Origin of the sequence: Rhodospirillum sp. A1_3_36 (genome assembly GCF_047263945.1) — a bacterium.
In the GTDB taxonomy this organism is placed as follows: Bacteria; Pseudomonadota; Alphaproteobacteria; order Rhodospirillales; family Rhodospirillaceae; genus Rhodospirillum.
The window spans coordinates 402,122-458,048 of record NZ_JBLAVB010000002.1 but is presented as its reverse complement, the minus strand read 5'-3'; the positions used below and the strand labels follow the sequence as shown (position 1 = coordinate 458,048).

The window sequence follows — 55,927 nt, the reverse complement described above, 5'->3', positions numbered from 1 at the left end:
GCTCTATCTGTGGACCATGAACACCGCGGGCGGCATCGGCTGGGCGCTGGTCCTGCTCTACGTTGTCTGTTGTGGTTTACGACTCGCTCGCTTCAACACCCAATTGATGGGAGAGAAGGATCTGCCCTCCTGGGCTTACAACTATTTTACGGGCGTTCCCGCTCCGGCTGCAGCCGGGCTGGTGTTGTTGCCCATGATTCTCTCCTTCGAAATCGCTCCCGAATTCTTTGCCAAGCCCCCGGTGGTGGCCGTCTTCCTGGTGGGTGTCGCCGCCCTGATGGTCAGCCAACTGCCCACCTTCAGCTTCAAGAAGATGAAGGTTCCCAATCGGGCTGTCCTGCCACTGATGGTGGGAATAGGTGTGCTGGCCGCCTTCCTGGTCACCAATCCCTGGATGACCCTGGGGATTCTGGGCGTGATCTATATCGGAACCATTCCCTTTGGCCTGCGATCCTTCCGCAAGCTGGAGCGGGAAGCCCAACAGGTGGCCAAAGAACGGGAAGCCGGAGAGGCCGAGCTTTCGCCGCCAGACACAGGCGAGTCGGGACTGGGTGAAACGGATGACACCGCCAAAGGCCAATAGGATCCCGATAAGAGCAAGGTGCGGTGCGTTAAATTCCACGGTGCACGACAGTGTCTCGTGTTTTTGGGCGAGTGCCCAAACCCCTTTGGGGGCGATGCCCCCAAACCCCCATTTTTCTTTTAAAAATAACAGCTTGGGGTCTGGGGCCTTTCGGCCAAAAATAATGGGTTGGGGCCTTTCGGCCCCAGTGGGGGACGGGAAAGCACGACTGTCGTGTACCGTGGTTAAATTCACCGGACCTTGGAGCAGCCCCCTTGGAAGCGACCAAGAGGAGGCTCCTGTGACGCCGCCTATTTCGTCGCTTCGATATGGAACGTAATGGTCACATCACGGCCCACGGCATCGCCGCTTTCCCATTCTCCCAGACCCACATGGTAGTCCACCCGATCAATGGTCAGGGATCCATCGGCTACAGCCTTGGCACCGTCGATCGCCACCGTGAAGGGGATCTCCACTGGTTTTGTCACCTCCCGGATGGTCAGCTCCGCCTGGGCCAGATAGCCACCGTCGGCACCCGGGGCAATGGCCGTGGTGACGAAATGGGCGGTAGGATGGTCTTCGGCGGCAAACCAGGGCCCTTGGGGGATCTGGGCATCCCGATCTGCGCTGCCCGTCGTCGCTGACATCATGTCGATGGTCACATCCACCTTGCTGCCCGGCAGATCGTCCGGAGAAAAAAGGATATCAGACGAGAAAGATTGAAAATGGCCGGTAAAGTCGGCACCCATCTGACTGCCCTGGAAGGTCAAGGCGCTGTCGCTGGGAACCGTAGTCCAGCTATCCGCCGCCCAGACCGGGCTGGCCAGGAACAGGCCGCCCGCCAACAGGGGTGCGCCGATGCGAAAAGCAATCATCGGGAAGTCTCCGATTAGAGGAAAGGGGAGGCCGACTTGGCGCCGTGGGGCGCCATGCGGCGCAATGTTTCGTCCTTGTCCACCACATGGTGCTTTAGGGCACCCAGGATATGCAGCCCGATCAACCCCATCATGGCCCAAGCCATCCAGGAATGAATCGCCGCAGCCCCCTTCTGCAAAGACGGGTCCGGTCCCACCAGATTGGGCAAGGTGAACAAGCCAAAGACACTGACCGGAAATCCCGCAGCGGAACTGGCGATCCACCCCGTCAAGGGAAGGCCAATCAGGCAAGCGTAGAGAGCCAGATGGGTCGCCTTGGCCAAAAGGTGTTCCCATGCCACATGGGACGGCAAGGCACCCGGGCCGGGCTGGCGGGACCGCCACCCAAAGCGCGCGAGGGTCACCACCAAAACCACGACTCCAATGGACTTATGCAGCCCATAGAGCTCTAGCTTGGCCGCACCGAGGGGGAGATCGGCCATATATAAACCCAGGCCGATCATTCCAAAAACGGTCAGGGCCGTAAGCCAATGGGCTAATTTGGTCACTGCACCAAAGGCGGTCTGCGTGTCGGACAGTCTGGCCATAGCCAATCTCCTTCCTCTCGCTCTTTCTGCAGTTACTGACGGGTCCCTTCCAGATTGATCAGAATGTCCACTTGGTCTCCAACGGCCGGAGCGTAGGTCTTGATGCCGAATTCCGTGCGGGTCACGGTGGCGGAACCGGTGAAACCAGCCACATAGGCATCAAAGAACGGATGTTTGGCGGCCTTGTTCAGAGTCACAGTCAAGGTCACCGGCTTGGTCACGCCGTGCAGGGACAGATCACCGGTGATCTTGGCGGTGTTGTCGCCGGTCACCTCAATGGCCGTGCTCTTGAAGGTGGCGGTGGGGAATTTGGCCACATCGAAGAAGTCGGCGGACTGCAGATGCTCGTCCAGTTTGGGCACGTTGGTTTCGACGCTCTTCATGTCGATAGTGAACGTCACGGAGCTCTTGGACGGATCCTCACGGTCGAAGGAAATGGCGCCGTCGAAGTCCGTGAATTCGCCAACGAAGGTGGAGAAGCCCATGTGGTTGACGTTGAAAACGATGGAGGTGTGGTCCTTGTCGATGGCATAGGATTCCACATCGGCCAGGGCAGGGGTCGCAGTCAGGCCGACGGCAAAGGCCAAGGGCAGGACGAATTTTGTCAGGGAAGCACGAATCATGGCTTTGGATCTCCGGTGCGCGAATGGCAGCTTGTGATTTCAGGAAGGGACTGTCCCGGTAGGCTGTCTTTGGGGACCGTCCGTATGCCCGATATCTACGCCTCGTCTCGCACTTGCGGAACCAAGCCCGTGAGAACATGATTATCCATGAATCATGGACAACTTGAACATATTAAGCATTTTTGTTGCGAAAATTTCCCGTATTGGTCCTTGGGTTTCTTTTCTACTCATCCAGGCCTACGGGGGATTCATTGCTGAGGTGTTCGGTCTTAAAGGACTGGCGCAATCCGGCATCCCCAGCAGAAACCACATCCCCGGGCTGCGCGGGCTGGGCAGGCGACGGAGTCTCGTGATCCGGCCGAGTATCCACCATCTGTGCACGAAGGCGGGGCAGGGCTTCGGGATAGTCGCTTTGAAGCCAAGTGATCATCTTTTCCCGGATCTCGCAGCGCAAATCCCAGGCAACGGGGCTGTTCTTGGCGCTCATCAAAGCACGGAGCTGAACCGTATGCGCGCCGGAATCCGTGACCTGTAGGACATTCACATTGCCGTCCCAAAGGGGACTCTCCGCGAGTAGGTCGGACAACTTTGCCCGCATGGCCTCAAAGGGTGCGGTGGGATCCACTTCCCAAAAGACGGAGCCGATGATGCTTGCACTTTCCCGGGTCCAATTCTGATAGGGCTTTTCCACGAAGTGGGTCAAGGGAACCACCAATCGGCGCCAATCCCATATGCGGATAACCACATAGGTCAGGGTAATTTCTTCGATCCAGCCCCATTCCCCTTCGACCACCACGGCATCCTCAATTCGGATGGGCTGGCTCAGGGCGATCTGAACGCCGGCGATCAGGTTCGACAGCACGGGTCGAGCGGCGATACCCATGACGATGCCGGCAACACCAGCAGAAGCGAACAATCCGACCCCGAATTCCCGGACCTGAGGAATGGTCAACAACATGGATCCCACGGTGACCAAACCAATCAGCAAGGTGCCCGCGCGAACGAACAACCGCATTTGGGTCTGGAACTTGCGGGCCTGGAGATTGTCTTCCTCGTCGATGCGGAAGCGGAGGATGGATAGCTCTGCGCCAGCCTTGATCAGAGCAATCGTACTCCAGCCCACCATCATGATCGTCCCAAGGGCAAGCACCCGGTTGGCAATCAAGCGCATGTCGTTGTCAAAAGGCAGGACGGAGAAGGCCAGGATCAATCCACCCAACGCAGCCGCAAGGCGAGTCGGGCGGCGGAGGCGCGTTGTGAAGGCGCGGGCGGAGGGACGCGGCAAACGGGCGGCGACCGACCGCCAGACCGCCCGGTGCACCAAAAGAGCGGCACCAAGACAACTCCCGATGATCAGCAGGGCGAGGCCGACCCACAGCCAAGTGCCGTTGAATTGGGCAATCCAGGAACTGGTGGTTTCCTGGATGGTCACGATTTCCGCTTTGATGCTCTCGACTGGCATGGGGTCTCCCAGGTCTTGATACCTGGGGAACAAACGGGCGGGTCCGGGTTTGGTTGCCGCAGTGCAATATGAAGCCGTACAGCATTCACCGAAACAAACCCCTACAGGGCCTCGCCTCGCAACAGCTTATCGACCTGTTCCTGGTTCAGCCCCCCTTGGGCTTTTGCCTGGGCATCAGCCACCGCTGCCGTAGCCGCTCCATCCATCTCCAGATCTTGCTGGAGCATTTTCAAATGCTTCAGGAAGGAGGCAACCTTGCGGATCTGCTGCCCGGTGATGTCCTGGAAGGTACAGGCTTCCATTACCGCCTCGACCCGCATTTCGGTCACCGGATCTTGGGCCTTCTCGATCAACAGTTCCGATAGGCCTAAAATGCGGGACACGGCCCGCTCCTGTTCCTTGACGACGGATTCCAACACCTTGATGGATGTCTGAAGCGCTGCTTGAACTTTTTTTTGATCTGCCATCTAAATCCCCACCCTCATTGAGTCTACGTTACCGCCTTTTGGCGAGGAAAGGGAAGAGCCCAATGGTTGGTCGACCCGCCAGATTCCTCAAATTTATTGAAACCCTCACTGTCCAATCGAACAGAAATCTTCCCAAGGTTTTCCGTCCGTCTTATCCCAAACAGCTTGGGGTCAACCCCATGCCGTGTTTATTGCGTTCAAACGCCAAGCGGGCTTTTACCAGCCATGAGAGGTCGCTGCCAATCGGTCGCTGCCAAGGTGCGATAAGTCAAACTTATTGCACCTTAATATGAAAGCGTTCTGCTTGATTTGTGCAATTACGGTACACGACCGTGTCTCGTCTTTTTTGGGCGGTTGCCCAAACCCCCTTTTTTTATATATCCCGTTTCCTTGACAGACCGAAAAATGCGGGGCTTTGCCCCACTCCCCACCGGGGCCTGAGGCCCCGGACCCCCCTTCGTTTTTTTACCAATGGGATCAAAGGGTCCGTGACCCTTTGTGGGTCTGGGCAGAGCCCAGCAACATTTTCAAGGACACAGAGTATATATAGATTTTAGAGTGCCTTTCAGCCCCAGTGGGGGACAGGGCAAAGCTCCATGACAGGAAAACACTCCCTGTCGTACACCCTGTTTTAAATCAGACAAAATGCTCTAACCATTTGATCTAAAACAAAAAGGGCCGCCCAGATGGAAGCGGCCCTCGCCTAGAGTATTCCGAGATCAAGTTGGATCGCTTCGCGACCAAACTTGATCTCGAAGATACTTTAAAACTTGTAGAATGAGAGTGAAGCGGGCCCAGCTTGTTCCAAGCTGATCCCGTCTCACTCCAGACACCCAAAGAGACTTTGTCTCCCAAGACGGGGGCTCTTAGATCAAACCGCCCTAAATCGGTTCCGATTTACGGCAGATAGTTTGATCTAAAATCATATGGTTAGAGCATCGAGTGGATCGGAAAACCGGTTCCCACTTTTCCGCTCTATGCTCTAAAAACAGGAGTTCGATTGAACTCACAGTCCTCCCACACAAAGCGGGGACAGCCCTTACTTTGGCGCGATAACCATGATCATCTGCCGACCTTCGAGCTTCGGATGCTGCTCCACCTTGGCGATCTCACCCATTTCGGTACTCACGCGTCGTAGAACGTTCATGCCGATTTCCTGGTGGGCCATTTCCCGGCCACGGAACCGCATGGTTACCTTGACCTTGTCGCCGTCTTCCAGGAAACGCTTCGCATTGCGCATCTTCACTTCGTAATCATTCTCGTCGATATTCGGACGAAGTTTGATCTCTTTGATCTCGATGACCTTCTGCTTTTTCTTGGCCTCGTTTTTCTTCTTCTGGGCTTCGTACTTGAACTTACCCAGATCGAGGATCTTGCAGACGGGAGGATCAGCGTTGGGAGAAATCTCCACGAGATCAAGACCGACATTTTCTGCACGAGCAATAGCGTCGCGCGTCGACACGACCCCTACATTCTCGCCTTCTTCATCGATCAAACGCACTTCGGGAACGCGAATATCCCGGTTGGCGCGCGGTCCATCCTTGGACGGCGACGCCTGCATCGGTGGCCTGGCTATGTTTCCAATCTCCCTATGGTTTACGAAACAGCGCGCATGGGGGGAACCGTTCCGAGTTCACCCAATCCCCGGACCGAACCGGGGGGGGGACCCATTTCCTGGAACATGTGCCCCCTAAATCGGGGCTGAAAGCCAGCCCCAACCCCCGAAATCGGATATTACCCAAGAAGATCGGGAGGGACGGACTCCAATTGGAGTGTATCAAGGGTGTCCGCGAGCGCAAGAACTTCCTGGGCTTTTCCACCCAAACGGCGAATGGCGATGATCTTTTCCTCCGCCTCCTTCTTGCCGACAACCAGGATCACGGGGACCTTGGCCACGGAATGTTCCCGGACCTTGTCGTTGATTTTTTCGTTGCGAATATCCAACGTTGCCTGGAGACCCTTGGCTTTCAGCCCCGCGAGCACATCTTTGGCGTCGTCATCCGCGTCAGAGGTAATGGTCGCCACCACCGCTTGAACGGGCACCAGCCAGAGGGAGAATTTACCCGCGCAGTTCTCGATCAAAATGCCCATGAAGCGCTCGAAGGTGCCCAAAATGGCCCGGTGGAGCATCACGGGACGGTGTTTGTCACCATCCTCGCCCACGTAATCGGCGCCCAACCGATCGGGCAGAACAAAGTCCACCTGCCGGGTACCACACTGCCAATCCCGCCCGATGGCATCGGGTAGGACAAATTCCAATTTGGGACCATAGAAGGCGCCTTTTCCCGGATTCAATGTCCATTCCAGGCCCGCCGCATCGGTGGCTTCCTTCAGGGCCGCCTCGGCCTTGTTCCAGGTGGACCGATGTCCTTGGCGATCCGGAGGCCCGTTACCGGACCATCGAACTCACGGACGCTGCCGTCGGGAAGAGAAATGGCGACCATTGTTCCTTCAACCTTCGCAAGGGTAGAGGTTCTTAAGGGATCGGCACGTTAGACGATGGGACGGGTCTGGGGAATCGGAATCCCGCCCGTTTCCACGAAATCTCAAGCCTTTTTCCGGATCCCGACCAGCAGGGACCAGGAAGCCAGCGCCAAAACCGCGCAAATGCCAATGCTTGTCATCAAGGACCGGGTTGTCCCGTCATGGAAGACTCCCACTGCGTAGCCGGCGATCGACCCCACAGCCATTTGCGTGAATCCCAAAAGAGAGCTGGCTGCCCCTGCCATACGTGGGAAGGGTCCAATGGCCCCGGCCATGCCATTGGGCATGATAAAGGCGCAAGCGAGCGAATGCCCGCAAATGAATGGCATGACCGACCAGACCGACTCCACCCCCATCCAGGCCAGAGCCACCCCGGAGAGATCGGCAACGATACTCACCCCAAGCCCCAGGTTGATCAACCAAGCCAATCCCAAGCGGCGGGACACCCGTCCGCCACAAATGGCACCCAAAGTATAACTCATGGCGAAAAAGAAGAAAACGAAGCCAAAATTCCGGGCATCCACTCCCAGCACATCGATGATCACAAAGCTGGACCCGGAAATAAAGCTGAACAATCCCCCAAAGGTAAAGGCCACCACCAAGGCATGACCCAGATAAATGCGATTACGCAGAAGGGTCAGGTAGTTCCGTCCCATGGCGATGGGAGAAATTGCCGAGGGATCCCGATGGGCATTGGTTTCCCGCAGGAAGACCGCCACACAGAACAACATCACGGCCCCAAATCCAACCAGCACCAGGAAATTGGCCCACCAACCGAAGGCCGCATGCAACCACCCCCCCAAGATCGGCGCCAAGGCCGGAGCCAGAGCCATGGCGGAGGTCATGTAAGACAGCATGCGGGCCGAACCCTCCACCCCATACACATCCCGCACGATGGCTCGTCCCACGACAACTCCACCACAGGCTCCCAGCGCCTGCACGAAGCGGGCAGCGATCAGAAAATGGATATCCGGCGCCAGAACACAGGCGACCGAAGCAACGCTATAGAGAAAGAGTCCGCCCAGAACAACCGGGCGCCGTCCGAAACGGTCGGAGAGGGGACCATGGAGTACCATACCCAGGGCCATACCAATGGCGAAAACGGACAAGGTCAACTGGACCAGCGAGACATCAACGCCGAAGTAATCCACCATGGCCGGAAGGGAGGGTAGGTACAAATCCGTACTGACTGCACCCAAGGCGACCAGACCAGTCAGAAGGACGGAAATACCAAGAGACCTGGGATCCGCGCCACCGCGCATCAGGCGCGTGGGAAGGAGAGGCATGGGTAATCAAACTCCCTTATCAAGACAATAACGCTGTCCAAAATTCATAAAAAAATCGTCGACTTGAGGATATTTCGGATCATATAAGGGAAAATATAGAAGTTCTTTCCCGCTAATTACAAAATAAAATAGATCATTTTTCTACAATTTCATATATTCTTTCATTCCAATATTGTTTAGGTTGATACTACCTCTGATCGGAGAAACCGACCGTGAACGAGCAACAAAACCAGCCCCCCTTTGATGGCCTTCAACTGCAAGGCACAGAGTACAGGCGGGCCGATCTGTCCGGGGCCAATTTCGATGGCGTCAACCTCACTGGCGCGCGGTTTTATGCGGTCCTGAGCAAGGCGAAATTCACGGACACCAATCTCTGTGAAGCCGATTTTGACGATATCGCCCTTGCGGATGCTCGGTTCAACAACGTGACTTTGGCAGGCGCCATCTTCACAAATGCGAACCTCTCTCGGTTGACGATCAAGGATGCCACCCTGGCGCATTCAACCATCGAAAATGCGGATGTGACAGGATTGCGCATTAATGGTGTTCTCGTAACCGATCTGTTTGACGCCTACGAAAAGGCAAAACGGTAGGATCTGACTCCAAGGAGATCGAACACCAACCCTAACCATACCGGTGCAGGCCTGAGCCCTTTTGCTTGAGCCAGGACTGTGCCTGTTCGTGATCCTCCACCAAACGGGCGACCACCGCCCAAAATTTTGGGGAATGGTCAAAGACCGAGAGGTGGGCGACCTCATGGGCTGCTACATAGTTCACTATGTTAACGGGCGCCAGAACCAATCGCCAGGAAAAAGAGAGATCCCCCTTGTGGGAACAGCTGCCCCAGCGGGTTCGGGTATCCCGCAGGGTGATCCGACCCGGACGGACCCCCAGGGTTGCCGCATGGGTCTGGACCCGGGTCCCGATTTCCTCTCGAGCACGAGCCTTCAACCAATCGGTCAAGCGCCGGGGCAAGTGCTCCACTTGACCGGAGACATGAACCGCTCCGTCCTCGGCCCAAACGCCCCTTCGGGCATCGGGACGGTGAACAATCCGCTGCGGCTCGCCCAACAGGGGGAAAATCACCCCATCGGCAAAGGGAACGGGCTGCGGCTGGCTCGCCAACTGTCGGGCCACCCACTCTTCCTTGTCCTGGACAAAATCCAGAATGAGCCGTTCGGACACATGGGGGGGCGCAACGACAACCAACCGCTCGCCCGAGGGGTCGATCCGAAGGGACAATCGGCAAGAGCGGGCGTTGCGACGCAGGGTCACGGGAAGGGCACGGCCATCAACGGTCACGGATCGGGCAAGGGTCATGGATCGAGCCGAACAGACGCTCACAAGTCGTCCCATTCGACGATATGCTCCTCGATGGGACCCGACTCGACCTCGGACAGGGCGCGACCGCGTACGCTCATACCCGCCCGGTGCACACTATCGGGATCCCCGGTTTCCAAGGGATGCCATGGCGGCAGGGGTTGGCCGTCGGCCAACAGCCGATAGGCACATGTTTCTGGCATCCACGTCAAGCGATGCAGCAGCTTGGGAACCAGCTTGACGCAGTCCGGCACGGTATCCCAGCGGGTCGCGTAAGAGGAGCACCGGCAGCTTTCCAAATCCAACAGTTCGCAGGCCACGTTGGTGTAATGGATACGCCCCGTGTCCTCTTCCTGCAGCTTATGGAGACAGCACTTCCCACACCCGTCGCACAAACTCTCCCATTCCGTCTCCGTCATGTCCTGGAGCGGTTTGGAGTCCCAGAACCTTTCGGTTGGGTTTGATGTGTTTCCGCTTTGCAACGGACTCGTCCCGAGCGAGGCCTTTCGCCTCAGCCTCGAGAATAAACGACCGGACATGGGGAAGAATCTCCTCGCGCCAGCGGCGCCCGTTGAAGATACCGTAATGGCCCACCTTGTCTTGAAGATGGTGTTTGCGCAAGCTTTCCGGAAGATTGACACAGAGGGTATGGGCCGCTGCCGTCTGCCCCTTGCCGGTGATGTCATCCCGTTCCCCTTCGACGGTCAGCAGGCAGACATCCTTGATGGCCCCGCAATCCACCTGACGCCCCTTACACTTCAGGACCCCTTCGGCCAGTTCGTGGTCCTTGAAGATGCGCTGAATGGTCTCGAGGTAGAATTCGGCGGGCAGGTCCATCACCGACAGGTATTCGTCATAGAAGGTCTGATGGTCCTCGGCACTGTCGCCATCGCCCTCCACCAAATGCTCGAAGTACTTCAAATGGGCGCTGACATGGCGGTCCATATTCATGGCCATGAAGCCCGACAGTTGCACAAACCCGGGATAGACCTTGCGCCCCCCACCCAGATAGGTGCCGGGCACGGTGTGAATCAAGTTGTCCTCGAACCAGGACATCTCGTGTTCGTCGGCGAACTTGTTCACTTCCGTGGGATTGACCCGGGTGTCGATGGGTCCCCCCATCAGCACCATCGACGCCGGACGACAAGGATCATTGTCCTCAGCCATCAGAGAGACCGCCGCCAAAACCGGAACACTGGGCTGGCAAACGGCCATCATGTGGGTGTTCGGACCCAAAAAGCGCAGAAAATGGATCAGGTAGTGGACATAGTCGTCAAAGCCGAAGGGGCCTTCGGCGGCGGGCACTTCCCGGGCGTTCACCCAATCGGTGATATAGACGTCATGGTCGGGAAGAAGGGCTTCCACCGTGCCCCGCAAAAGCGTCGCATAGTGACCGGACATGGGAGCCACCACCAGCAGGCGGGGCTGGTCCGGTCGCTCGATGCCGCGCTTGAAATGGACCAGATCGCAGAAGGGCAGGTCCTCGACCGTCACTTCCTCGACCCAGGTGCGCTGGCCATCAACCACTGTGTGGTTCAAGTCGAACTGGGGCTTGCCATAGCGGCGGGTCACCCGTTCGATCAGGGACGCAGAGGCCGCCATGGACCGACCAAACCGGGTATAAGAGGCCGGAATCCAGGGATTGCTATAGACCCCTTGCATGGTATGGGCCGCGAACCGGAGAGGCGTCAGGGCCGCGTGCTGAAACTCATGCAGTTTGTAGAGCATACCAGATGTTTCCCTCGACGTTGAACCTAGAGCGGCGAACCCACTACGGTAGACAAACTGGCAAGGCCCGATGGTCTGGGCCAAGCTGGCGTCCAAGTCCCACTTCCCGATAACCAGTCACGGAAGAGTCACCGTCCGACGACAGAAAAATACCCAGGAATGGGAAAAATTGTAAAGATATTAGGTCAATATCCTACTAATAGCCTAGATTACCAGGGAAAATACTGGCTCTCCGGGTCAGACAGGTCCGTGATCCATGCCTGTTGAGGGAGTCTAGGACCTTTCACACAGATCGCCAATCATTTTATGTTGCAGTGCAAAAAAACTCGGACCGAAGCGGACCTGAACGCAGCCCATGGAGTCCGAAAATGGCGCGACGGGGAGACGGGAAGGGGGCAGAATGGGCGGATCATGACCGACTCGATCCCTCAAATTGGCTCTCATACAGCAGAGTCTCCACCCGTGGCAATCCTCGATCCAAAGACCTGCTATCGGGCCTTGAGCAGCCGGGATTCCCGATTCGACGGACGCTTTTTCACCTGTGTCTCGACCACGGGGATTTTCTGCCGTCCGATTTGCCCTGCGCGCACGCCTGCACCGGACCATTGCCATTTCGTCCGAAGTGCGGCAGAAGCCTTAACCGCCGGATACCGCCCCTGTCTCCGCTGCCGCCCGGAAACGGCACCCGGACTGGGGGGATGGCTGGGCACCGAGGCCACGGTCAATCGCGCCCTCCGCCTGATCACCGAAGGGGCCCTGGACGATGCCTCCATTACGGATCTTGCGGACCGCCTGGGCATCGGTGAGCGTCACCTGCGCCGCCTGTTCCTCCAGCACCTGGGCACCTCGCCGGGCGCTGTGGCACGGGCACGGCGCCTATTGCTGGCCAAGGCCCTGTTGACAGATACGGACCTCTCTTTGACCGAAGTCGCCCTGGCCGCCGGCTTTGGAGGCCCGCGCCGGTTCCAGACAGCGATCCGGGAGACCTATGGCAAAAGCCCGAGGGACCTTCGTCGCACAAAAAAGGGAGCCGGACAGAGCGGCACTCAGGCTGGTCTGCGCCTGCGTCTCGCCGCAACGGAGCCCTATCACTGGGAGGGCCTGCGCGGATTTCTCGCCGCTCGCGCCATCCCCGGGGTGGAACGACTCACCGAAACCGGCGCCTACGAGCGAACGTTGTCCCTGGGGTCGACCAAAGGGCGGATGATCCTCTCCCGGGATCCAAAGGGGTGGTTTTGGGTGGTGCTGACCCTTAACCGCTGGGATGCCCTGTCACAGGTCCTGGCCCGGCTCCATGGTTTGCTGGATCTGGCCGCCGATCCGGCGGCGATCTGCGCCCATCTGGGCACGGACCCCCTTCTTGCCCCCCGGATCGCAGCCCATCCCGGCCTGAGGGTTCCCGGCTGTTGGGATCCCTTTGAACTGGCCGTGCGGGCGGTGCTCGGCCAACAGGTCAGCGTCGCGGGCGCCACCACCCTGGCCGGACGGCTCGTCGCGCGCCTGGGAAAGCCCCTTGAAGATGCCAGTGACGGCGATCCAAGCCAGCCAAACCGCTTGTTTCCCGACCCCGAGGCCCTGGCCACCGGCGATTTGACAGACCTGGGTCTGACAACGGGACGGACAGGCACGCTTTCGGCCCTGGCCCGGGCCGTGCTGGACGATCCCACCCTCCTGGACCCCACCGCCGATCCAGACACCGCCCGCGCCCGGCTGGAGGCCCTGCCGGGCATCGGTCCCTGGACCGCCCAGTACATCGCGCTCAGGGCCTTCCGCGATCCTGACGCCTTCCCCGTGGGTGATCTCGGCTTGCTGCGTGCCTTGGAAAACCAAGGTCCCTGGGGTTCGGGACGGCCAAACCCCAAACAACTCTCAGAGCGGGCCGAGGCCTGGCGGCCCTGGCGCGCCTATGCCGCCCTTCACCTGTGGACCGACCCATGATCCGCCTGTTCCGCGACCGCATCGAAAGCCCCTTGGGGGAGATCCTCATCTTTTCCGACGGCACGACCCTCCGCGCCGTGGAATTCGCCGATTATGAGCACAGGGGAACAGCCCTTCTCACCAAAGCGGTTGGGCCCCATTCGGTCACAGCCGCCACCGATCCGGGGGGCGCTTCCAGCGCGCTCAAAGCATACTTCAAGGGGGATCTGCAAGCGCTCGACGCCCTGACCCTGGAACCGGGAGGCACTGCCTTTCAGCGCGCGGTCTGGCTGGGGTTGCGCCACATCCCAGCGGGCGAAACCCTGTCCTATGGCGCCTTCGCCGCCCGTCTGGGCGTCCCCAAGGCGGTTCGGGCCGTGGGGCGGACCAATGGCCTGAACCCCATTGCCATCGTCCTGCCCTGCCACAGGGTCATCGGGGCCAATGGCACGCTGACCGGCTATGCGGGGGGATTGGACCGCAAGGCTTGGCTCCTTGACCACGAAGGATGGACACCACCCAAAGTCCGAAGGGCACCGAAACCGGCCATGGGAGACCTGTTCGACAGTTGATGTTTTCCCGTCAGGGGGCATTTGCCCCCAAATGGGCTTGGGCACTCGCCCAAAAAACACGAGACGCTGTCGTGTACCGCGCAGATTGCGATGGACGGCCCGCAGGCCTTCGACCGGTGAATGAGGGCAGGTCGCGTAACCTGTGCTACTCCGTCTGTGAAATCAAATGGACGAATCCTCCGGCCACGGTGCCCTTTCGATGGCCTGCAGCCCCCAGGTCTCGACCCTGGGCATCGATAAGCGCATAAAGCCGATCCTCGGCAGAGTCCGCCGTGACCGACGCATAGTGGAACTCATGGCCGGATAGGACCTCTCCTGCCGCACCCCACCAGCCAGACGCCAGCATGCTTGCCCGCCGGTAGCCCAAGTGCCGCTTCCGTTGGGCAAAACTGGTATCCACGGGAAGAAGACCCGCCATGGCATGAACCCGTCCCTGGGCATCGGTCAGGCTTCGGCCCAAGACCATGTAGCCCCCGCATTCCCCGAAAATCGTCACGCCCCGGGCCGCAGCGGCACGGAGGCCGCCGAGGAAGACACGGGAGTCCGCCAGTCGACCCGCCTGAAGCTCGGGATAACCGCCGGGCAGGTAGATCGCATCGGCGGATCCGTCCGGTCCCTGGTCAGCCAGGGGGGAAAAGGGAAGGAGCTCCGCCCCCGCAGCCCGCCATCCGGCGAGCACGGCGTCGTAAGTGAAGGCAAAAGCGTCATCCAGGGCCAGGGCGATTCTTTGCCCCGGAGGCGGCAAGGGCCAAAGAGTCCCCGGAGGCGGTAAGGGCCAAGGAGTTCTGGACGGGGGAAGGGGGAGTCGGGATTCCCCATTGCCGTTTGCAGCAATGGGCCGGGCCAAGGCAACAAGGGCATCCAGGTCCAGGTGCTCGGCAACACAATCCGCCGCAGCCTCCAGAAAACGATCCAGGGCCGGATGCTCCCGGGCCTGGACCAAACCCAAATGGCGTTCGGGAACCACCAGATCGGCCCGGTGGGGCAGCCCCCCCAGGACACGGATCTCAGGAACGGTTTGGGCAATGGCCTGGGTGAGTGCCTCCAGGTGGCGGTCCGAACCAACCCGGTTGAGAATCACCCCGACAATGGGACAATCGGCCCGATGGCGCGCGAAACCGGAGACCAAAGCGGCAACGCTGGCGCCCATGCCCCGACAATCCACCACCAGCACGACCGGCCAACCTGTCCGAGCGGCCAGGGAGGCGGCTGATCCGTCCGCGAGAGGAGCATCCACCCCCAGGGCGCCATCGAACAGGCCCATGACCCCCTCGGCCAGCACCAGATCCATTCCTCGGGTCTGACGCGCCGCAAGGCTGGCAACAAGGGAGGCCCCCATGGCCCAGGTATCGATATTGACGCAGGCCCGCCCACAGGCGGCCTCGTGGAAAGCGGGATCGATGTAATCCGGACCGGCCTTGACCCCGGCCACCGCCACCCCCCGGCGGGTCAAAGCCCGGGAAAGGGCCAGGGTGACCACCGTCTTACCCGAGCCGGAGGAGGGCGCCGCAAGGATCAGGCCCGGTCCAACGGAGGACATTCCTGGGTTAAGCCCCCGGCTCATCAGGATCCCGAAATCGAACCGGAAAGGTATTTCCCCAGAATTTCCGCCATTTTCTCCGGAGTTGTCCCATGGGAGAAATGGGTCAGGAATTTTCCATCCGGCCCCATCAAATAGGTGATCGATGAATGGTCCATCAGGTAGGGGGCATCCCCCTTTTCCTCGACCTTCTTGTAATACACCTTATAGGCCCGGGCAGCTGCGGCGACCTGCTCCGGCGTACCGGTCAGGCCCACCATGGTGGGATAGAAGGCCGTGGCATAGTTTCCCACCACATCCGGTGTATCCCGCTCCGGATCAATGGTGATGAAAATGGGCGTGATGTGCTCCCGCTGTTCCGGTGTCAGCTTATCCAGGGCAGCGCCGATGAGGGATAAGTTGGTGGGGCAGACGTCCGGACAATAGGTATAACCGAAGTAGATCAGCATATCCTTGCCTGCGAAATCTTTGTCGGTCACCGCCTCGCCCTGGCCATTGACCAGTTCAAAGGGACCACCGATGGCCGCTTCCCCTTCGCCACCCGGCATGAAAGCCAAGCGGGCGCCGATTGCCACAACCACCACGACCAGAATCGCGAGCACCGGTGCCAAAACCTTGAGGGAAGGGGGCGCCCCCTTTTGGGACTTGTTTTTCGCCATGAAGCCCGTCCTTTCGTTACGCGTCAAAGGGGGAACCGGAAGCAGAAGCAGAGATTAGACCACCAGCTCATAGGCCAGGAAACCAAGGATTCCCGCATTGATAATCAATAATGTCGGCGCAACCGTATCGACCAGACCCCGCCACCGGGTCACAGCAAATTGGCCCACAGCACCAATGCCGAACAAAGCCGGAATGGTTCCAAGGGTGAAGGCTGCCATCCCCATGGCCCCGGCCAGCGCATCGCCCGTTGCGGCGGCTGCGGCCAAGGCGCCGTAGAGCAGGCCGCAGGGAATGAAGCCCAGGAGAACCCCAAGCAGGTAGCCCCGCCAGCCATTGGGCGCCGCAAACAGGGCCTTGGCATGGCGCCCCACGCCATCGGACCACATCCGCTCCAAAGAGCGCAGGCCCGGCAGATGCAGCTTGAACTTGGGCAGGGCCTGCCCCAGGAACAACAGGGCGGCCAGAACCAGAAGAGCAGCGGACAACCATTTCAAGGCCGAAAACCCGCCGAGAGTGCCCGCGAGAACGCCCGCAATAGACCCCAGGAAGACGTAGGTCGTGCCCCGCCCCAGGTGATAGGGCACCAGGGCCGCGCCGGTCAGGCGGTGCCATTCGCGCATCTTTCCAGCGGGGATGGCCTGCATCCGCGCCGTCACTTGGGACAGCACAAAGGGACCGCACATCCCCGTGCAATGGAGAAGGCTGCCCGTCAGACCCGCCATGAACAGGGCTCCGAGGATCCCGCCATCCTCGACCACTACCGCTGAACAATGGGCGATTCCGGAATCCAGGATTTGCAGAAGAATGGTTTGTTGATCCATCGCCAAACGCTATCCGGATCCGAGAGGGGAGAAGCGGGGAGACCGGGCTTCCATGGGGCCGGTCCAGATGCCCCCATCCTGGGGGGCCTCGGGTGCCTGCCACCAGGACAATTCCTTCGACAGCGGAACAACCTCGCCCACAACGAACAGGGCGGGAGGTGCCAAGGCCAAGCGGTCCCGGGTCTCCACGGCTCCAGACAGGGTGGAGATATGAACTTTTTGGGCTGCAGTCGTGGCGTCGGTGATGAAGGCCACCGGAGTGTCTGCACCGCGCCCATGGGCCATCAGGCGCTCCGTGATCACGGCCAAATGCTTCAATGCCATATAGAACACCAGCACCGGCGCGCGAGCCAAAGCGCCCCAATCAAAGTTGTCAGGAACGTCGCCTGTCGCCGCATGACCCGTGACAAAGGTCACCGCCGCATTGGTTTCCCGCGTTGTCGCCGGGATCCCGGCATAGGCCAATCCCCCGATCCCCGCCGTCACGCCCGGAACCACGCGGAAGGGGATCCCCGCACGAACCAAGGTTTGGGCTTCCTCCGCTCCCCGTCCGAAGACAAAGGGATCACCGCCCTTCAGGCGCACGACCCGTTTTCCGGCCCGGGCCAGATCCACCAACCGTTGGGAAATATCGGGCTGGCTGGGGGAGGGTTTTCCCCCTCTCTTTCCCGCATGGATGATCTCCGATCCCACCCTGGCGAGGGCGAGAACGCGACCATCCACGAGGGCATCGTGAACAACCACGTCGGCCTGACCAAGGGCGTGAACAGCGAGTAGGGTCAACAATCCGGGATCGCCCGGACCGGCACCCACAAGCCAGACCCAGCCCGGTTCCACCGGCGGCAGGGTGAGGCCCAAGGGGGCGAGGGGATTTGTCTCGTTCATGGGCCGCACGCTACACTGGTCCGGATCCGGTTTCCACAAAGTCGAATGAAAAAGTGATCTTCATCAGACCTCCAATCATGAATCACCGAACCCCTCAAGGGATAAGGTTTTTTCTTGGCGCGTGCTGGAGATAGACTGGCACCTATGGAAAAAACGCTTCGATCCGGCTGGACCACCGGTGCCTGTGCCACGGCAGCCGCCCTTGCGGCCTTCCGGGCCCTCGTCACCGGACAGTTTCCCGACCCCGTCACCATCGCTCTGCCCAGGGGCCGGACACCGACCTTCCCGCTCGCCCGGGCGGAGTGGATTGAGGGACGGGCGAGGGTGGGAATCATCAAAGATGCCGGGGACGATCCCGACGTAACCCACGGGTTGGAAATCCAAGCTACCCTCCGTTTATTGCACGAGAGCAATGGTTTGGTCTTCCGAGCCGGAGAAGGTGTGGGACGGATCACCAAACCGGGCCTCCCTCTGCCTCCGGGAGAACCGGCAATCAACCCTGGCCCCCGTGCGCAAATCACGGCCAATCTTCAAGCTGAAGCCGCACGCCTGGGCGTGGGCGCCGACGCCGAAGTCACCTTATCCATTCCCGGAGGAGTGGATATAGCTAAAAGGACGTTAAATCCCCGTTTAGGTATAGTCGAAGGTCTATCCGTCCTAGGAACGACCGGTGTCGTCGTACCCTTTTCCTGCGCCGCCTGGATCCATTCCATCCACAGGGGGATCGATGTGGCCCGGGCCATCGGTCTGGATCACCTTGTCGGATCAACGGGACGCACCTCGGAAGCCTCTGTTCAGAAACTGTTTTCCTTACCAGAGGAAGCCTTGATCGACATGGGCGATTTTGCCGGAGCTGTGTTGAAATACCTGCGCCGCCAACCCGTTGCCCGCTTCACCCTGGCTGGCGGGTTTGGCAAATTGACCAAACTGGCCCAGGGCCATTTGGACTTGCATTCCAGTCGATCCACCGTCGATATGACAGCCCTGGCCGCCATCCTGCGGGACCTGGGCGCACCTTACAGCGCCGTTTGCGAAGCCCAAAAGGGTGCCACCTCCGCCGTTGCTTTGGCCGTCGCGAACCGGGAAGGCCTGGATCTGGCCGGGGTCATCGCACGCCGTGCCCGGGCGACGGCCCTGGCCTGTGTGGGAGGAGGACCAGAAATCCATGTCATTGCGTTCGGGAGGGACGGATCCATCCTCGCCCGAACCGATCAGTCCTGATTGGGACCCAGGCCCCTGTCTTCATAACTTCATTCGTAGTTTTATAAGACTGACCGTTTCGGTCTTAGCAACGGATTTTTCCGATGGCTCATAAAATCTTAATCCTCATTCTTGGCGGTACGCCGGAAGCCTATGATTTAACGATAAAACTGCAATCAGTATTCGATTGTCTATACTCTTTGGCGGGTTTGGCTCCGACCCGACGCCCCTTAGTCGTCCCTCACCGAATAGGTGGGTTTGGCGGTGTGGAAGGGTTGACCCAATTCTTACGGGAAACCGGCGTAACCCATTTGGTTGACGGCACCCACCCCTTCGCCACCACCATCACAAACCATGCCAAAATTGCCTGTGAACACCTTGATATTCCGCATATAATTTTCCAACGACCTGCCTGGACCTCCGGCCCTGGGGACCACTGGATCCATCGCGCAAGCACGATGGAAGCCGCAGCCCTCTTCCCCGATTTGGGCTGTCGACCCTTCCTTGCGCTCGGGCGACGGGACGCTGAAATCTTTGCCAAGGTGCCGAAGATCACCCCCATCCTCCGCCTGATTCAGGGTGACGCCCCCGTCTCTGAATGGACCCTCGTCCACGGTCGGGGACCCTTTACACCTGGGGAAGAAACCACCCTGTTGCGCCGTCTCAATGCCGATTGTCTGGTCTGTAAGAACAGCGGAGGACGATCTGGATGGGCCAAGCTAGACGCGGCGAGAACCCTGGGATTGCCCGTTGTGATGATTGACCGCCCCCCCCTGGACGCCGGACCCCTGACCACCGATCCCTCTGCCATAGAGCCCTGGATCCGCCAAACACGGAAGGTTGGATAGGAAAAAAACCAGCCAAGGGAATCAACAATCTGATCAAAGCGCACTTTTTGCGCTTCATTTCCGCGCCGCTTCATGTCAGTCTTATGACATCCCGTTGTGTCTTCCATCTCAGTTCTCGGTCTCTGGCTTCAGTTTGTGGCCCAGTTCGCTGAATAGAAATAGGGGAGAAGCAAATGATCGGTTTGATCGTGTTGTCCTGCGTGGGATCCCTGAATTCCGTCTGTACCTTCACCATGGTGGATTACGCCTATCCAAGCGTCGAGCGCTGCCGTATGGCTGCGGCCATGACCGCAGGCCGAAACCGGGTCCGGGTTGTTGCCACCCGTCCCGGTGACAAGATGGTCTATTGGTACAAATGCGCTCCGGACACCGTCGCCAGCCATACGGACAGCTGGATCAAGGTGGATGGGAACATAAGAACGGCGGATGCCAACCCTCCGTTTTAATTCGGGTTTGGAAAACCATCACAGAGGATCATCAGCCCAGCACTTGACCCGGGCTTGGGAACCCTCCCATCTTGTCGTCACGCTTCGACGAAAGGGTTTCCATGTCCAATTCTTCTTCCCCTGAATCCATCACCTGGCACGGCACCACCATCCTCTCGGTTCGCCGAGAGGGTAAGGTGGTCATCGCCGGTGACGGCCAAGTCAGTTTTGGCAATACGGTGATGAAAGCCAATGCCCGCAAAGTGCGCCCCCTGGCGGGTGGCTCGGTGATCGCCGGGTTCGCGGGCGCCACCGCCGATGCCTTCACCCTGTTTGAACGGCTGGAAGCCAAGCTGGAGCAGTATCCCGGCCAGCTCACCCGCGCCTGCGTGGAGATGGCCAAGGATTGGCGCACAGACCGCTATCTGCGCCGCCTGGAGGCCATGATGGCCGTGGCCGACAAGGACGTCTCCCTGGTGCTGACAGGCACTGGCGACGTGCTGGAGCCCGAAGACGGGCTAATCGGTATCGGATCGGGCGGCTCCTACGCCCTGGCCGCCGCCCGGGCCCTGATCGACATGGACATGGAGCCCGAAGCTATCGCACGCAAAGCACTCGGCATCGCGGCTGACATCTGCATCTACACCAACCATAATCTGACCGTGGAAACCCTATGACCGCCTTCACCCCCCGAGAGATCGTCTCCGAACTGGACCGCTTCATCGTCGGTCAAGGGGAGGCCAAGCGCGCCGTCGCCATCGCCCTGCGCAACCGCTGGCGCCGTCAGCAGTTGGCGGAAACCCTGCGAGACGAGGTTCAGCCGAAGAACATTCTGATGATCGGTCCCACCGGCGTAGGCAAGACGGAGATCGCCCGCCGCCTCGCCAAGCTGGCCCAGGCCCCTTTCCTTAAAGTGGAAGCCACCAAGTTCACCGAAGTGGGCTATGTGGGCCGCGACGTGGAAAGCATCATCCGCGACCTTCTGGAAAATGCCATTGGCATTCAGAGGGAGCGCCTGCGCAAGGACGTCCATTCCAAGGCGGAAGCCAATGCGGAAGAGCGGGTCCTGGATGCTCTGGTGGGCGAAAGCGCCTCTCAGGAGACCCGCCAGAAGTTCCGCAAGATGCTCCGGGAAGGCCAGCTCGACGAGAAGGAGATCGAGCTGCAGGTCCAGGACACCGGGGCCTTGTCCATGCCAACCCTGGACATTCCCGGCATGCCCGGTGCCCAGATGGGGATGATGAACCTCAATGACATTTTCGGGAAAGCTTTCGGTGGCCGCACCAAGGCGCGCAAAATGAAGGTGTCTGATTCCTATGAGGTGCTGCTGCGGGAAGAGGCGGATAAGCTTCTCGACGAGGAACAGGTGGTCAAGGACGCCATCTCCTCCGTCGAGCAGCAAGGCATCGTCTTCCTCGACGAAATTGACAAGATCGCCGCCAGTGCCGAACGGAAGGGAGGAGACGTCAGCCGGGAAGGCGTGCAGCGCGACCTGTTGCCGCTGATCGAAGGGACCACGGTCACCACCAAGCACGGTGCGGTCAAGACCGACCATATCCTGTTCATTGCTTCAGGCGCGTTCCACATCGCCAAACCTTCGGACCTTCTGCCGGAGCTTCAAGGCCGCCTGCCCATTCGCGTGGAGCTGAAAGCCCTCACGGCGGAGGACTTCAAGCGCATTCTTCTGGAACCGGAAGCCAGTCTCATCAAGCAGTACAAGGCCCTGCTCCTGACCGAGGAGGTGACCCTGGAGTTCCCAGACGAGACGGTGGAGGCCATCGCCGCCATTGCCACGGAAATCAATCGCTCCGTGGAGAATATCGGTGCCCGTCGCCTCCATACTGTGCTCGAGCGCCTGCTGGAAGACATCAGCTTTGGAGCCTCGGAACAGAGCGGGGAGACCATCACCATCACTCCGGAAATGGTCCAGCAGCGGGTGGGAGAATTGGCTGCTAAGGCCGATCTGTCCAAGTTTATCCTGTAACGGACTCTGAAGCGGTGATTTGCTTCACGTGAAACACCGCGTCCGCTTGCCAATCTAACACCGTTTCTCGACGCCATCATCCCGCATGATCTTCAGTTCATGCGGGATGATTTTGTCCTTGAAATCAATGAGCCAGGGTACTTTTCATAAATCCATCTGCCATTCGCGTCGTGATTGACTTTATCAAGTCCTCTATTGCAACAGACAGAATGGCGCTCACATTCCCACAACCTGGTTCTATCGAATCCCGATAAAAGCCACCATATATCCTTTGATCCACCATGTCTTTTCCCTCAGGATCTCGGAAAGTAATCTTGGCTTTCGTTCCTGGCATGGCATTTATTTTCACGACAAATGCATCTGTTACCTACATGAGACCTGTAAGGTCTTCGGTCTTGACAGACACCAAGCCTTTTAGTTCTTGCGCACGCATGTCGTCCAAAGTGGGCTCATGCGGCAGGGGGACAACCACCTTCACATAGTCTTCCAGGACCGTTCGCGCTGCAGGAGCGACTAAGGATCCCGCGTCCATGGGGATGGAAATGGATCCGCATCCCATCGCAAACCCGATGGATCCCCTCAGCAGGGTGTCATCCACGTAAAGTCCAATTGGCCCAGGGACTTTACTTTCTTTCTAGCGTCCGCGTGCATTGCTTAAAACGGTACGAATTTGACCGATATCGTCGTCGTTCAGATGGCCCAGACTTTCCGCAAACTCATGGGCCAAAAGGGTCATGGCCGGGGACAGGCCTCCGGTATCGACCACCACCTTGGGATGGGACTTAACCGCCAGGCGCTTTAATTCCTCTGCTTCATCCCAAATCAGACCCAAAATACCGCAGATTTCCATGACCAAACCCGGTGTCGGGCGACCCCGTCGACCGTGTTCCAGAGCCGAAAGGTAAGCGGAGGAGAGATCGAGCTGCTCGGCCATGGCCTTCAACGTCAGGCCCCGTGCCGCTCGCAAAGCCCTGAGGCGTGCGCCAAACGGCGTCATGGAAGCATCCGTTCCTTGCGTTTCAACATGACATACAACGCCCCGTCCCCCCCATGCTGGGGTCGAGCGGCCGAAAAGCCCAGGATCAATGGGCGCAAGTCTCCCCCATTGAGCCAAAGCGGCACGGCACGGCGCAAAACACCGATCCCCCCTTCCGCCCGTTGGCCCTTGCCGGTGATGACCAAAATGCAACGCCACCCCACCCCATGTCCTCGACGGATAAAGGCCCGCAAGGCGCTGTGGGCAGACTCCTGAGTCATGCCGTGGAGATCAATACGCCCATCAATCTCAAGCCGTCCCCGCTTCAAACGGGAAGCAGTCCGTCCATCCATATCGACCAAATGGCCGGAAGTCAGGTCAGCCAGGGCATTCAGACGGGTGGGCTTTGTTTTCGGAGGCGGGATCACCCGAGCCGGGTGCGCGCCGCCCGGAGGCGGTCCGTCTTCCACCGCCCTCGCTGTGTCTTTGGGACTCCCTTCCTCTTCTTCCAGGGCCTTCCGGGGACGGAGGGGTGCCACTGAGCGAGCCACTTCCCGCCAGAGACGTTCCTCGTCAGCGGTCAGCTTGCGGTCACGGCGTCTCATCGACCAGAAGAATATGCAGCCGCAGGGGGCCATGGGCCCCCATTTGGAGTGTCTGTTCGATATCACCGGTCCGCGAGGGTCCAGTGATGAAATTCACCGTCCGGGGTGTGGAACCCTGGGCACGAAGCATCGCCCAGGCCTCCTCCAACCCCCCAACCACATCGGAGGTCTTCAGAACGACAATATGGGTTTCAGGCAGGAAATTCAGGGTCGAGGCCCTTGTTGCACTTGAGGATAGCATCAGTGTTCCGGTTTCCGCCAAACCACAAAGGGCGGGAACGACGGAAACCGTATCCGCAGGCGAAGGCAAACCCCGTTTGACCGTCAGCATCCCATGGCCCGCCAAACCGTCCAATTCGGGGTCGGCGCTGGCCACCAGTTCGGTGGACAGATTCCGATCCTTTAAATAGGTGGCGATGGCGCCGGGCAGGGCCTCCCTATCCGGGATCCGCTCGACCGTGGCCGCAGCTTCCTGGGCCATGGTCAAAAAACGGTCCACCAACTCGGCAGGCGTTCCCTTGGCGCGTTCTGGCACCAGAACCGGCGCTTTCGCTTCCAAGCGAGCGCCAGGTCCGACCGCCACATCTGCGTCGGACAGAGGTCCCCGACGCAGGGACCGGCGAATCCCCCCTAAAATGGCGTCTCGGGCCGCAGTCATATCGGTATCTTCCTTGGTTTCTCTTGGTCAATTGTAAATGGAGGAGGACGAATCCGCACCCCTCTCTCCCTTGAAGGCCTGATGGGTCGCTTGTCCATCGGGATCTTGGTCGACCGTAAACTTTCGGGCCATGGCCCGCCAGTCCGAATCCGGCGCCGTACATCCCACACGCGGATTTTGGGCCAGGGTAATGACAATTCCCCCAAAAGCCCAAAGTTGCCGCCACTGGTGCAAATCACTCATCATCTTTTGCACGGTGCGGTCCCGCAATCGGGTCGCGATCCAAGGCCGAATGACCATCACATAGAGGATAACGCTGGCCACTAGGCCCACTATGCCTAAAAGAAAGTGGATAAACAACAGGGCCACACTGATCAAAATCAAGATCAACAGAGGGACCAAGTTATCCACCACACTGAAAACGGGGGATCCGCCCCGGTTCAAGTGATTAAAGTTTGTGTAGATGTGGATGAGCCCTGTTTCATGGGCGACGCGGATCCGCTCGTGAAATCCCATGTCCCGCTCCAGGGCCTTCATCTTGCCGTCTCGAATGGTAGGTGATTGCGCCATTTCAACGTTTCCCCCGCGAAGCCGCGCGGTTCGGAGCGTCATGCATAAAAGAACGAACCGGTTTCTCGACTGGAAGCGGAGGGGTTTAATGTCGCGGCCGCTCGCCGTCTGCCCATCGGTCCATGAAAGTCCGACCTTCCGGCGCTGGCAGATCCCGTACCGCCGTCCAGCCATTGGCAAGACCCAATCCCCTGATATGCCCGCGCTTTCCCCCAAACGATTTGAGTATTCGAGCAGCCATGCGGGTTCCCAGACGATATAGGCCCGGCCGTTGTGCCAGGAAAGACCAAAATCCCAACCCAAAGCGCGCGCCCTTGGGAGTCAAATGGCGTTCGAATTCCTTTTCCCGCCAGTGGCGCAGCATCTTGGGGAGAGGGATACGCATGGGGCAGACCTCCTCGCATCGACCACAAAGGGAAGACGCATTGGGCAGGTGCGTGGCACCTTCAAGCCCCAATAAACCGGGAGTCAAAACGGCACCCATGGGACCGGGATAGACCCACCCATAGGCATGGCCACCAATGGCGCCATAGACGGGGCAATGGTTCATACAGGCCGCACAGCGGATACAGCGCAGCATGTCCTGAAATTCGGTTCCGATCATATTGGAGCGCCCATTATCCAATAGAATCACGTGAAACGCCTCGGGACCATCGGGATCCTCGGATCGCCGCGGGCCGTTGGAGAAGGTCGTGTAGGAACTCATCTCCTGTCCCGTGGCAGAACGCGCCAGCAAGCGGAGGACCAAGGACGCATCCTCCAAGGTTGGGACGATCTTTTCCAAACTGGCCAGAACCACATGAACCTTGGGCAACAACTGAGTCAGGTCACCGTTGCCTTCGTTGGTGACAATGACCGTAGACCCTGTCTCGGCGACCAACATATTCGCACCCGTGATGCCAACATCGGCACCAAGGAAACTGGACCGCAGAACATCCCTGGCTTCGTCCAAGAGTTCTCGGGGCTCCTCCAACGGTCGATCGGCGGCATATTGGGGGTGGGCCTCCCGAAAGGCCTCTGCCACCTGAAACTTCCGAACATGAATGGCCGGCGCAATGATGTGGCTGGGATGTTCATGGCGAAGTTGGATGATGTACTCTCCCAGGTCCGTCTCCACCGGAGTGACACCATTCTCCTCCAAATAGGCGTTGAGCCCCATCTCCTCAGAGATCATGGACTTCCCCTTGGTAACGGTTTTTGCATTCGCCGCACGGCAAATATCCAAAACCGTCTTTCGGGCCTCTTCGGAATCTCGGCACCAGTGGACCTTGCCACCCGATTCCAAAACTTTGGCTTCAAAGGTCTCCAGGTAATAGTCGAGGTTTTCCAGGACATGGTTTTTCAAATCCCGGCCCGCGTCCCGAAGTTCTTCGAATTCGGGCAGTCGTTCCACGGCCACGGCCCGCCTGGCCCGAAACCCGGTTTTCATGGTTTCCAGGGAATGGACAAGGGTCTCATTCGCCAGGGCGACTTTGACGTTATCCTTGAAGCTGTGGGTGGTCGCGTCCATGGATCTGTTTCCGCTTTCTCGTTCTTTTTGGGATCCGTCGGTGTTGTGTGTTTCACGTGAAACATCGTCACGGGAAACAGAGGCTACCCCTTGGTTCCCTCTTCCCCTTCACCCATGGCGGAACCATCGGCCATACCTGCCAGGATCTCCACCACATGGCGCACCTTTAATGGTGCTTTCATCCGTTCGGCTTTTCCCGCGATGTTCAGCAAACAACTGGTATCCCCACCCAGAAGGGTTGTCGCCCCCGTTTTTTGGGCGTCTTTGATCTTCTCTGAAACCATCCGGTCGGAAATCTCCGGGTATTTGACGCAAAACGTCCCGCCAAACCCACAGCATTCCTCGGCCGACGTCAACTCCCGCAATTCCAATCCCCGAACCTTGGCCAACAACCGCCGAGGCTGATCCTTGATTCCCAGCTCCCGCAAGCCGGAGCAGGTGTCATGGTAGGTCACCACTTCATCGAAACGGGCGTCGATATCGTCCCAATCAAGGACATCGGTTAGAAATGACAACAGTTCGTGACTCTTGGCTGCCAGGGCTTTCGCCCGTTCGGCATAGGCGGGATCATTGGCAAGGAGCTGAGGATAGTGCTCTTTGACCATCCCCATGCAACTGCCCGACGGCGCAACCAGATACTCATAGCTCTCGAAGGTCTCGATCACCCGTCGGGCCTGGGTTTGCGCCATGGCCTTGGCGCCACTATTGAATGCGGGTTGTCCACAACAGGTCTGGTCCGGAGGAACCTCCACCTGGCACCCTGCCTTCTGAAGGAGGGAAATGGCCGCAAACCCCACCGTGGGTCGAAACAGATCGGCCACGCAGGTGATAAAAAATCCCACCCGGGGACCATAAGCGGAGGAAGTCACCATGGGTCATCCAATAAATCTGAGAACTGGGGCGGAGAAGGGCGCAGACATGCGGAAGACACAGAAGCCGCAGCACCACCTCAGTCATCAAAATGACCGCAACCGTCCCTTTTTACAAGGTTTTGGGGTCGAACGGGACGGTGGAGAAGGGACGTCGGGCCAAGGTGTCGCTTCGGGGAACCAACAGCCAATACCGCCCGGGCGACTTCATTCCCCCCGCGTGGTATAGGGCTTGCTCTCCACCGCCCCAAAAGAAGTCGCCGCGCACAGCGCCCGTGATGGCACTGCCCGTATCCTGGGCCACCATCAACCGCCTTATTCTCTGCCCTTGGGCATCGGTCGTCGTCAGCCAAACCGGAGCACCCAGGGGGATGGAGCGCTTATCCACCGCCAAGCTCCGTTCCGGTGTCAGGGGGACACCCTGCGCCCCAATGGGGCCGTCGCCAGCAACCAACCGGAAGAAAATGAAGCGGGGATTTTCGCGCATCAGCGCAATTCCTTGGTCCGGATTGGCTCGCAGCCAGGCCCGGATTGCGGGCATGGACGCGCCATCGCCAAGCCCCCGGTCACGCATTAAACGCCCGATGCCAACAAAGCGGTGGCCGTTGTTGGCGGCATAGCCAATCCGCTGAATACGACCGTCGGGCAAGCGGACCTGTCCAGACCCTTGGATATGGAGCATATGCACATCGACGGGATCCCGCGCCCAGAGCAAGACGGGAGCCACCCCATCAATGGCACCGGTCTCGATGGCCTCCCGATCCGGATAGGGCTCCAGTCTGCCCTGCCGATCGCGCATACCCTTGGAGCCGTCCATACGCAAGTCCCTGGGAACCCCGTAAATTGGCGTATTGTAAATGGCCGTCCGTTCAAAGGATCCGTCCAGAGTGGCTTCGTAATATCCAGTGAAGGTTCCGGTTGGTCCATTCGGTCCTGTCACTTCCCAGGCCTGAAAATGATCGGCGAACAAGCGGCGCGCCTGCGTGGAATCGCCCAAGGGCACCATCCGGGCCGCAGCGCAGGCCGCCTGCCAATCCCCGACCCGAGAGCCGATCGCAGAGGGGCCAATGGAGTCCCCCGGCTTCATGGAAGAAAACATGGTACAGGAGCGCAGAAAGGCGGGCAGGGCGTCGGCCATACTGTCTTGGGACCAACCGGGCAGCTCTGACATCGCAACCGGTCGATATCGCGCCTTGGTTTCCGACTTGCCGTCGATCAAATCCGGGCTTTCACATCCGACCAAAAGACCGATCGCACCAACCACAAAACCCGCCACCGTTCCCCGAAAGGCGCCTGCAATCCTCCCCCCCTGGACCATGATCACGCCTCGTCGGGAACACGGGTGGCGAGCAGTTCCCAATTGGGATCGCCGGAGTTGGTATCGCGTCGGAACGTCCAGATGTCTGTCACCTGTTCCACCGTATTGGGATCGCCATCGACGACCTGCCCATCGGAGTTTTTGATGATGTTCACCTGTTCCGTCTTAAAGGTGACAGTGACGAGGGCATCGGATCCCTCCATCCGGGCTTCCGTTATGGCCACGGTCTTCATGGAGATGAGTTCCGTCTCCATGGTTTCGTCAGCCGCCTCCCGCTCGTCGATGGCCCGAACGAAGTTTTGGTAGACTTCGCCAGCCAGGAGAGGTTTCAGGGTCGCTTTGTCACCTTCGGCAAAGGCGGACAGAATCATTTTGAAGGCACCCTGGGCACCGGCCACAAAGCCATTCGGATCAAAGGAAGGGTCGGCCAATTGAATCTGGGTCAGGCCCCCAGCAACGGTTCCGTCCGCCGCCTCGCTCGCCACCGGCCCGCGACCCGGTAGATCGATCACGTTGTCCCGACCGCCGCTCTCGGGTGCCCCCGGTCCGGCTGTCGGGTCAAACCGTTGCTTTTCCTCCCCCGTTCGCCGTCCGAGGACACTGCGCAAACGCAGGACAAGAAAGGCCGCCACCATGGCGATCACGATGATGTCGATGTATTGGAAACCTTCGTTCATATCCGTCATAGCCTGGGTTCGAGATAAGGGCAGACTAACGCATGCGGGCGCCCTTCACCACCGGGGAGTTGTGGAATTCCACAAGCCACCGGGGGAATATCCCATTCCGAGGAAAAACCAGAGCCATATTCGGAAGCCATATTCGGATCGTGTCTCCGAAAAAGCCCGATGACTGGCCTTTCCTTGGCAGGGCCCGGGGAACCGGTTTAAGGTGCCAGCACTCGGCTGTGTCCGTCCACGCTTTCGTTCTGTTTGATGGTGGCAAGCGCAATCATTGTTGAGGAACCGGATCCGGATTGGACCGTTAAGGCGAAAGGGGACCGGAAGCGCCAGTGCCCTGGTTCCCATCCTTCTTCTACATAATTCCCCATAGGGAGACCGGCAAGCATGGGACCCATCCTTCTCCTCCTCTTTATTGGCATTCCCATTCTGGAAATCGCCGTTTTCATTCGGGTAGGGGATCTCATCGGCCTCTGGCCCACCATCGCCACGGTTCTGTTGACGGCCATGGCCGGGACGGCCCTGTTGCGTCATCAGGGATTGGCGACCCTCGCCAAAGCCCGGGCCAATTTGGACGCGGGTGCCCTGCCGGTGAAGGAAATCTTCGACGGCGCCTGTTTGCTCGTGGCAGGTGTTCTGCTTCTGACGCCAGGGTTTGTCACCGATGCGATGGGCCTGCTTCTTCTGATGCCACCCGTGCGCACGGCCCTGCGTGGCTTCCTGTCAACTCGGGTTAAGACCCAGGTTCATATGGGCGGAGCGCAGGGAAGTCCTGGTCCGACCCGGGGACCGGGGAGCACCCCGTCGGGACGACCCGATATCATCGACGGCGATTTCGTGGATGTGACGCCTGGGGAAGCTCCCCCCCCATCCGATGAGGAACCGCGAAACGGACACTCTCCTTGGGTCAAGGGTCCCCAGGACCCTCCCGGTTCGGGCGGTTGAGCGGCAACCGGCTCCGTGGTACTGATCCCCATCCCGGGTCAAACGAGATCAGAGATTAATCCCTTTCACGACGAGGATTCCCATGAGCGAGGAAAACCAGCAGCCCCCCCTGATCGTCAATGGTCAGTACATCAAAGATCTGTCCTTTGAAGTTCCGAACGCCCCTCGGATTTTCACGGAAATGGACGGTCAGCCCGAAGTTCCCATCAACGTCGACGTCAAAGCCGTTGCCGTGGGTGAGCGTTTCTACGAGGTCACCCTGCATTTCCGGATCGAAGGCCGGGTGAAAGACAAGATCGCCTTCATCTGCGAACTCGACTACTGCGCCGTGGTCACGCTGAACCTGCCCGAGGAGCACGTCAACCCGGTGCTGCTGATCGAGGTTCCCCGCCTGATGTTCCCTTTCGCACGGAATATTCTGTCCGACCTGACCCGCGACGGTGGCTTCCCGCCGCTGATGATCCAGCCCCTGGATTTCGCCGCCATGTATCGCAACCGCGAACTGGCCAATCAGGCCCAGGCGGAAGCCAAGGACGCGACCAAAAACTGATCTAGATTCAACTGGTTGAACATCGAGTGGGCCGGAAAACCGGCTCCCACTTTTCCGCTCGATGCTCTTGCGGTCAAAAAAAGCCCCCGGTGCGGTGTCTCCGCCCGGGGGCTTTTTTTTCCGCCTGCGGAGCTCTGCCCCGCTCCCCGCTGGGGCCTGAGGCCCCGGGCCCCGTTCAGAAAGGAAAGGCTCAAGGACCTTTGATCTGCGGCCTCAAGACTGGTTTTCCGGCGCCAGCTTTGCCCAAAGGGGATCCTTCACCTTTTCCAGGAAAGCCGCATGGGCGTCCAATTCCTCAGAACTCGGCGCGTGGGGGCGAGGCTCCCGATAGGGGCGGTTCACCTTTGCCACCTGGAAACCGGCGCTCTCATTGGCGGCGAGAGCCAAGCCGGGTTGGCGCCCTCCGATCAGCTCCAGATAGACTTCGGCGAGCAGGAGGGAGTCCATCAAGGCTCCGTGCTTGGTCCGGGCCGAATTATCGATACCAAACCGACGACACAGGGCATCCAGGTTGCTTTGGGCCCCGGGAAACTTGGTTTGAGCCATGCGCAACGTGTCGATGGCCCGATCCTTTGGCAGGATCGGGCGGCCAATGGCGGCCAATTCCGCGTTCAAAAACTTCATGTCGAAGGCGGCGTTGTGAATCACCAAAGGATCCTCATCCACAAAATCCAGGAATTCTTGTGCAATATCGGCAAACAGAGGTTTATCGGACAGGAAATCCTCCGACAGGCCGTGGACCCGGAATGCCTCCGCCGGCATGTCCCGTTCGGGGTTAATGTAAAGGTGCAGCTCACCCCCGGTGGGCATGTGGTTCACCAACTCCACGCATCCGATTTCCACGATGCGGTGGCCGTCCTTGGGGTCCAAACCCGTGGTTTCCGTATCCAGAACGATTTCGCGCATGGGGAAGAAGTGTCCTTTGGTTCTGAGGGCGGTTCATTGGCTGAAGCCCGCGTTACAGCGGGCGGCGGGCTCCGGCCCGGGCCAGACGGATCGCCCGTTTCAAGACCGTCCCCGCCGGACGCATGCCAAGCCCGGTCGGGATGATCACATCAGCGCCCCGCCGCTTCAAGAGGTCAGATGTCTGGCGGGACCGGATCCGATCAAGGGTTTCCCGGGTCATACGGGGTCGGCGCAGCACCCGCTGGGTTTGCAGGAACTGGGGTGCCGTCACGACCATAACCAGATCACAACGGTTCTCCCCCCGGGTTTCGAAGAGTAGGGGAATATCCAGGATCACCGGGTTGGCACCGCGAAGAGCGGCTTGCCGCAAAAACCGCCGTTCCGCCTTTCGCACCTTAGGGTGGAGGATGGCTTCCAACCGCGTCAACGCTGGTGTGTCACCAAAAACCCGTGTGCCCAGAGCCTTGCGATCAATCCCCCCATCGGAACCGGTCACGCCGGGAAAGGCGGCCTCCACGGGGGCCACGGCCTGTCCACCTGGCCCCATCAATCCATGAACGGTGGCATCGGCGTCGTGAACCAGGATCCCCAGGCGGCGGGCCATGGCCGCACAGGTGCTTTTCCCCATGCCAATGGATCCGGTCAGGCCGATCACGACCAGGGGTCGATGGCGCCGGGCGAGTTTTTCCCTGAGGTGGTCCCCGGTCCGTCCCTGTCCCATGCGGGTCACGTCCGAACCTTCCTGGCCTCCAGAACCCGTCTCCTCAGGTCTTCATCCACTTGTGGATTGATGCCGAACCAAGCTTCAAAAGCGGGTCGCGCCTGATGCAGAAGCATCCCCAGACCATCAACCACCCGGCACTCCCGATCCCGCGCCCGGCGGAGCAAATCCGTCTCCAACGGGGCATAGACGATATCATTCACCAATGTGGAGGCAGAAAGAGCGCCGAGGTCGATCTCCAAGGGGGGCTGTCCCTGCATACCCAGGGAGGTGGTATTGACCAGGATCCCGGCCCCCTCCAAGGCATGGGGCAGGCCCGTCCAATCGGTTACGGTAATGGGACCGCCCAGGTCCTCGGCCAGGGCGTCTGCCCGCCCTCGGTTGCGGTTCACCAGGGTCAAACGGGGGCAGCCCACATCCAGTAGGGTCGCGCAAATCGCCCGGGCCCCACCCCCAGCACCCAGAACCACTGCAGCACGCGCCGCAGGATCCCAGTCCGGATGGGCCTGCAGGACATTCTGAAGAAAGCCATATCCGTCCGTATTGTCCCCCACCATGGAGCCATCCGGCTCACAGATAATCGTGTTGATGGCCCCAATACGTCGGGCGCGTTCGGTCACTGCATCCATACAGCCCATGGCCGTGACCTTATGGGGTACGGTGACATTGGCGCCAGCGAAGCCAAGGGCGGGCAGGGCACGAAAGGCCTGTTCCGCCCTCTCCGGTTGGACCGACAGAGGCACATAGGCCCCATCGATCCCATGGCGAGCCAACCAGGTTCCATGCACCACCGGTGACAGGGAATGGGAAACCGGCCAGCCAATGATCGCGGCCACACGGGCTTTTCCAGTGATCATGGGATGAGGACTCCATGGAGACGCAGAACATCGACAAGGGGCAACAGGGGCAAGCCCTGGATGGCAAAGGTATCGCCCTCAATCGCGGAGAACAATTGAATCCCCACCCCCTCCACCTGATAAGACCCGGCACAGGACAGCACGTCCGGCCCGGCGTCCGCCAAATATCGGTTCAAAAAATCGTCGGAGAAGGTCCTGACGGTTAATCTGGGACGGGCGACATGGTGCCAGATTCTCTCGCCACCACGCAGAAGGACTACAGCGGTTTCCAGAACATGGGTCTTTCCCCGCAGGGCTATCAGTTGCTCGCGCGCTGCAACCAGGGACGCCGGTTTCCCCAGCCACTTTCCCTCTAAGTCGGGTATTTGATCTCCACCGATTACCAGAGCGTCGGGATGGGATTGGGACAGGCGGCGAGCCTTGAACTCGGCCAGGACAATCGCTGCGTCCATGGCCGAGGCCCCCTCTGCCTTCAAAGACTGTTTGATGGTCTCCTCATCCACCCGAGGAGGCTCGGCGACGAAGGGGATCCCCGCATCGGTGAGCAACCGCGCCCGGTGAGCACTGCCCGATGCCAGAATAACGGTTGGTGCGGATGACGCTGGTGGTTGGGTTTGCGTCATCAACGGCCTCCTTCCCAGGGGTTTGTCCCCAGTTTCTGCATGATGGTCGCGGCCACTTCCTCGATGGATTTCCGGGTGACATCAATGGTCACCCAGCCCATGCGAGCGTAGAGGCGTCGGGCTTCCGTCACTTCCTGATAGACCTTTTCCAGATCCGCATAATCGGTGGCGTCATCCTGGCGCATCATCCGCAAGCGGGTGCGTCGGATATCGGCCAAGCTTTTTGGATCCCGGGTCAGCCCAACGACGAGCGGACCAGACAGGGCCAAGAGCTGTTCAGGGGGATCAATACCGGGAACCAGGGGCACATTCGCCGCCCGGATACCCTTGTTGGCCAGAAACATGCTCGTTGGGGTCTTGGAGGTGCGGGAGACCCCCACCACCACCACTTCGGCTTCGTTCAATCGGTCAAGGGATTGACCGTCGTCGAGGGCAAGGGCGAAATGCATGGCCTCGATCCGGTCGAAATAGCCTTCATCCAAGGTATGTTGACGGCCGGGTTGACGATGGCCCTTGGCCTCGAACAGGCGAGACAGCGCATTCATCACCGGATCGAGCAAGGGCACACAGGGCACGTTCAACTCCCGGCAGGCGTCTTCCACCACACCCCGGAGTTGGGGATCAACCACCGTGCAGACCACCATTCCCGGATCCCGGCGGATCCCTTCAACCACCCGGGTGACCTGACCCATCGACCGCAACAGCCACCATCGATGGTGAATCACCCGCACATCTTCGAATTGAACCAAACAGGCACGGACCACATTGCTGACCGTTTCGCCTGTGGCGTCGGAAACCAGATGAATGTGATGGGATCGCTGAGGCAAGGGTTGATCCTTCCAGAGAGGGCACCTTGCACTCATAAATCAAATCCTGGCCAATGGGAATGCCAGGAAAGAATCCGGAGAGGGGAGCTTTCAGGTCTCACGTCACCCGTAAATATCCGGTTAGCCCCGTTTTCTGGTGTTCGATCACATGGCAGTGGAACGCCCAATCGCCGGGATTATCCGCCACAAGCGCGATGTCGATGGTCTCCTGTTTCAGAAGCAAGGCCGTATCAGTCCAATTCGAAGCAATGGGACGCAGGTTCGACTTGAGAGGAAGGAACGTGAGGCCGTGCAGATGAATTGGGTGGTCATTTGGACTTTCATTGCGAAGTCGTAATATATAGCTTTTACCACGCTCCAACGTGGCCAACGGTCCTCCCCCGGCGGCATCCCCCGGCCAGGCCACCCGGTTGATGGACCAAAACGTATAGCCAAGAGATCCGCAGAACCCATTATTTGGGGGGGTGTCACTGGGCGACCAGCCGAAGACAAACTCGATCAATTCTGCGCTGTCCAAAACCGGTCTCGAAAGCGGATTGGGCGCAAGGGGTTTCAGTTCGGCCAAGTGACGTCCCGCATCCTGTCCCTTAGCCCTTAGGCGGGCAAGGGTGCGTGGTCCGCCGGGCTGCGTATTCAGAACGACAATTTCCGTTCCTTCCTCGCCGGGCATGCGAATGGCCAAATCGACCCGTTGGCCTGGACCAACGAAAAGGGGAGCCTCGGCCGTTGGCCAGGGCAGGGCTTCCTCAAGGGGGTGACCGTCCATCGCGATCACCTGTCCCTCCACTTTGGGCAGATGGATCTGATAGACGCGGGTCGTATCGGTCACAACTAGGCGAAGACGTACCAATCCCCCCGCTGGCAAATCATAGAGCGGCTCCCGTTGCCAATTGGAGGTCATCACGGTGCCAAAGGTGCCGGATCGGGCTGCGCCCCGGGCAGTGTAGAGGTCAATGAATTGACCATCTTTGCCCAACCGAAAATCCCTAAGATTGATGGGAAGATCCTCGTCAAACCCGGGGTCTTCCGCCTCCTCGACAATGAGCACGCCGGTGAGGCCCCGGGCCATCTGCTCCATCGTATTGCAATGGGGATGATACCAGTAGGTTCCAGCATCACGGGCCGTGAAGGCATAGCGAAAGGTCTCATCCTGCCCGATCGGAAATTGGGTCAGATAGGGGACACCATCCATTTTATTTGGCACCCGTAGACCATGCCAGTGCATGGCCGTCATGTCGGCCAAGGTATTGGTCACATCAACCGAAAAGACCTCCCCTTGCCGAACCCGTAACACAGGGGGTGGGGCATCGGGGGACAGGCTGACCATGCCTTCTGTTGGTGCATCACTCAGCGCATAGCGTGCGGTCTGAATGGTCAACCGGGGAGGCAAGGCACTCGCACGGCTGGCCCATCCAACCATGCCCAATCCCAGAGCTGCCCCGGATGAGAGAAGAAAGTGACGACGGTTCATGAGTCCACCCCGTATACCCGTAAATCATAAATGATAATAATTCTTATTCTCTATAAACCACAACCCCTTTCTGGACTTTCGCTCTCTCATTCCGGGCAGAGGCCGCAGCCCCCCGGCCTGCCCCTGTTTCTTCTTCAAAACGCCTGTGGAAAACATCTGATCCCGGGGAAAACTCGACCCTGCAGGGAGAGGGGTGAAAAACCACACACCTTGACCTTTCGTTTATCCGGCTGACGGTCCCCCTGGGGATAAGGCTTTTTGCCGCACCGCAGAATCGGGCATGGGGTGCATAAGAAGACTCATTCCCACTCTTCTCAAGTTTTCCTCCACGCTTTTCCACAAGGGTTTCTGCGGAGTCTCGACGTTTTATCCCCGCTTTTCACCATAGTTATCCACAAAGCTCTCTTTCCGGTCGCACCTGTGGATAAAATTTGGAATAACGGGGATCCTCGTTATCCACAGGGATCAACAACTACCACCACTCTTTTCTTTTAATTTCCTTTTATATTAAGGAGGAAAACTCAAACCCTCGGATCCAGCCGACCCATACCCACCTTTCTCACCCTGGCCAGCTATCAAGGGAGCCATTCCGTGACCCTCTCCGCCAACATCGATAAACCTTTCCTACGCGTCCTTGCTGGCGAGAGTGTTTCCCCGCCACCCATCTGGCTCATGCGTCAAGCGGGGCGATATCTGCCTGAATATCGCGAGACGCGGGAGAAGGCTGGGGGCTTTCTTGATCTATGTTACACGCCGGATTTGGCCGTGGAAGTGACCCTCCAACCTCTCCGCCGGTATCATTTTGACGCGGCCATCCTGTTTTCCGACATTCTGGTCATTCCCCATGGCCTGGGTCAGGACGTGGCCTTCAAACAGGGGGAAGGACCTGTCCTCGACGCTTTGAAGGATGTGGACGCCATCGATCGCCTTGACCCCGCTGGGATCCGAGACCGGCTCGCCCCTGTTTTCAAGACAGTTGCTGGGCTGGCCAAGGCGATCCCCGAAAGCACAGCCTTGATTGGCTTTGCGGGCGCGCCCTGGACTGTTGCGACCTATATGCTGGAGGGGGGCTCCAGTAAGGATTTTGCGACGGCCAAAAGCTGGATGTATGGTCGACCCAAGGCCTTCGCCCGGCTGATGGCCCTGTTGGTCGAAGCCACCACCGATTATTTAATCGCGCAGATTGATGCTGGGGCCGAGGTGGTTCAGCTGTTTGACACTTGGGCCGGCGCCTTGCCGGAAACGCAATTCCGGGCCTGGGTGATCGATCCCATTGCCCAGATCACCCAAGTGATCCACGAGAAGCGGCCCGGCGTACCAGTCATCGGGTTCCCGAAGGGAGCCGGTGTGCTCTACGAGGATTTTGTGAAACTCACCAAGGTTGACTGCGTCGGTATCGACACCGCTGTTCCGCCCAGTTGGGCGGCCAAACACCTGCAGCCCCATTGTGCAGTCCAGGGCAATCTGGACCCCATCCTGTTGGTGGCCGGAGGGGAGGCCATGGACGCTGCGGCGCGGACAATCATGGAAGCCCTGCGTGGAGGACCCCATATTTTTAACCTGGGACATGGCATTGTGCCCCAGACCCCGCCCGAACACGTGGCGCGATTGGTGGATGTGGTACGGCAGGGCGTTTAACCTCGCCTCCGTCACGGCCTGAATGGAGACTGTCATGACCCGCGTTGCGGTGGTTTTATTCAATCTTGGAGGACCGGATTGCCCGGAGGCGGTGAAGCCGTTCTTGTTCAATTTGTTCAACGACCCGGCGATTATCAGCGTTCCGAACCCCTTTCGGTTTCTATTGGCCAAACTGATCTCCGGTCGTCGGGCCCCCATTGCCCGGGAGATCTACGCCAAGATTGGTGGTAAATCGCCTTTGCTTGAGCAAACGGAGGATCAGGCCAAAGCCTTGACTGCCGTTTTGGTCTCCAGGGGGCTCTCGGTACAAACCCACATCGCCATGCGCTATTGGACCCCCTTTGCTGCGGAAACCGTTGCCGCAGTGAAGGCCACATCGCCGGACCATATCGTTCTCTTACCGCTCTATCCCCAGTATTCCCGAACCACCAGCGGATCCTCCCTCAAGCAATGGCGCGAGGAGGCGGCCAAGGCGGGTTTATCCGCAAAGACCCATGTGGTTTGCTGTTATCCAACGGAACCGGGGTTTGTGGCTGCCGTGGCGGCTTTGATCACGGAGGCCCTTGAACGAGTCAAAGCTGCGGGCCAGGAGACGCCGAGGATCCTGTTTTCAGCCCATGGGTTGCCCAAGAAGATCGTCGATGGGGGTGACCCCTACCAACAGCATGTTGAGGCCACCGTGGCCGCTGTCGCGGCCCAGTTGGATCGACCGGATTTGGAACATCAGATCTGTTATCAAAGCCGGGTCGGGCCGATGGAATGGATCGGGCCCAGCACCGACGCTGAAATCGAGCGGGCAGGGGCCGAGGGCAAGGCTTTGGTGGTCGTGCCCATTGCTTTTGTGTCCGAGCATTCCGAAACCCTGGTGGAGCTTGACCTGGAATATGGGGAATTGGCCAAACACAAGGGCGTGCCCCACTATGAGCGCGTTCCAACGGTCCAGACACAGCCCCATTTCATTGATGGTTTGGCAACCTTGGTCGAAGGCGCCTTGACTGTAGAGGGCCGACCCTGTTCCCATCGGGACGGCCGCCTCTGTTCCCAGGATCGGACCGATTGTCCGCATCCCGGACCAAACGCGTCCTCACAGTGATTCCGCGATAAAATAAAGGATTCCCCATGCTGTCCTATGGCTCCGATTGGTACAACTGGGTGAAAACCCTCCATGTGATCGCCATCATCACCTGGATGGCGGGCTTGTTTTACCTGCCCCGTTTGTTCGTCTACCACGCCCAGGAACCCAAGGGGTCTGCCACGTCGGAAACCTTTAAGGTCATGGAGCGACGCTTGCTGCGGGGGATCATGAACCCCTCTCTCATCGTGGTTCTGGCCACGGGGATTCCCATGATGGGAGATTGGATGACCGACGGTTGGCTCCACGTGAAGCTGTTGATGGTCGCGGGGATGATCACCATGCATATGCTCTACGCCCGTTGGCGGCGGGCCTTTGCCGAGGATCGCAACACCCGGAGTCACGTCTTTTACCGGTACGCCAATGAGGTTCCGACGGTTCTGCTTTTGATCATTGTTCCGATGGTGATCCTCAAGCCCTTTTAAGAAGGCCTCTGGCTTTCGAGTTTTCCAAAACGATGAAATCATGACCCGGAACCGTCATGGATGTTGACGGCTCCGGGTTCCGGCGCTAAATCTAGGAAAGCGTCTAAAGGGGCCGTTGGGCCCACACCCCATCATACAATTCGAGTCTTCGCTTGGAACAAAGGGCACCCGCCACGGGTTCCTTTTCGCGAAGAGGGTATTCCCCAGACAACGCCGCGATCCCGCCGCCCATAGCGGGTCGTCACCTCTCCTCTTCCTCGGATCCGCTTCTTTCCCGACCTTTTGGGATCATCGGCGGTATTCCTGGTTCTCATATCCCATTTTGTCTTCTATCCGAGACCACCCATGCATCTACAGGAATTAAAAAGAAAATCCCCGGCCGATCTTCTGGCGTTCGCTGAGGAATTGGAAATCGAGAACGCGAGCAACCTGCGTAAGCAGGACATGATGTTCGCGATCTTGAAACAATTGGCTGAAAACGACACGGCTATCTTCGGTGAAGGGGTGTTGGAAATCCTGCAGGATGGCTTTGGATTCCTGCGTGCTCCGGAAGCGAATTATCTGCCCGGCCCGGATGACATCTACATTTCGCCAAGCCAAGTGCGGCGTTTTGGCCTACGTACTGGCGATACGGTGGAAGGGCAGATCCGCTCTCCCAAGGACGGGGAGCGCTATTTTGCTCTCCTGAAGGTCAACAAGATCAATTTTGAGGCACCGGAGGCGGTTCGCCACCGCATCAACTTCGACAACCTGACTCCGCTTTATCCCGACGAGCGGCTAAAGCTTGAAATCGACGATCCGACCCGCAAGGAATTCACCACCCGGATCATCGACCTGATCACCCCCCTGGGTAAGGGACAGCGCGCCTTGATCGTGGCGCCGCCCCGGACCGGCAAGACGGTCATGTTGCAAAACGTGGCCCATGCGATCACGGCCAACAATCCCGAAGTCTATCTGATCGTCCTGCTCATCGACGAGCGGCCTGAGGAAGTGACCGACATGGCGCGCTCGGTGAACGGCGAGGTGGTGAGCTCCACCTTCGACGAACCGGCCTCCCGCCACGTTCAGGTTGCCGAAATGGTCATCGAGAAGGCCAAGCGTCTGGTGGAACACAAACGGGATGTGGTGATCCTGCTGGACTCCATCACCCGTCTAGCCCGCGCCTATAACACTGTGGTTCCCAGCTCCGGCAAGGTGCTAACCGGTGGTGTGGATGCCAATGCCCTGCAACGGCCCAAACGCTTCTTCGGTGCCGCCCGGAATATCGAGGAAGGGGGATCTTTGACCATCATTGCCACCGCCCTGATTGATACGGGGTCGCGCATGGACGAGGTGATTTTCGAAGAGTTCAAGGGAACGGGGAACTCGGAAATCATTCTGGACCGGAAGCTGGCCGATCGCCGCATTTTCCCCTCCATCGACATCACCCGCTCCGGTACCCGGAAGGAAGAGCTTCTGGTGCGTCGGGATGTCCTGTCGAAGATGTGGGTCCTCCGCCGCATTCTGTCCCCGATGGGGGTCCAGGACGCCATGGAGTTCCTGCTGGGTAAGATGAAGGAAACGAAGAACAACGATGATTTCTTCGACGCGATGAACAGCTAAATTTTTAGAGCATCGAGGGGAAAAGTGGGAACCGGTTTTCCGCTCTACGCGATGCTCTGACTATAAGAGTCTCGGTCACGGTATGAAAAAAGGCCCCAGCCAATCGGTTGGGGCCTTTTCATTATGGACGGAAGGGGACGGGGCAAAGCCCCCCTCTTGTTTCACGTGAAACACAAAAGGAAGCTTATGGTAGGAGAACCGTGGATCCAGTGGTCTTGCGGGATTCCAGATCCGTATGGGCCGTGATGACGTCTTTCAGGGCATAGGTCTGATTGACATCGATCTTCACGGCGCCGGAGGCCACAATGTTGAAGAGGTCGTTGGCGGTCTCTTCCAGTTCGGGCCGGGTCGCCGTGTAGTGCATCAAGGTCGGTCGGTGCAGGAATAGGGATCCTTTTGCTGTAAGGAGGCCCGGTGCAACGGGCGGAACCGACCCAGAGGCGTTTCCAAACGTAATCATCATGCCCCGGCTTTGAAGGCAGTCGAGGGACTTGTCGAAAACTGAGGCGCCCACACCATCATAAACCACGGGCACACCCTGGCCGTCGGTGATCTCCTTCACCCGGTCCAGGAAATCCTCGGTATTGTAGTTGATCACATGGGTGCATCCATGGGCCTTGGCCAGCTCCCCTTTGGCTTCGGATCCCACGGTGCCGATGGTGGTCACACCCAGATGTTTGAGCCATTGGCAGGCGATCAGACCAACACCGCCGGCGGCGGCATGGAACAGGACAGTCATACCCGGCTCTACCTTAAAGGCGCGGCGCAGCAGATATTGGACGGTCATGCCCCGCAACATCATGCCAGCGGCCTGGATGTCCTCGATGGTGTCTGGGAGGGGCAGCAGGGTGGCTTCGGGCATCACCCGCTCCGTGGCATAGGCCCCGATGGGGCCCGTTCCGTAGCAAACCCGTTGTCCTTCCTTCACGTATTGGACATCCGATCCAACAGCTTCAATGACGCCGACGGCTTCCAGGCCAATGCCAGAGGGGAGGGGGAGGGGGTAAAGGCCGCTGCGGTGATAGGTGTCGATGTAGTTCAAGCCGACGGCGGTCTGACGGATCCGGACCTGTCCCTGTCCGGGATCGGGCAGATCCATCTGCTCCATCTGCATGACTTCGGGGCCGCCGGTTTTATGAATACGAATGGCCTGTGCCACGATTGGTTCTCCTGAGTCTTTACTGTAGGGAAAGGGACTTTACGGCTTCCGTGCCAAGGCGTCTTTCAATGCGGCGGGATCCGTGATGGGAAGGCCGCAGACACCGGCCGTACAGACATAGGCGGTTGGCTTTCCCTCCACGGCTGTCTTGCCCCGGGCGGGATGGCCTTCGGGGAGGTCTTGCCCCGACGAAATACGGCTGACGACGAAGGTCGCCAAGGGACTTCCAGCAACGATCCGGGACAGGGAGTCATCATCGTCAACCAGAACCACCTGCATGCCTTCGGCCAACAGTTCCAAACCGGAGAGGGCCGTGGCCGTATGGGGAAATTGTTGCAGGATCCGGTCCCCATGGGAAACGATCACCTGATCTCCCCGGTCCCGAAAGTGGTCTTCTCCGGTCAAAAGGAAGAGACGGGCGAACACTTGAACCATCATGCCGTTGCCAGCGGGTTGGGAGGTATCAGCGAGACTTCGGACGCGGAGGATCATATCTCCGGCGTCGTCGGCGCTCTGGAAATAGCCGCCCCCGGCGGGGTCCCGGTAATGTCGTTCCACTGTTCCCGTCCAGGCTTTGGCTTGATCGAGGAAGGGACGCTCTCCTGTGCCTTCATAGAGAGCCAGGGCGGCCTTGATCATTGCGGCGTAGTCTTCCAGAAGGGCGGTGGTCTGAAGGCGCCCCTGGCAGAGGGCATGGCCCAGGCGATGGTCTCCATGGGTCATGGTGGAGAGGATGCCGTCATAGGCCTGTCGGGCGCGGGCAATCCAATCGGGTCGGTCGAAGGTGAGACCGGCTTGGGTCAAGGCGGCGATGGCCAAACCGTTCCAATCCGCCAGGATCTTGTCGTCCCGCCCTGGACGGATCCGCGTCTCCCGGGCGGCAAGCAGAACCTGCCGTAGGGGCTGGAGCCGGGCTTCAAGGTCTTCGGTCATCTCAACGGTCAGGCCCTGGGAGCGGTTGAGGATCGACGTGCCTTCCCAGTTGCCGCCGGAGGATATGTCGTAGACCTCCTTGAACAGGGCGGCGTCTTCGGGCGGAAGCAGGCCATCGATTTCCTCTGCCGTCCAGACATAGAACTTACCTTCCACCCCTTCGCTGTCGGCGTCGAGGGTTGCGCAAAACGCGCCATTTTCGCCGGTCATTTCCCGATCCAACCAGGCAATGGTTTCCGCTGTCCGGCGCGCGAGCAGGGGCGATTGGGTGTCCTTCCAGACCAGGGTCATCAATTCGATGAGCTGGGCATTGTCATAGAGCATTTTTTCAAAGTGGGGGACGAGCCAGTCATCGTCCGTCGAATAGCGGGCGAAGCCTCCGCCCAAGTGGTCATAGATGCCCCCTTCGGACATGGCACCCAGGACCTTGACCACGCCCAGGCGGAACCTTTGGTCTCCGGTGCGGAGCCAGGCCCGCCAGAGGAAGTCAAAGGCAAAGGGCATGGGAAATTTTGGTGCCTGCCCGACACCGCCCCGATGGGGGTCCAAATGTTGAACCAAAGAGTTGGCGAATTCATTCAGCTTAGGAATAGACAGGGGCGGGGCGGTAGATGCCCCATCGGCGTTGACTTGGATCAGCCCCTCTTTCAGGGAGTCCGCGGTCTGTCTGATGCGGTCCGGCTGCTCGTGGAAAATTTTGGACACATGGGCGAGAACGCTCGGAAAGCCGGGGCGACCATATCGGTTGTCGCTCGGAAAATAGGTGCCGCCGACGAAAGGCTCTCCGGCGGGGGTCAGGAACATGGTGAGGGGCCAGCCCCCCCGTTCCCCGGTCATGGACAGGGCCCCTTGGTAGAGGGCATCCACATCCGGTCGTTCTTCCCGATCGACCTTGATATTGATGAACAAGGCGTTCATCTGGTTGGCGATCTCCGGGTTTTCGAAACTTTCATGGGCCATCACATGGCACCAGTGGCACGCCGCATAGCCGACGCTTAACAGAATGGGCCGGTTGCTCTCCCGGGCTGCGGCGAACGCCTCGTCTCCCCAGGCATACCAATGGACGGGGTTGTCCTTATGCTGCAGCAGATAGGGGGAGGTTTCCTCGGACAGGCGGTTTCGGGCTTCAGCTGGGGCCATCGGGTCGCTTCCTTGGTCAAGTAATGGGCAGAGCCATCTGCCGTTTTTGGCGGTTGGATCTGGGGAGAGCCCGAAATGGCAAGGCGGCATTGCCTAAACAGGTTCCGTGCCCTAACTTTGTGTGTTCTAGCAGGGTTTGCAACGGGGCGTCGGGTCCGGGTTGCCGGGAAAGGGAGGTCGTACCACCATGAAATTAACCGTCGACGTGGATTGCACGCCCGAAGAGGCACGGGCGTTTCTCGGCTTGCCTGATGTGAAGCCGATGCAGGAGGCGCTCATGTCCCAGATTCAAGAGCGGATGGCGACCAACCTGAATGCCATGGATCCGGATACTCTGTTCAAAACCTGGTTTCCAGCCCAGGTTCAGAACCTGGGGAGCCTGCAGGAATTCTTCTGGAACCAATTCGCCAATGCGACCCGTGCCTCGGCTCAGAAGACCGAAGACTAACAGGACACGACAGGGGATGTTTTCCCGTCAAGACCTCAGGCTATTATTTGTGAAAGAAAAATAGGGGTTTGGGGGCATTGGCCCCCAAATGGGTTTGGGCAATCGCTCAAAACTAAGAAAGAGGGAACGGCGCCTTTTGGCATGATGCCATTGACCCTCATCCCATTGGAGATCCCATGACAGCGACAACCATATTTGCCCCCGCCACGGCTCGCGGTCGCGCGGGGGTAGCGGTGATTCGTGTCTCCGGTCCGGCGGCGGGTGCGGCTCTGGTTGCCTTGACCGGATCCCAACCCCCGGCGCGCCGGGCGCGGCGGGCGCGCCTGACCCATCCCCAATCCGGGGACGCTCTGGATGACGGACTGGTCCTTTGGTTTCCAGGACCGGGCAGTTTTACGGGTGAAGATGTTGCCGAATTTCAAACCCATGGCGGAACTGCCGTCATCGCCGCCATGCTGGAGGCCCTCTCCCGGGTTCCCGATCTACGGCCTGCGGAGCCAGGGGAGTTTTCACGGCGGGCCTTCCTCAATGGGCGCATGGATCTGACGGAGGCTGAGGCCATCGCCGATCTGGTCAATGCGGAGACGGAGGTCCAAAGACGCCAAGCGCTCCGCCAAGCCGATGGGGCCTTAGCCCGCCTATACGATGGATGGCGAGATCGGTGCAAACGGCTGTTGGCCCACCTGGAAGCGGTGATTGATTTCCCCGATGAGGATCTGCCTCCAGAAGTCGATGCCGCTGTGCGGGAGGGGATTGCCACCTTGTCCACAGAGATCGCCGCCCATTTGGATGACCGGCACCGGGGGGAGCGTCTTCGGGATGGTGTCCATGTGGCTGTGGTTGGCGTGCCGAATGCGGGGAAGTCGAGCTTGGTCAACCGGTTGGCACGGCGCGAGGCGGCGATCGTGTCCGCGATGGCCGGAACCACGCGGGACGTGGTCGAGGTGCATATGGACCTTGGCGGCTACCCTTTGGTCGTGGCCGATACTGCAGGCTTGCGGGAAACGGATGATCTGGTTGAGGCGGAAGGTGTGCGCCGGGCGCGCGCGCGCATGGAAAGCGCGGATTTGACTCTCCATGTGATCGATGGCACCACTGTGGGGCAAGGGCCCGATGGATTGGATGGCCCCACGGGACCCGGCGTGATCCGGGTATACACCAAGATCGATTTAATCGCCGTCGACGCTTTGGACCAGGTTCGAAGGGAAGGCGCCTTTCCCCTGTCTACCGTGACGGGGGAGGGACTTGGGGATTTGGAAGCAGCCTTGGAGGACCGGGCGCGGATCTTGTTGGATGGAGATGGGGGCCCAGCCCTCACCCGCCAACGGCACCGGACCGCGCTAGAGGAGGCCCGGTCTGCCTTGGACCAATCCCTGATCGCGCCCCTTCCAGAGCTGGCAGCTGAGGATTTGCGCATGGCTATGCGGGCGATTGGTCGTGTAACCGGTCGGGTGGATGTGGATGAATTGTTGGATGTCATCTTTCGGGATTTTTGTATCGGGAAGTAGGGCTCCGATACCACCCAAAAAACGATGAGTCCCATTGACGAAGGAAGAGAACCCCTATGACGCGAGACGGAACATGGGACGTGATCGTGGTTGGCGGTGGACATGCGGGAACGGAAGCCGCCGCCGCTGCGGCACGTCTCGGAGCCCGATGTCTACTAGCCACCCACCGCGCCGATACGGTTGGAGCCATGTCCTGTAACCCAGCGATTGGCGGTTTGGCCAAAGGGCACTTGGTCCGGGAGATTGATGCCTTGGATGGGGTGATGGGGAAGGCCATTGATCGTGGCGGAATCCAGTTCCGTACTCTCAACCAATCCAAGGGTCCGGCGGTCCGCGGTCCCCGCGCCCAAGCAGATCGAAAGCTCTATGCCCGGGCCGTACAAGATCTGTTGGCTGAGCAGGAAAACCTGACCATCCTTGAGATGGCCGTTGAGGATTTGATCCTTGACGATGAAGGTTGCTGTCAGGGAGTGGTCACCGCCGATGGGCAGCGCCTGACTGCCGGGGCCGTGGTTCTCACCACGGGAACGTTCCTTCGGGGTGTCATCCATATTGGGGAAGAAACCATACCGGCGGGGCGGGTAGGGGAAGCCCCTGCCCTTGGATTGTCGGAAACCCTGCTGCGTTTGTCCCTCCCCTTGGGGCGTCTGAAAACGGGGACGCCGGCCCGATTGGACGGGCGGACCATCAATTGGGCGGGGCTTGAGGAGCAGCCGGGGGATGATCCACCGCTGCCTTTTTCCTTTTTGACCGATCGGATCACCACGCCTCAGGTGTCGTGTCACATCACCGAGACCACCCCGGAAACCCACGCCATCATCAGAGAGAATATCCATCGGGCGCCCATGTACTCGGGCAAGATTCAAAGTGTCGGACCACGCTATTGTCCGAGCATTGAGGATAAGGTGGTGCGGTTTGCCGATCGGGATCGGCATCAGATTTTCCTGGAACCGGAGGGGTTGGACGATCCCACCATCTACCCCAATGGTATTTCCACCAGCCTACCCTCTGATGTCCAGGCGGCGATGATTAAGACTATTCCCGGTCTTGAGGCGGCCAAAATTCTGCGACCCGGATACGCCATTGAATATGATTTCATCGATCCCCGCGCCCTGAGCACAACCCTCGAAGTGAAAACGGTCCCCGGCCTATTTTTGGCTGGTCAGATTAATGGGACCACGGGCTATGAGGAAGCCGGTGCCCAGGGCCTGCTGGCCGGTGTAAATGCGTCCCTTCGGGCTGGGGGAGGGGGGGAGACCTTCACCCTGGATCGGGCCGAAGGTTATATGGGGGTTATGGTCGATGATTTGGTCACCTTGGGGACAAGCGAACCCTATCGGATGTTCACCTCCCGCGCCGAATACAGATTGCTTCTTCGCGCCGATAATGCGGATCGTCGACTGACAGCCAAGGGAATGGCCATCGGCTGTGTGGGCTTGGGCCGTGCCAAGCTATTCACGGAGAAGGAAGCGGCCATCGCCGATGCTCAGGTCCAGGTGGCCAGCTTACAGGCTACGCCCCAGGAACTGGAGCGTATGGGTGTTTCCGTGAATAAGGATGGTCAGCGCCGGTCACCCCTTGAGCTGTTGACCCTGGCCAATATGACCTGGGACCACCTGGTTACGCTTTGGCCCCTGCTCGGGACCCTACGCAAGGATGTGGCGGAGCAGTTGGAAATTGAAGCCCGGTATGCGGGCTATCTTTCCCGCATGCATTCGGATATCGCAGCCTTCCGGAAGGATGAAAGCCTTGGCTTATCTGTGGATTTGGACTACGGCGTGATCCCGAGTCTGTCTGCGGAACTGCGAGGAAAGCTGGAGACCACAAGGCCGGAAACTTTGGGGGCCGCGGCGCGCATTCCAGGAATGACACCTGCAGCCTTGACGGCTCTGCTGCGTCATGTGAAGAAGGGAACCAAGGCGGCCTAGCGGTGTTTCACGTGAAACGAAACCGGCGGGTATCGCCCCTGTGTTTCATGTGAAACGGGAGAACACTGTGCCATCCCCTCTCACCTTCGAGCGCTTCCTTCAAGACACCGGTGTTTCACGTGAAACGGGGGAACGTCTGGAGGCCTATCTGGCTGTTCTGAACAAGTGGCAGGCTAAAATTAATCTCGTGGGAAAAAGCACCCTGGAAGACCCTTGGCGGCGCCATATGTTGGATTCAGCCCAGTTGCTTCCCTTGATTCCGCAGGGAACGGAAGTGCTTATGGATTTGGGAAGCGGCGCCGGTTTTCCCGGTCTCGTCTTGGCCATTCTCGGTGTACCCCAGGTTCATTTGGTGGAGTCCGATACGCGAAAATGCGCGTTTTTGACAGAGGCGGCTCGGGTCTCCAGCACCAAAATCACTCTCCATCCAAAGCGGCTCGAGAGCCTGGATCCCTTTCCCGTCGACCTCATAACGGCGCGGGCCTTTGCGCCCATGACACGAATCCTTGAATGGGCAGAGCCATTTCTCTTGTCTGGTGCACAGGGGCTCTTCTTAAAGGGCCAAAGCATTGATGATGAGTTGACCGAAGTCCACAAGATATGGATGATGCAAAAAGAGCGGTTCCCAAGCCGCGCCGACCCTTCCGGCCAGATCTTGCGAATTGGAGACCTCACCCGTGTCTAGCCAGTCTATTGGTGCCCCCTTGTCTGTTACCGGTCCTCGTGTGATCGCTATTGCCAACCAAAAAGGAGGCGTGGGCAAGACGACGACGGCCATTAATCTGGCCACGGCTTTAGCCGCTACGAAGCAGAAAGTCCTGATTATTGACATGGACCCCCAGGGGAACGCGTCGACGGGTCTTGGCATTGCCAGTAATCAAAGGCGGGTGACCAGCTATCAGATCCTCATGGGGGATCGAAAGGCACGGGACGGGGTCATTTCTACGGACATTCCCGGTTTGTCCATTATTCCTGCGGGCGTAGATCTCGCCGGTGCCGAACTGGAACTCGTGGATGAAAAAGGACGGGAATTTCGGTTGAGGATGGCCCTGGAAGGGGAACTCGAAGGGTTCGATTATGTGTTGGTGGATTGTCCTCCCGCTCTTGGCCTTTTGACGTTGAACGCGCTCGTGGCGTCCCATGCGGTGATGGTGCCGCTTCAGTGTGAATTCTTCGCGCTTGAAGGGATCAGCCATTTGACCAAGACTATTGAGCGGGTCCGCAGAGCCTTTAACCCTGGCCTCGAAATACAAGGGATTGTTCTGACCATGTTCGATAGGCGGAATAATTTGTCCGACATGGTGGCTGCCGACGTGCGGGGCTACTTTGGTGCCAAAGTTTATAATACCGTCATCCCTCGGAATGTTCGGATTTCCGAGGCACCGTCCCACGGAAAGCCCGTTTTGTTGTATGACTTAAAATGCGCGGGGTCGCAGGCTTACCTGCATTTGGCAGGTGAATTGATCAAACGGGAAGGTGGATTGGCCGCATGAGTAATGAGTCTTCAGCACCCAGTGGACGCCGCCGTGGTTTGGGCCGGGGCTTGTCTGCATTGCTGGGAGATGATTTGGAATCCGCGTCCACCGAAGGGGAAGAAGGCAGTCGTGGCTTTCACCTGATTCCCATCGGAGATTTGGCCCCGAATCCCAATCAACCCCGAAAGGCCTTTGATGAAGAGGCCATTTCTGAGCTTGCGGAATCCATTCGGGCGCAGGGTATTTTGACGCCGATTCTGGCACGTCCGGATCCTGCTATGCCAGGGTCCTATCAGATCATTGCCGGAGAGCGACGCTGGCGTGCGGCGCAACGGGCACGGCTGCACGAAGTTCCCGTTTTGGTGCGGGACCTATCCGACCAGGAGACCTTGGAAGTTGCCCTGGTTGAAAACCTCCAGCGGCAGGATCTGAATCCCCTGGAAGAGGCGGAGGGCTATCGGCGGTTGCAGGAGGAATTCAGTCACTCCCAAGAAGATCTGGGGCGTGTGGTTGGAAAGAGTCGCAGCCATGTGGCCAATACAATGCGCCTCTTGCAGCTTCCCATGGATGTGCGCGATTTGGTGTCCAAGGGGCTTCTGACCGCCGGCCATGCACGGGCTTTATTGACCACCGAAAATGCCAGTGCTTTAGCACAGGAAGTGGTGACCAAGGGTCTGAATGTCCGCCAGACTGAAAAGTTGGCGAAAGGAAGCGGGGAAACACCGGATAAAGCCGCGAAGGAAAAATCTCGTGCGGGCTCATCCGGGCCGCTCAAAGACCCCGATACGCTGGCTCTGGAGCGTGATATTTCGAACTCGCTGGGGTTGACCGTCAGCATTGAAGCAAAAGGACGGGGTGGTAGTTTGGTTATTGAGTACGAGACTCTTGCGCAACTCGACGATGTTTTGCATCGGTTAAGCCAAGGCCATTTAGGTCAAGAATCACGGCCTTCTGATGACGAGGCTGATGGATTGGATGATCTCGTGTCTCTCGATGCTCTGGATGAGGATGAGATGTAAGGAGCGGTCGCCCCAATCTTGTGTTTCACGTGAAACAAAAAAAGGCCGCTGTCTTTCCAAGACGCGGCCTTTTCTATGATCGTTAGAGCGAGGAAGGCTACCTCCGTCTTTGAATAGCACCCTTTGCTAGCCGAATAATCACGCGTTCTAAAAGGGCGGCGTCGGGCAGGCCGGAGCTTTTGGCGTCTTTTTCCGCTTCCAATAACAAGTCCAACGCCATGGCAAGTCGTGTCGGGCTCCAGCCCTGGGCTTGGTTTTGGAAGGTGGTTTTGGTTTTAAACAATACGGGTGGCTTTAGGGCGCCCATGGCTTGGTCAATAGACCGACCTTGTGCGAGAAGGCCAGCTACGAGATGGAGCCGAGTAAAATGCCGGGACAGACTACGAAGGATGGCGACAGCGTTCGTTCCCTCTTGGGTTAATCGATCCAGTGCCCTCAGGGCGTCTGCCGTGTTTCCTTGGCCTACCGCGTTGATCAAAGCATCCATGCCAATCTGTGCGGTATCGCCGATACAAGCTAGGGCGTCCTCCAGGGTAATTTGACCTTGAGGGCCGCAATAGGTGATGAGTTTATCCAGTTCGGATCGCGTAACGCCGCGGTCCCCTCCCAAATGAGTTGCCAGATACTCAATGACATCTCCGTGGGCTGAAAGACCGGCTTGGGCCAGCATGTCCCGAATGACCGTTTCCAATCCTCTGCCTTCGTCGGAATAGCAGGGAAGGGAGGCCGCTGCTTTTGCGCCTTCGAACAGTTTGCGCAAGGAAGACCTGGGGCCGAGGTCGCCTCCCTGAAGGACGACGAGAGAATCCCCGATAGGATGGTCTAAATAGGACTTGAGACTGTTGGCATGTTGGTCCGTGATTTGCCGAACGCGCCCTACCCGACGTCCTCCTGTCAGGGAAAGGGCAGCGGCCTCATCGGAGAGTCGAGCGGGATCCGCTTTGAGATCGTCACCGGTCAGTTCAAAAACCCGAAACGGATCTTTTAGGTCATCAATGACGGTCCGCATGAGGCGATCAATTCGTTCTCGAACAAGGCCTTCGTCGGGGCCATAAACCAGAACAGCGCGAATATCGGGATTTGGCCTCTTCAAAAAGCCATCTATTGCGGAGCCGCTGAGCTTCATCCAAGACCTACAGGGCTATGGTTGAGTAGTGCCTGCCCAAGTTTAGGTCGTCGCTCCCGCTTGGGCAGGCAATAAATGAGGAGCAAAAATTTAAAACGCGGACAAAGGCCTAATCGCACCGTTTTGTCGTTGCGGCTTTTGGGCGAAATAGGAGGCAATTCGTAGATAAAGAAGCTCCGCAAGTTCTTTCGATACCCGGTCAATGGCGTCCCGTTCTGCGATCACATCTGAGATTGGAGAATTTACCACATCATAGCCGGCCCAACTTGTGATGCTATTGTTGGTCAATTTCTTCGGCATGGCTTTGCCAGTCTGGTCCAGGCGAAAAAGGACATAGGATAGGCTTGCAAAGGCCTGATAGCGTGTGGCTAGGTTTTCCTGGGTGATACCCAACGATTTGAGGCTGACCGATAGGTTACTTTGTATGCTGTACAGGGGTTGAGGTGAATCCCCGATGCGGTTGATCATTGCGTTTCGAAAAACGCGGGCGGCACGGGCCCCATCTTCATCCGAATATGAGGGGGGGTGGACATAGACTGTCCCCATGGTCTCAGAGACGGTATTGGACCTCCGTTGACCCCCGCCAAACAAATCACCTGTCGGTGTGGTGGTGTCGGCGAGAATGGGGCGAAATCCACATGCTCCGGTGAGAAGACCCCCACTTAGGGCAATCAGGAAGTGGCGCCTAGACGATGACATTGATGATCCTGTTTGGAACGATGATTATCTTTCGAATGGGCTTGCCTCCAACCTGAGCGGCGACGGTGGACAGAGCGAGCGCGGCGGCTTCTGTCGTGTCCTTATCCGCATCTCGGGGCAGGTCGATTTTACCGCGCATCTTGCCGTTGACCTGGACCGCAATGGTAACAGAGTCGTCGGTAAGAAGGGCCTCATCGCAGATTGGCCAAGGGGTTTCGGTGATCAGGGTGGTATGACCCAGCTGAGCCCAGATCTCCTCGGCAATATGGGGAACCATGGGTGCAGCCAGTTTCGCTGCCGTCTCCAGGGTAAAGCGATAGATGCCCGGTGCACCGGTCTCGGTCCCATCCAGGGACCCCAAAGCATTGGTTAACTCACGCAAACGGGCGACGGCATTGTTGAAGCGGAATTTTTCTAGATCGTCCGTTACCCCGGCGATGGTCTTATGGGTTTGGCGCAAGAGCATGTCGGTCTTGGGACCAAGGGTTTCGGGAAGAGTTGCGCCAGGGGGAGGCAAGGGTACGGAGGGTTGGACGGCCAGACGCCAGAGGCGACCCAAGTAGCGCCAGGCGCCTTCGATCCCGGACTCTGTCCAGTCCATGTCCCGCTCCGGCGGGCTGTCTGATAGCATGAAGAGACGTGCGGCATCGGCGCCATAGGAATCCAAGATAGCCGTGGGGTCCACGGTATTCATCTTGGACTTGGACATTTTTTCCGATGCACCAACCGTAACCGGCGCGCCGTCGGACAGTCGCACGACCGATCCATCGGCGCCTTTGTCGATGTCTTCAGGGGACAGCCATTCCCCCTTTGGACCCTTATAGGTTTCGTGGCGGATCATGCCTTGGGTAAACAGCCCGTCAAAGGGTTCAGCCACTCCCAGATATCCGCAATCACTGAGCGCACGGGTGAAAAAGCGGGAGTAGAGCAGGTGCAGCACCGCATGTTCGACGCCACCCACGTATTGATCGACCGGCAGCCAATAGTCGACGGCGGCGCGGTCGAAGGCCTGGGTTTCGCTCTTGGGCGAGCAGAAGCGGGCGAAATACCAGGAGCTCTCAAAGAAGGTATCGAAGGTGTCCGTTTCCCGCTGGGCCGCCTTACCGCACTGTGGACAGTCGACGTTTTTCCAAGTGGGGTGGTGGGCGAGTGGGTTGCCCGGCTTGTCGAAGCTGACGTCTTCGGGCAGTTCCACGGGCAGTTGCTCTTCCGGAACGGGAACGATTCCGCAATCCGGACAGTGAATCATAGGAATGGGACAGCCCCAATAGCGCTGGCGGGACACACCCCAATCCCGCAGTCGGTACTGAGTGACGCCGGCTCCGGCTCCCAGCTTTGCAATTTTTTCGATGGCGGCCCGCTTGGCCTCGGTCACGGACAGGCCGTCGAGGAAGTGGGAATTGATGGCGATGCCGTCACCGGTAAAGGCATCCGTCGCCGTTTCCATCTCTGCCGTAAAGGCTGCGGGATCAGCGTCTTTTGGGGCAACGACAGCGCGGACTGACAAGCCGTATTTTCGGGCGAAGTCCATGTCCCGTTGGTCATGGGCGGGACAGCCGAAGATGGCGCCCGTTCCGTATTCCATCAGAACAAAGTTGGCCACATGGACAGGCAGATGCCAATCCGGATCGAAGGGGTGCCGAACCTTCAGTCCAGTATCGAATCCCTTCTTTTCCGCCGTTTCGATATCCGCTTCGCTCGTGCCCATGCGACCACATTCGGCAATGAATTCGGCCAGGGCAGGATTGGTTTGGGCCAATTCCGCAGCGATGGGATGATTCGGAGACAGGGCGCAGAAGCTGGCGCCAAATAGGGTATCGGGGCGTGTGGTAAAGACCTCCACACCGTCTTCACGACCGACCAGATCAAAGGTCACTCGGGCACCTTCTGACCGGCCGATCCAGTTCGTCTGCATCAGACGGACCTTGTCAGGCCAGCGGTCCAGTTGGGAAATGGCGCTCAACAGGTCTTCGGCATACTGGGTGATCCGCAGGAACCACTGGGACAGCTTGCGCCGTTCAACCGGAGCCCCGGACCGCCAGCCCTTGCCATCGATCACCTGTTCGTTGGCCAGGACGGTATTTTCGACCGGGTCCCAGTTCACCCAGGATTCCTTGCGGTAGGCGAGACCGGCTTTGACGAAGTCCAGGAACATTTTCTGCTCATGCCGGTAGTATTCCGGCTCGCAGGTGCTGACTTCCCGATCCCAATCAATGGACAAGCCCATGGGTTTGAATTGATCGCGCATGATGGCGATGTTCTGCCGGGTCCATTTCGCAGGATGGACACCCCGTTGGATGGCGGCGTTTTCGGCGGGTAGGCCAAAGGCATCCCAGCCCATGGGGTGCAGGACATTGAAACCCTGGGCCCTCTTGAAACGGGCCACCACATCGCCCAGAGTATAGTTGCGCACATGGCCCATGTGGATCCGACCCGAGGGATAGGGGAACATTTCTAGAACGTAATATTTCTTGCGGGATGCATCTTCCCGCGCGGTGAAACATCCGTTTTCAGCCCAGGCTGCCTGCCATTTGGCCTCGGTTTCCTTGACGTTGTAGCGGTCCTCGGACGCCATGCCTCGGTGATCTTTCATGCTAAGGGATAGGAAGGAGTGGGGGGCATCGGCGCCCCCGGAGAGTAGAGAGAGATTATTCGCCTGTCAGGACTGCGAGCCGCAGTTGCCGGGCTCGGGTCAAGATAGCGTTTTCCATGTCGGTGGCCACGGAATTGGCAACGGTGGCTTCGACCCAAGCCCCATCGCGGTCCCGGACCTGGCGGAAAACGGAGACCTTGATCCCATCGGCCCGCAGGGCTTTGGCCAGGATATAAACATTGGTCTTGAAGCGCTCGTTCGGACTTTCAGGCGGAGAATACCAATCGGTGATGATCACGCCACCGAAAGGATCTGCCGAGGTCAAGGGCATGAAGGCAATGGTGTCCAAGGAGGCGCGCCAGAGGAAGCTGTTGACGCCAACGCCGGTGGCTCCAGGTTGGGCCTGTTGGCCCCCTCCGAATAGGTTCAACCCTCCGGGTCCAAACAGGCCCTGCTCCTGGTTGGGTTGAGAAGGGTCCCTGAAGACCCGCTGGCCGGTTAATTTATCCCGCTCCGGATAGACGGCCTTGGACCCTTCGCATGCGGTCACAGCCAGGGCGGTGGCCCCAAGGAGTATCGCGGCCAGGCTGCGGTTCAAGTATCGCATGGCAGTCTTGTGATCCCGGTTCATCATTTGTCTTGGCACCCGTCGGTTAGGCGGAAGGAGCAGGCCGAGGGTCGGCCATGCTGAAAGGCAGGGACAACCATACTCACGACAGCACAATTTTTCCATCCCTCCAGCGCAGCAAAGGCCGATTACCGGGGCTTCAGGG

57 protein-coding genes and 1 pseudogene (2 of these 58 cut by a window edge) are annotated in these 55,927 nt (G+C 58.9%); 21 read left to right on the top strand and 37 right to left on the bottom strand.

Annotation, left to right across the window (positions count from 1 at the left end; translation table 11 throughout):
* Positions 1-583, top strand: the 3' portion of a protein-coding gene (gene pssA, locus ACLIRY_RS06595; RefSeq protein ID WP_413204563.1) for a CDP-diacylglycerol--serine O-phosphatidyltransferase. It extends 299 nt beyond the left edge of the window; the window shows 583 of its 882 coding nt (coding positions 300-882); its start codon lies beyond the left edge, outside the window; its stop codon occupies positions 581-583.
* Positions 584-873: 290 nt separating this feature from the next.
* On the opposite strand, the gene ACLIRY_RS06590 is transcribed toward pssA, so the two are convergent.
* From ACLIRY_RS06590 to ACLIRY_RS06555, 8 genes and pseudogenes are all read right to left on the bottom strand, one after another.
* Positions 874-1,437 (bottom strand): YceI family protein, encoded by a 564-nt coding sequence (locus ACLIRY_RS06590; protein ID WP_413204562.1) that lies wholly within the window; start codon positions 1,435-1,437, stop codon positions 874-876.
* Positions 1,438-1,451: 14 nt separating this feature from the next.
* On the bottom strand, positions 1,452-2,024 hold the full coding sequence (locus ACLIRY_RS06585; protein ID WP_413204561.1) for a cytochrome b: 573 nt from the start codon (positions 2,022-2,024) through the stop codon (positions 1,452-1,454).
* Between the two features lie 32 nt (positions 2,025-2,056).
* Positions 2,057-2,647 (bottom strand): YceI family protein, encoded by a 591-nt coding sequence (locus ACLIRY_RS06580; protein WP_413204560.1) that lies wholly within the window; start codon positions 2,645-2,647, stop codon positions 2,057-2,059.
* Positions 2,648-2,870: 223 nt separating this feature from the next.
* Positions 2,871-4,109, bottom strand: coding sequence for a mechanosensitive ion channel family protein (locus tag ACLIRY_RS06575; protein ID WP_413204559.1), 1,239 nt, complete (start codon positions 4,107-4,109; stop codon positions 2,871-2,873).
* 101 nt (positions 4,110-4,210) lie between these two features.
* Entirely contained in the window at positions 4,211-4,576 is a 366-nt protein-coding gene (locus ACLIRY_RS06570) for a hypothetical protein (protein ID WP_413204558.1), read from the bottom strand.
* 1,039 nt (positions 4,577-5,615) lie between these two features.
* A complete protein-coding gene (gene infC, locus ACLIRY_RS06565) occupies positions 5,616-6,137 on the bottom strand; it encodes a translation initiation factor IF-3 (RefSeq protein ID WP_413204557.1) in 522 nt (173 codons plus the stop codon).
* A gap of 173 nt (positions 6,138-6,310) precedes the next feature.
* Positions 6,311-6,946 (bottom strand): annotated as a pseudogene (locus ACLIRY_RS06560) (His/Gly/Thr/Pro-type tRNA ligase C-terminal domain-containing protein); the annotation flags it as partial.
* Between the two features lie 176 nt (positions 6,947-7,122).
* A complete protein-coding gene (locus ACLIRY_RS06555; protein WP_413204556.1) occupies positions 7,123-8,346 on the bottom strand; it encodes a multidrug effflux MFS transporter in 1,224 nt (407 codons plus the stop codon).
* Positions 8,347-8,558: 212 nt separating this feature from the next.
* Between ACLIRY_RS06555 and ACLIRY_RS06550 the strand changes: the two genes are divergently transcribed.
* Positions 8,559-8,939: a pentapeptide repeat-containing protein gene (locus ACLIRY_RS06550; protein WP_413204555.1), complete on the top strand. Its 381-nt coding sequence runs from the start codon at positions 8,559-8,561 to the stop codon at positions 8,937-8,939.
* Between the two features lie 31 nt (positions 8,940-8,970).
* On the opposite strand, the gene ACLIRY_RS06545 is transcribed toward ACLIRY_RS06550, so the two are convergent.
* The 3 genes from ACLIRY_RS06545 to ACLIRY_RS06535 are packed head-to-tail and all read right to left on the bottom strand — an operon-like array spanning position 8,971 to position 11,394.
* Positions 8,971-9,702 (bottom strand): M48 family metallopeptidase, encoded by a 732-nt coding sequence (locus ACLIRY_RS06545; RefSeq protein WP_413204554.1) that lies wholly within the window; start codon positions 9,700-9,702, stop codon positions 8,971-8,973.
* Positions 9,687-10,085, bottom strand: a complete 399-nt coding sequence (locus ACLIRY_RS06540) for a YcgN family cysteine cluster protein (RefSeq protein WP_413204553.1) — start codon at positions 10,083-10,085, stop codon at positions 9,687-9,689. Before ACLIRY_RS06540 ends, ACLIRY_RS06545 begins: the two co-directional genes overlap by 16 nt.
* Positions 10,027-11,394, bottom strand: coding sequence for a polyhydroxyalkanoate depolymerase (locus tag ACLIRY_RS06535; RefSeq protein WP_413204552.1), 1,368 nt, complete (start codon positions 11,392-11,394; stop codon positions 10,027-10,029). The genes ACLIRY_RS06540 and ACLIRY_RS06535 overlap by 59 nt, the downstream gene beginning before the upstream one ends.
* 462 nt (positions 11,395-11,856) lie before the next feature.
* Here ACLIRY_RS06535 and ACLIRY_RS06530 point away from each other — a divergent pair, with 462 nt between their 5' ends.
* Both ACLIRY_RS06530 and ACLIRY_RS06525 read left to right on the top strand, forming a co-directional pair.
* Complete coding sequence (locus tag ACLIRY_RS06530) at positions 11,857-13,332, top strand: DNA-3-methyladenine glycosylase 2 family protein (protein ID WP_413204551.1); 1,476 nt, start codon at positions 11,857-11,859, stop codon at positions 13,330-13,332.
* Positions 13,329-13,883, top strand: a complete 555-nt coding sequence (locus ACLIRY_RS06525) for a methylated-DNA--[protein]-cysteine S-methyltransferase (RefSeq protein ID WP_413204550.1) — start codon at positions 13,329-13,331, stop codon at positions 13,881-13,883. The genes ACLIRY_RS06530 and ACLIRY_RS06525 overlap by 4 nt, the downstream gene beginning before the upstream one ends.
* A gap of 145 nt (positions 13,884-14,028) precedes the next feature.
* On the opposite strand, the gene ACLIRY_RS06520 is transcribed toward ACLIRY_RS06525, so the two are convergent.
* Genes ACLIRY_RS06520 through cobA form a run of 4 tightly spaced genes read right to left on the bottom strand, consistent with a single transcriptional unit; the run spans position 14,029 to position 17,789 of the window.
* A complete protein-coding gene (locus tag ACLIRY_RS06520) occupies positions 14,029-15,423 on the bottom strand; it encodes a cobyrinate a,c-diamide synthase (RefSeq protein WP_413204549.1) in 1,395 nt (464 codons plus the stop codon).
* Positions 15,424-15,446: 23 nt separating this feature from the next.
* Positions 15,447-16,082 carry an SCO family protein gene (locus ACLIRY_RS06515; RefSeq protein ID WP_413204548.1) on the bottom strand — a complete coding sequence of 212 codons (636 nt, stop codon included), beginning with the start codon at positions 16,080-16,082 and terminating at the stop codon, positions 15,447-15,449.
* A 54-nt stretch (positions 16,083-16,136) separates the two neighbouring features.
* On the bottom strand, positions 16,137-16,904 hold the full coding sequence (locus ACLIRY_RS06510) for a sulfite exporter TauE/SafE family protein (protein WP_413204547.1): 768 nt from the start codon (positions 16,902-16,904) through the stop codon (positions 16,137-16,139).
* Between the two features lie 9 nt (positions 16,905-16,913).
* Positions 16,914-17,789, bottom strand: a complete 876-nt coding sequence (gene cobA / locus ACLIRY_RS06505) for a uroporphyrinogen-III C-methyltransferase (protein ID WP_413204546.1) — start codon at positions 17,787-17,789, stop codon at positions 16,914-16,916.
* Positions 17,790-17,933: 144 nt separating this feature from the next.
* On the opposite strand from cobA, the gene ACLIRY_RS06500 reads away from it, so the two are divergent.
* The 5 genes from ACLIRY_RS06500 to hslU all read left to right on the top strand — a co-directional run bounded on the left by ACLIRY_RS06500 (position 17,934) and on the right by hslU (position 22,246).
* Complete coding sequence (locus ACLIRY_RS06500; RefSeq protein ID WP_413204545.1) at positions 17,934-19,010, top strand: cobalt-precorrin-5B (C(1))-methyltransferase; 1,077 nt, start codon at positions 17,934-17,936, stop codon at positions 19,008-19,010.
* Positions 19,011-19,093: 83 nt separating this feature from the next.
* Positions 19,094-19,837, top strand: a complete 744-nt coding sequence (locus tag ACLIRY_RS06495; RefSeq protein WP_413204544.1) for a cobalt-precorrin-6A reductase — start codon at positions 19,094-19,096, stop codon at positions 19,835-19,837.
* Between the two features lie 173 nt (positions 19,838-20,010).
* Entirely contained in the window at positions 20,011-20,283 is a 273-nt protein-coding gene (locus tag ACLIRY_RS06490; protein ID WP_413204543.1) for a hypothetical protein, read from the top strand.
* Positions 20,284-20,384: 101 nt separating this feature from the next.
* Positions 20,385-20,939, top strand: a complete 555-nt coding sequence (hslV, locus tag ACLIRY_RS06485) for an ATP-dependent protease subunit HslV (RefSeq protein ID WP_413204542.1) — start codon at positions 20,385-20,387, stop codon at positions 20,937-20,939.
* A complete protein-coding gene (gene hslU / locus ACLIRY_RS06480; RefSeq protein WP_413204541.1) occupies positions 20,936-22,246 on the top strand; it encodes an ATP-dependent protease ATPase subunit HslU in 1,311 nt (436 codons plus the stop codon). The genes hslV and hslU overlap by 4 nt, the downstream gene beginning before the upstream one ends.
* A gap of 367 nt (positions 22,247-22,613) precedes the next feature.
* Here hslU and ACLIRY_RS06475 read toward each other — a convergent pair whose 3' ends face one another.
* From ACLIRY_RS06475 to ACLIRY_RS06435, 9 genes are all read right to left on the bottom strand, one after another.
* Entirely contained in the window at positions 22,614-22,844 is a 231-nt protein-coding gene (locus ACLIRY_RS06475) for a hypothetical protein (protein WP_413204540.1), read from the bottom strand.
* Between the two features lie 36 nt (positions 22,845-22,880).
* Positions 22,881-23,243 carry a helix-turn-helix domain-containing protein gene (locus ACLIRY_RS06470; RefSeq protein WP_413204539.1) on the bottom strand — a complete coding sequence of 121 codons (363 nt, stop codon included), beginning with the start codon at positions 23,241-23,243 and terminating at the stop codon, positions 22,881-22,883.
* Complete coding sequence (locus ACLIRY_RS06465) at positions 23,240-23,827, bottom strand: Smr/MutS family protein (RefSeq protein WP_413204538.1); 588 nt, start codon at positions 23,825-23,827, stop codon at positions 23,240-23,242. The genes ACLIRY_RS06470 and ACLIRY_RS06465 overlap by 4 nt, the downstream gene beginning before the upstream one ends.
* Complete coding sequence (locus ACLIRY_RS06460) at positions 23,814-24,485, bottom strand: LutC/YkgG family protein (protein ID WP_413204537.1); 672 nt, start codon at positions 24,483-24,485, stop codon at positions 23,814-23,816. Before ACLIRY_RS06460 ends, ACLIRY_RS06465 begins: the two co-directional genes overlap by 14 nt.
* Before the next feature lie 27 nt (positions 24,486-24,512).
* Entirely contained in the window at positions 24,513-25,055 is a 543-nt protein-coding gene (locus ACLIRY_RS06455) for a hypothetical protein (protein WP_413204536.1), read from the bottom strand.
* An 85-nt stretch (positions 25,056-25,140) separates the two neighbouring features.
* On the bottom strand, positions 25,141-26,565 hold the full coding sequence (locus ACLIRY_RS06450) for a LutB/LldF family L-lactate oxidation iron-sulfur protein (protein ID WP_413204535.1): 1,425 nt from the start codon (positions 26,563-26,565) through the stop codon (positions 25,141-25,143).
* An 83-nt stretch (positions 26,566-26,648) separates the two neighbouring features.
* Positions 26,649-27,437 (bottom strand): (Fe-S)-binding protein, encoded by a 789-nt coding sequence (locus tag ACLIRY_RS06445; RefSeq protein WP_413204534.1) that lies wholly within the window; start codon positions 27,435-27,437, stop codon positions 26,649-26,651.
* A gap of 109 nt (positions 27,438-27,546) precedes the next feature.
* Positions 27,547-28,752, bottom strand: a complete 1,206-nt coding sequence (locus ACLIRY_RS06440) for a murein transglycosylase A (RefSeq protein ID WP_413204783.1) — start codon at positions 28,750-28,752, stop codon at positions 27,547-27,549.
* 2 nt (positions 28,753-28,754) lie between these two features.
* Positions 28,755-29,429: a Tim44/TimA family putative adaptor protein gene (locus ACLIRY_RS06435; protein ID WP_413204533.1), complete on the bottom strand. Its 675-nt coding sequence runs from the start codon at positions 29,427-29,429 to the stop codon at positions 28,755-28,757.
* Between the two features lie 387 nt (positions 29,430-29,816).
* Between ACLIRY_RS06435 and ACLIRY_RS06430 the strand changes: the two genes are divergently transcribed.
* Complete coding sequence (locus tag ACLIRY_RS06430) at positions 29,817-30,374, top strand: FxsA family protein (RefSeq protein ID WP_413204532.1); 558 nt, start codon at positions 29,817-29,819, stop codon at positions 30,372-30,374.
* An 82-nt stretch (positions 30,375-30,456) separates the two neighbouring features.
* Positions 30,457-30,924 carry a protein-export chaperone SecB gene (gene secB, locus ACLIRY_RS06425; protein WP_413204531.1) on the top strand — a complete coding sequence of 156 codons (468 nt, stop codon included), beginning with the start codon at positions 30,457-30,459 and terminating at the stop codon, positions 30,922-30,924.
* Between the two features lie 213 nt (positions 30,925-31,137).
* Here the strand turns inward: secB and dnaQ are convergent, their stop codons facing one another.
* From dnaQ to ACLIRY_RS06395, 6 genes are all read right to left on the bottom strand, one after another.
* Positions 31,138-31,830, bottom strand: a complete 693-nt coding sequence (gene dnaQ / locus ACLIRY_RS06420) for a DNA polymerase III subunit epsilon (protein ID WP_413204530.1) — start codon at positions 31,828-31,830, stop codon at positions 31,138-31,140.
* 52 nt (positions 31,831-31,882) lie between these two features.
* Complete coding sequence (coaE, locus tag ACLIRY_RS06415) at positions 31,883-32,551, bottom strand: dephospho-CoA kinase (protein ID WP_413204782.1); 669 nt, start codon at positions 32,549-32,551, stop codon at positions 31,883-31,885.
* Between the two features lie 5 nt (positions 32,552-32,556).
* Positions 32,557-33,408: a shikimate dehydrogenase gene (locus tag ACLIRY_RS06410; RefSeq protein WP_413204529.1), complete on the bottom strand. Its 852-nt coding sequence runs from the start codon at positions 33,406-33,408 to the stop codon at positions 32,557-32,559.
* The gene (locus ACLIRY_RS06405; protein WP_413204528.1) at positions 33,405-34,031 is read right to left on the bottom strand and encodes a Maf family protein; all 627 of its coding nucleotides are present in this window, start codon (positions 34,029-34,031) and stop codon (positions 33,405-33,407) included. The genes ACLIRY_RS06410 and ACLIRY_RS06405 overlap by 4 nt, the downstream gene beginning before the upstream one ends.
* The gene (locus ACLIRY_RS06400; protein ID WP_413204527.1) at positions 34,031-34,858 is read right to left on the bottom strand and encodes a pyruvate, water dikinase regulatory protein; all 828 of its coding nucleotides are present in this window, start codon (positions 34,856-34,858) and stop codon (positions 34,031-34,033) included. Before ACLIRY_RS06400 ends, ACLIRY_RS06405 begins: the two co-directional genes overlap by 1 nt.
* 97 nt (positions 34,859-34,955) lie before the next feature.
* Entirely contained in the window at positions 34,956-36,329 is a 1,374-nt protein-coding gene (locus ACLIRY_RS06395) for a multicopper oxidase family protein (protein WP_413204526.1), read from the bottom strand.
* Between the two features lie 591 nt (positions 36,330-36,920).
* On the opposite strand from ACLIRY_RS06395, the gene hemE reads away from it, so the two are divergent.
* The 4 genes from hemE (at position 36,921) to rho (ending at position 41,126) form a co-directional block, all read left to right on the top strand.
* Positions 36,921-37,967: a uroporphyrinogen decarboxylase gene (hemE, locus tag ACLIRY_RS06390; RefSeq protein WP_413204525.1), complete on the top strand. Its 1,047-nt coding sequence runs from the start codon at positions 36,921-36,923 to the stop codon at positions 37,965-37,967.
* 34 nt (positions 37,968-38,001) lie between these two features.
* On the top strand, positions 38,002-39,060 hold the full coding sequence (hemH, locus tag ACLIRY_RS06385) for a ferrochelatase (RefSeq protein ID WP_413204524.1): 1,059 nt from the start codon (positions 38,002-38,004) through the stop codon (positions 39,058-39,060).
* A gap of 26 nt (positions 39,061-39,086) precedes the next feature.
* Positions 39,087-39,524 carry a protoporphyrinogen oxidase HemJ gene (gene hemJ / locus ACLIRY_RS06380; protein ID WP_413204523.1) on the top strand — a complete coding sequence of 146 codons (438 nt, stop codon included), beginning with the start codon at positions 39,087-39,089 and terminating at the stop codon, positions 39,522-39,524.
* Positions 39,525-39,869: 345 nt separating this feature from the next.
* A complete protein-coding gene (gene rho, locus ACLIRY_RS06375) occupies positions 39,870-41,126 on the top strand; it encodes a transcription termination factor Rho (protein ID WP_413204522.1) in 1,257 nt (418 codons plus the stop codon).
* Positions 41,127-41,310: 184 nt separating this feature from the next.
* Here rho and ACLIRY_RS06370 read toward each other — a convergent pair whose 3' ends face one another.
* Positions 41,311-42,285 (bottom strand): quinone oxidoreductase family protein, encoded by a 975-nt coding sequence (locus ACLIRY_RS06370; protein WP_413204521.1) that lies wholly within the window; start codon positions 42,283-42,285, stop codon positions 41,311-41,313.
* A 39-nt stretch (positions 42,286-42,324) separates the two neighbouring features.
* Positions 42,325-44,358 carry a thioredoxin domain-containing protein gene (locus ACLIRY_RS06365; protein ID WP_413204520.1) on the bottom strand — a complete coding sequence of 678 codons (2,034 nt, stop codon included), beginning with the start codon at positions 44,356-44,358 and terminating at the stop codon, positions 42,325-42,327.
* Positions 44,359-44,545: 187 nt separating this feature from the next.
* Here ACLIRY_RS06365 and ACLIRY_RS06360 point away from each other — a divergent pair, with 187 nt between their 5' ends.
* The 6 genes from ACLIRY_RS06360 to ACLIRY_RS06335 all read left to right on the top strand — a co-directional run bounded on the left by ACLIRY_RS06360 (position 44,546) and on the right by ACLIRY_RS06335 (position 50,736).
* Positions 44,546-44,806, top strand: a complete 261-nt coding sequence (locus ACLIRY_RS06360) for a DUF6489 family protein (protein ID WP_413204519.1) — start codon at positions 44,546-44,548, stop codon at positions 44,804-44,806.
* 176 nt (positions 44,807-44,982) lie between these two features.
* Positions 44,983-46,314 carry a tRNA uridine-5-carboxymethylaminomethyl(34) synthesis GTPase MnmE gene (gene mnmE / locus ACLIRY_RS06355; RefSeq protein ID WP_413204518.1) on the top strand — a complete coding sequence of 444 codons (1,332 nt, stop codon included), beginning with the start codon at positions 44,983-44,985 and terminating at the stop codon, positions 46,312-46,314.
* Positions 46,315-46,370: 56 nt separating this feature from the next.
* A complete protein-coding gene (gene mnmG, locus ACLIRY_RS06350) occupies positions 46,371-48,242 on the top strand; it encodes a tRNA uridine-5-carboxymethylaminomethyl(34) synthesis enzyme MnmG (RefSeq protein WP_413204517.1) in 1,872 nt (623 codons plus the stop codon).
* 67 nt (positions 48,243-48,309) lie between these two features.
* Entirely contained in the window at positions 48,310-48,927 is a 618-nt protein-coding gene (gene rsmG / locus ACLIRY_RS06345) for a 16S rRNA (guanine(527)-N(7))-methyltransferase RsmG (RefSeq protein WP_413204516.1), read from the top strand.
* A complete protein-coding gene (locus ACLIRY_RS06340) occupies positions 48,920-49,735 on the top strand; it encodes a ParA family protein (RefSeq protein ID WP_413204515.1) in 816 nt (271 codons plus the stop codon). The genes rsmG and ACLIRY_RS06340 overlap by 8 nt, the downstream gene beginning before the upstream one ends.
* Positions 49,732-50,736 carry a ParB/RepB/Spo0J family partition protein gene (locus ACLIRY_RS06335; RefSeq protein ID WP_413204514.1) on the top strand — a complete coding sequence of 335 codons (1,005 nt, stop codon included), beginning with the start codon at positions 49,732-49,734 and terminating at the stop codon, positions 50,734-50,736. The genes ACLIRY_RS06340 and ACLIRY_RS06335 overlap by 4 nt, the downstream gene beginning before the upstream one ends.
* A 97-nt stretch (positions 50,737-50,833) precedes the next feature.
* Here the strand turns inward: ACLIRY_RS06335 and holA are convergent, their stop codons facing one another.
* The 5 genes from holA to ACLIRY_RS06310 form a co-directional block, all read right to left on the bottom strand.
* A complete protein-coding gene (gene holA, locus ACLIRY_RS06330; protein ID WP_413204513.1) occupies positions 50,834-51,862 on the bottom strand; it encodes a DNA polymerase III subunit delta in 1,029 nt (342 codons plus the stop codon).
* A 90-nt stretch (positions 51,863-51,952) separates the two neighbouring features.
* Complete coding sequence (lptE, locus tag ACLIRY_RS06325) at positions 51,953-52,408, bottom strand: LPS assembly lipoprotein LptE (RefSeq protein ID WP_413204512.1); 456 nt, start codon at positions 52,406-52,408, stop codon at positions 51,953-51,955.
* A 139-nt stretch (positions 52,409-52,547) separates the two neighbouring features.
* Positions 52,548-55,136 (bottom strand): leucine--tRNA ligase, encoded by a 2,589-nt coding sequence (gene leuS, locus ACLIRY_RS06320; RefSeq protein ID WP_413204511.1) that lies wholly within the window; start codon positions 55,134-55,136, stop codon positions 52,548-52,550.
* 73 nt (positions 55,137-55,209) lie between these two features.
* Positions 55,210-55,788: a DUF3576 domain-containing protein gene (locus ACLIRY_RS06315; RefSeq protein ID WP_413204510.1), complete on the bottom strand. Its 579-nt coding sequence runs from the start codon at positions 55,786-55,788 to the stop codon at positions 55,210-55,212.
* Between the two features lie 122 nt (positions 55,789-55,910).
* Positions 55,911-55,927, bottom strand: the end of a protein-coding gene (locus tag ACLIRY_RS06310) for a thiamine phosphate synthase (protein WP_413204509.1). It continues 580 nt past the right edge of the window; only the last 17 of its 597 coding nucleotides appear in the window; the start codon falls outside the window, past its right edge; it ends in the stop codon at positions 55,911-55,913.

Excerpts from the sequence above, each read along its gene's own strand:
- ACLIRY_RS06590 (WP_413204562.1), bottom strand. The coding sequence starts at position 1,437 with ATGATTGCTTTTCGCATCGGCGCACCCCTGTTGGCGGGCGGCCTGTTC.
- ACLIRY_RS06585 (WP_413204561.1), bottom strand. The coding sequence starts at position 2,024 with ATGGCCAGACTGTCCGACACGCAGACCGCCTTTGGTGCAGTGACCAAA.
- ACLIRY_RS06580 (WP_413204560.1), bottom strand. The coding sequence starts at position 2,647 with ATGATTCGTGCTTCCCTGACAAAATTCGTCCTGCCCTTGGCCTTTGCC.
- ACLIRY_RS06575 (WP_413204559.1), bottom strand. The coding sequence starts at position 4,109 with ATGCCAGTCGAGAGCATCAAAGCGGAAATCGTGACCATCCAGGAAACC.
- ACLIRY_RS06570 (WP_413204558.1), bottom strand. The coding sequence starts at position 4,576 with ATGGCAGATCAAAAAAAAGTTCAAGCAGCGCTTCAGACATCCATCAAG.
- infC (WP_413204557.1), bottom strand. The coding sequence starts at position 6,137 with ATGCAGGCGTCGCCGTCCAAGGATGGACCGCGCGCCAACCGGGATATT.
- ACLIRY_RS06555 (WP_413204556.1), bottom strand. The coding sequence starts at position 8,346 with ATGCCTCTCCTTCCCACGCGCCTGATGCGCGGTGGCGCGGATCCCAGG.
- ACLIRY_RS06545 (WP_413204554.1), bottom strand. The coding sequence starts at position 9,702 with ATGGGACGACTTGTGAGCGTCTGTTCGGCTCGATCCATGACCCTTGCC.
- ACLIRY_RS06540 (WP_413204553.1), bottom strand. The coding sequence starts at position 10,085 with ATGACGGAGACGGAATGGGAGAGTTTGTGCGACGGGTGTGGGAAGTGC.
- ACLIRY_RS06535 (WP_413204552.1), bottom strand. The coding sequence starts at position 11,394 with ATGCTCTACAAACTGCATGAGTTTCAGCACGCGGCCCTGACGCCTCTC.
- ACLIRY_RS06525 (WP_413204550.1), top strand. The coding sequence starts at position 13,329 with ATGATCCGCCTGTTCCGCGACCGCATCGAAAGCCCCTTGGGGGAGATC.
- ACLIRY_RS06520 (WP_413204549.1), bottom strand. The coding sequence starts at position 15,423 with ATGTCCTCCGTTGGACCGGGCCTGATCCTTGCGGCGCCCTCCTCCGGC.
- ACLIRY_RS06515 (WP_413204548.1), bottom strand. The coding sequence starts at position 16,082 with ATGGCGAAAAACAAGTCCCAAAAGGGGGCGCCCCCTTCCCTCAAGGTT.
- ACLIRY_RS06510 (WP_413204547.1), bottom strand. The coding sequence starts at position 16,904 with ATGGATCAACAAACCATTCTTCTGCAAATCCTGGATTCCGGAATCGCC.
- cobA (WP_413204546.1), bottom strand. The coding sequence starts at position 17,789 with ATGAACGAGACAAATCCCCTCGCCCCCTTGGGCCTCACCCTGCCGCCG.
- ACLIRY_RS06500 (WP_413204545.1), top strand. The coding sequence starts at position 17,934 with ATGGAAAAAACGCTTCGATCCGGCTGGACCACCGGTGCCTGTGCCACG.
- ACLIRY_RS06495 (WP_413204544.1), top strand. The coding sequence starts at position 19,094 with ATGGCTCATAAAATCTTAATCCTCATTCTTGGCGGTACGCCGGAAGCC.
- ACLIRY_RS06490 (WP_413204543.1), top strand. The coding sequence starts at position 20,011 with ATGATCGGTTTGATCGTGTTGTCCTGCGTGGGATCCCTGAATTCCGTC.
- hslV (WP_413204542.1), top strand. The coding sequence starts at position 20,385 with ATGTCCAATTCTTCTTCCCCTGAATCCATCACCTGGCACGGCACCACC.
- hslU (WP_413204541.1), top strand. The coding sequence starts at position 20,936 with ATGACCGCCTTCACCCCCCGAGAGATCGTCTCCGAACTGGACCGCTTC.
- ACLIRY_RS06470 (WP_413204539.1), bottom strand. The coding sequence starts at position 23,243 with ATGACGCCGTTTGGCGCACGCCTCAGGGCTTTGCGAGCGGCACGGGGC.
- ACLIRY_RS06465 (WP_413204538.1), bottom strand. The coding sequence starts at position 23,827 with ATGAGACGCCGTGACCGCAAGCTGACCGCTGACGAGGAACGTCTCTGG.
- ACLIRY_RS06460 (WP_413204537.1), bottom strand. The coding sequence starts at position 24,485 with ATGACTGCGGCCCGAGACGCCATTTTAGGGGGGATTCGCCGGTCCCTG.
- ACLIRY_RS06455 (WP_413204536.1), bottom strand. The coding sequence starts at position 25,055 with ATGGCGCAATCACCTACCATTCGAGACGGCAAGATGAAGGCCCTGGAG.
- ACLIRY_RS06450 (WP_413204535.1), bottom strand. The coding sequence starts at position 26,565 with ATGGACGCGACCACCCACAGCTTCAAGGATAACGTCAAAGTCGCCCTG.
- ACLIRY_RS06445 (WP_413204534.1), bottom strand. The coding sequence starts at position 27,437 with ATGGTGACTTCCTCCGCTTATGGTCCCCGGGTGGGATTTTTTATCACC.
- ACLIRY_RS06440 (WP_413204783.1), bottom strand. The coding sequence starts at position 28,752 with ATGGTCCAGGGGGGGAGGATTGCAGGCGCCTTTCGGGGAACGGTGGCG.
- ACLIRY_RS06435 (WP_413204533.1), bottom strand. The coding sequence starts at position 29,429 with ATGAACGAAGGTTTCCAATACATCGACATCATCGTGATCGCCATGGTG.
- ACLIRY_RS06430 (WP_413204532.1), top strand. The coding sequence starts at position 29,817 with ATGGGACCCATCCTTCTCCTCCTCTTTATTGGCATTCCCATTCTGGAA.
- secB (WP_413204531.1), top strand. The coding sequence starts at position 30,457 with ATGAGCGAGGAAAACCAGCAGCCCCCCCTGATCGTCAATGGTCAGTAC.
- dnaQ (WP_413204530.1), bottom strand. The coding sequence starts at position 31,830 with ATGCGCGAAATCGTTCTGGATACGGAAACCACGGGTTTGGACCCCAAG.
- coaE (WP_413204782.1), bottom strand. The coding sequence starts at position 32,551 with ATGGGACAGGGACGGACCGGGGACCACCTCAGGGAAAAACTCGCCCGG.
- ACLIRY_RS06410 (WP_413204529.1), bottom strand. The coding sequence starts at position 33,408 with ATGATCACTGGAAAAGCCCGTGTGGCCGCGATCATTGGCTGGCCGGTT.
- ACLIRY_RS06405 (WP_413204528.1), bottom strand. The coding sequence starts at position 34,031 with ATGACGCAAACCCAACCACCAGCGTCATCCGCACCAACCGTTATTCTG.
- ACLIRY_RS06395 (WP_413204526.1), bottom strand. The coding sequence starts at position 36,329 with ATGAACCGTCGTCACTTTCTTCTCTCATCCGGGGCAGCTCTGGGATTG.
- hemH (WP_413204524.1), top strand. The coding sequence starts at position 38,002 with ATGACCCGCGTTGCGGTGGTTTTATTCAATCTTGGAGGACCGGATTGC.
- hemJ (WP_413204523.1), top strand. The coding sequence starts at position 39,087 with ATGCTGTCCTATGGCTCCGATTGGTACAACTGGGTGAAAACCCTCCAT.
- rho (WP_413204522.1), top strand. The coding sequence starts at position 39,870 with ATGCATCTACAGGAATTAAAAAGAAAATCCCCGGCCGATCTTCTGGCG.
- ACLIRY_RS06365 (WP_413204520.1), bottom strand. The coding sequence starts at position 44,358 with ATGGCCCCAGCTGAAGCCCGAAACCGCCTGTCCGAGGAAACCTCCCCC.
- ACLIRY_RS06360 (WP_413204519.1), top strand. The coding sequence starts at position 44,546 with ATGAAATTAACCGTCGACGTGGATTGCACGCCCGAAGAGGCACGGGCG.
- mnmE (WP_413204518.1), top strand. The coding sequence starts at position 44,983 with ATGACAGCGACAACCATATTTGCCCCCGCCACGGCTCGCGGTCGCGCG.
- mnmG (WP_413204517.1), top strand. The coding sequence starts at position 46,371 with ATGACGCGAGACGGAACATGGGACGTGATCGTGGTTGGCGGTGGACAT.
- ACLIRY_RS06335 (WP_413204514.1), top strand. The coding sequence starts at position 49,732 with ATGAGTAATGAGTCTTCAGCACCCAGTGGACGCCGCCGTGGTTTGGGC.
- holA (WP_413204513.1), bottom strand. The coding sequence starts at position 51,862 with ATGAAGCTCAGCGGCTCCGCAATAGATGGCTTTTTGAAGAGGCCAAAT.
- lptE (WP_413204512.1), bottom strand. The coding sequence starts at position 52,408 with ATGGGGACAGTCTATGTCCACCCCCCCTCATATTCGGATGAAGATGGG.
- leuS (WP_413204511.1), bottom strand. The coding sequence starts at position 55,136 with ATGGCGTCCGAGGACCGCTACAACGTCAAGGAAACCGAGGCCAAATGG.
- ACLIRY_RS06315 (WP_413204510.1), bottom strand. The coding sequence starts at position 55,788 with ATGATGAACCGGGATCACAAGACTGCCATGCGATACTTGAACCGCAGC.